General features: G+C 67.0%; 56 protein-coding genes (2 of these 56 running past the window's edge). 30 read left to right on the top strand and 26 right to left on the bottom strand.

What is annotated here, in order from left to right; translation table 11 throughout:
* The 3 genes in view from LT970_RS02790 to LT970_RS02780 are tightly spaced (at most 37 nt apart) and all read left to right on the top strand, a layout consistent with a single transcriptional unit that may run on beyond the window.
* Positions 1 to 364 carry the 3' portion of a DUF5788 family protein gene (locus tag LT970_RS02790; protein WP_232687449.1) on the top strand. The gene continues 71 nt to the left of window position 1, outside the view, so only the last 364 of its 435 coding nucleotides appear in the window; its start codon lies off the left edge, out of view; it ends in the stop codon at positions 362 to 364.
* 37 nt (positions 365 to 401) lie between these two features.
* Positions 402 to 2,198 carry a DNA polymerase/3'-5' exonuclease PolX gene (gene polX / locus LT970_RS02785; RefSeq protein ID WP_232687448.1) on the top strand — a complete coding sequence of 599 codons (1,797 nt, stop codon included), beginning with the start codon at positions 402 to 404 and terminating at the stop codon, positions 2,196 to 2,198.
* A 33-nt stretch (positions 2,199 to 2,231) separates the two neighbouring features.
* Positions 2,232 to 2,666: a Mut7-C RNAse domain-containing protein gene (locus LT970_RS02780; RefSeq protein ID WP_232687447.1), complete on the top strand. Its 435-nt coding sequence runs from the start codon at positions 2,232 to 2,234 to the stop codon at positions 2,664 to 2,666.
* 29 nt (positions 2,667 to 2,695) lie between these two features.
* Here the strand turns inward: LT970_RS02780 and LT970_RS02775 are convergent, their stop codons facing one another.
* The gene (locus tag LT970_RS02775; protein WP_232687446.1) at positions 2,696 to 3,580 is read right to left on the bottom strand and encodes a cell division protein CdpA domain-containing protein; all 885 of its coding nucleotides are present in this window, start codon (positions 3,578 to 3,580) and stop codon (positions 2,696 to 2,698) included.
* 526 nt (positions 3,581 to 4,106) lie between these two features.
* On the opposite strand from LT970_RS02775, the gene LT970_RS02770 reads away from it, so the two are divergent.
* Positions 4,107 to 4,400, top strand: a complete 294-nt coding sequence (locus LT970_RS02770; RefSeq protein ID WP_232687445.1) for a DUF5789 family protein — start codon at positions 4,107 to 4,109, stop codon at positions 4,398 to 4,400.
* A 102-nt stretch (positions 4,401 to 4,502) separates the two neighbouring features.
* A complete protein-coding gene (locus tag LT970_RS02765; protein WP_232687444.1) occupies positions 4,503 to 4,952 on the top strand; it encodes a DUF302 domain-containing protein in 450 nt (149 codons plus the stop codon).
* On the opposite strand, the gene LT970_RS02760 is transcribed toward LT970_RS02765, so the two are convergent.
* From LT970_RS02760 to nreA, 3 genes are read right to left on the bottom strand one after another with little or no spacing between them, the layout of a single operon-like run.
* Positions 4,935 to 5,705 (bottom strand): CPBP family intramembrane glutamic endopeptidase, encoded by a 771-nt coding sequence (locus LT970_RS02760; RefSeq protein WP_232687443.1) that lies wholly within the window; start codon positions 5,703 to 5,705, stop codon positions 4,935 to 4,937. The two genes, LT970_RS02765 and LT970_RS02760, sit on opposite strands and share 18 nt — an antisense overlap.
* 38 nt (positions 5,706 to 5,743) lie before the next feature.
* Positions 5,744 to 5,959: a hypothetical protein gene (locus LT970_RS02755; RefSeq protein WP_232687442.1), complete on the bottom strand. Its 216-nt coding sequence runs from the start codon at positions 5,957 to 5,959 to the stop codon at positions 5,744 to 5,746.
* Between the two features lie 31 nt (positions 5,960 to 5,990).
* Entirely contained in the window at positions 5,991 to 7,256 is a 1,266-nt protein-coding gene (gene nreA, locus LT970_RS02750; protein ID WP_232687441.1) for a DNA repair protein NreA, read from the bottom strand.
* Between the two features lie 239 nt (positions 7,257 to 7,495).
* Between nreA and LT970_RS02745 the strand changes: the two genes are divergently transcribed.
* Positions 7,496 to 7,636, top strand: coding sequence for a hypothetical protein (locus tag LT970_RS02745; protein ID WP_232687440.1), 141 nt, complete (start codon positions 7,496 to 7,498; stop codon positions 7,634 to 7,636).
* 27 nt (positions 7,637 to 7,663) lie between these two features.
* On the opposite strand, the gene LT970_RS02740 is transcribed toward LT970_RS02745, so the two are convergent.
* Complete coding sequence (locus LT970_RS02740) at positions 7,664 to 10,156, bottom strand: DNA topoisomerase I (protein WP_232687439.1); 2,493 nt, start codon at positions 10,154 to 10,156, stop codon at positions 7,664 to 7,666.
* Positions 10,157 to 10,413: 257 nt separating this feature from the next.
* Here LT970_RS02740 and LT970_RS02735 point away from each other — a divergent pair, with 257 nt between their 5' ends.
* Entirely contained in the window at positions 10,414 to 10,776 is a 363-nt protein-coding gene (locus tag LT970_RS02735) for a DUF7994 family protein (RefSeq protein WP_232687438.1), read from the top strand.
* Positions 10,777 to 10,830: 54 nt separating this feature from the next.
* Here the strand turns inward: LT970_RS02735 and LT970_RS02730 are convergent, their stop codons facing one another.
* The 3 genes from LT970_RS02730 to gatB all read right to left on the bottom strand — a co-directional run bounded on the left by LT970_RS02730 (position 10,831) and on the right by gatB (position 13,202).
* A complete protein-coding gene (locus LT970_RS02730; RefSeq protein ID WP_232687437.1) occupies positions 10,831 to 11,238 on the bottom strand; it encodes a GNAT family N-acetyltransferase in 408 nt (135 codons plus the stop codon).
* A gap of 69 nt (positions 11,239 to 11,307) precedes the next feature.
* Positions 11,308 to 11,517: a hypothetical protein gene (locus tag LT970_RS02725; RefSeq protein WP_232687436.1), complete on the bottom strand. Its 210-nt coding sequence runs from the start codon at positions 11,515 to 11,517 to the stop codon at positions 11,308 to 11,310.
* A 200-nt stretch (positions 11,518 to 11,717) separates the two neighbouring features.
* On the bottom strand, positions 11,718 to 13,202 hold the full coding sequence (gene gatB / locus LT970_RS02720) for an Asp-tRNA(Asn)/Glu-tRNA(Gln) amidotransferase subunit GatB (RefSeq protein ID WP_232687435.1): 1,485 nt from the start codon (positions 13,200 to 13,202) through the stop codon (positions 11,718 to 11,720).
* Between the two features lie 443 nt (positions 13,203 to 13,645).
* Between gatB and LT970_RS02715 the strand changes: the two genes are divergently transcribed.
* Genes LT970_RS02715 through LT970_RS02705 form a run of 3 tightly spaced genes read left to right on the top strand, consistent with a single transcriptional unit; the run spans position 13,646 to position 18,521 of the window.
* Positions 13,646 to 13,927 carry a DUF7518 family protein gene (locus LT970_RS02715; protein ID WP_232687434.1) on the top strand — a complete coding sequence of 94 codons (282 nt, stop codon included), beginning with the start codon at positions 13,646 to 13,648 and terminating at the stop codon, positions 13,925 to 13,927.
* 18 nt (positions 13,928 to 13,945) lie between these two features.
* Complete coding sequence (gene smc, locus LT970_RS02710) at positions 13,946 to 17,518, top strand: chromosome segregation protein SMC (RefSeq protein ID WP_232687433.1); 3,573 nt, start codon at positions 13,946 to 13,948, stop codon at positions 17,516 to 17,518.
* The gene (locus LT970_RS02705) at positions 17,511 to 18,521 is read left to right on the top strand and encodes a segregation and condensation protein A (protein ID WP_232687432.1); all 1,011 of its coding nucleotides are present in this window, start codon (positions 17,511 to 17,513) and stop codon (positions 18,519 to 18,521) included. The genes smc and LT970_RS02705 overlap by 8 nt, the downstream gene beginning before the upstream one ends.
* Before the next feature lie 50 nt (positions 18,522 to 18,571).
* Here the strand turns inward: LT970_RS02705 and LT970_RS02700 are convergent, their stop codons facing one another.
* From LT970_RS02700 to LT970_RS02690, 3 genes are all read right to left on the bottom strand, one after another.
* Positions 18,572 to 19,297, bottom strand: coding sequence for a DUF7504 family protein (locus LT970_RS02700; RefSeq protein WP_232687431.1), 726 nt, complete (start codon positions 19,295 to 19,297; stop codon positions 18,572 to 18,574).
* Between the two features lie 83 nt (positions 19,298 to 19,380).
* Positions 19,381 to 20,235 carry an S-methyl-5'-thioadenosine phosphorylase gene (mtnP, locus tag LT970_RS02695; RefSeq protein WP_232687430.1) on the bottom strand — a complete coding sequence of 285 codons (855 nt, stop codon included), beginning with the start codon at positions 20,233 to 20,235 and terminating at the stop codon, positions 19,381 to 19,383.
* Positions 20,236 to 20,312: 77 nt separating this feature from the next.
* Positions 20,313 to 21,014 (bottom strand): phosphoribosyltransferase, encoded by a 702-nt coding sequence (locus LT970_RS02690; RefSeq protein WP_232687429.1) that lies wholly within the window; start codon positions 21,012 to 21,014, stop codon positions 20,313 to 20,315.
* Between the two features lie 427 nt (positions 21,015 to 21,441).
* On the opposite strand from LT970_RS02690, the gene LT970_RS02685 reads away from it, so the two are divergent.
* The gene (locus tag LT970_RS02685) at positions 21,442 to 22,368 is read left to right on the top strand and encodes a PhzF family phenazine biosynthesis protein (RefSeq protein WP_232687428.1); all 927 of its coding nucleotides are present in this window, start codon (positions 21,442 to 21,444) and stop codon (positions 22,366 to 22,368) included.
* A 121-nt stretch (positions 22,369 to 22,489) separates the two neighbouring features.
* Here the strand turns inward: LT970_RS02685 and LT970_RS02680 are convergent, their stop codons facing one another.
* Positions 22,490 to 22,915: a hypothetical protein gene (locus LT970_RS02680; RefSeq protein WP_232687427.1), complete on the bottom strand. Its 426-nt coding sequence runs from the start codon at positions 22,913 to 22,915 to the stop codon at positions 22,490 to 22,492.
* Positions 22,916 to 23,113: 198 nt separating this feature from the next.
* Between LT970_RS02680 and ppsA the strand changes: the two genes are divergently transcribed.
* A complete protein-coding gene (ppsA, locus tag LT970_RS02675) occupies positions 23,114 to 25,393 on the top strand; it encodes a pyruvate, water dikinase (protein WP_232687426.1) in 2,280 nt (759 codons plus the stop codon).
* 223 nt (positions 25,394 to 25,616) lie between these two features.
* On the opposite strand, the gene LT970_RS02670 is transcribed toward ppsA, so the two are convergent.
* On the bottom strand, positions 25,617 to 26,579 hold the full coding sequence (locus LT970_RS02670; RefSeq protein WP_232687425.1) for a transcription initiation factor IIB: 963 nt from the start codon (positions 26,577 to 26,579) through the stop codon (positions 25,617 to 25,619).
* Between the two features lie 176 nt (positions 26,580 to 26,755).
* On the opposite strand from LT970_RS02670, the gene rnhA reads away from it, so the two are divergent.
* Together rnhA and LT970_RS02660 are read left to right on the top strand one after the other, a co-directional pair.
* Entirely contained in the window at positions 26,756 to 27,352 is a 597-nt protein-coding gene (gene rnhA, locus LT970_RS02665) for a ribonuclease HI (RefSeq protein ID WP_232687424.1), read from the top strand.
* 9 nt (positions 27,353 to 27,361) lie between these two features.
* A complete protein-coding gene (locus tag LT970_RS02660) occupies positions 27,362 to 27,913 on the top strand; it encodes a DUF7108 family protein (protein WP_232687423.1) in 552 nt (183 codons plus the stop codon).
* 89 nt (positions 27,914 to 28,002) lie between these two features.
* Here LT970_RS02660 and LT970_RS02655 read toward each other — a convergent pair whose 3' ends face one another.
* Positions 28,003 to 28,353 carry a PadR family transcriptional regulator gene (locus LT970_RS02655; protein ID WP_232687422.1) on the bottom strand — a complete coding sequence of 117 codons (351 nt, stop codon included), beginning with the start codon at positions 28,351 to 28,353 and terminating at the stop codon, positions 28,003 to 28,005.
* A gap of 114 nt (positions 28,354 to 28,467) precedes the next feature.
* On the opposite strand from LT970_RS02655, the gene LT970_RS02650 reads away from it, so the two are divergent.
* The 3 genes from LT970_RS02650 (at position 28,468) to LT970_RS02640 (ending at position 30,555) form a co-directional block, all read left to right on the top strand.
* On the top strand, positions 28,468 to 29,001 hold the full coding sequence (locus LT970_RS02650) for an inorganic diphosphatase (RefSeq protein WP_232687421.1): 534 nt from the start codon (positions 28,468 to 28,470) through the stop codon (positions 28,999 to 29,001).
* A gap of 124 nt (positions 29,002 to 29,125) precedes the next feature.
* Positions 29,126 to 29,278 (top strand): hypothetical protein, encoded by a 153-nt coding sequence (locus LT970_RS02645; protein ID WP_232687420.1) that lies wholly within the window; start codon positions 29,126 to 29,128, stop codon positions 29,276 to 29,278.
* Positions 29,279 to 29,442: 164 nt separating this feature from the next.
* Positions 29,443 to 30,555, top strand: coding sequence for a DHH family phosphoesterase (locus LT970_RS02640; protein WP_232687419.1), 1,113 nt, complete (start codon positions 29,443 to 29,445; stop codon positions 30,553 to 30,555).
* A 3-nt stretch (positions 30,556 to 30,558) separates the two neighbouring features.
* On the opposite strand, the gene LT970_RS02635 is transcribed toward LT970_RS02640, so the two are convergent.
* From LT970_RS02635 to pth2, 3 genes are all read right to left on the bottom strand, one after another.
* Positions 30,559 to 31,281: a DUF2103 domain-containing protein gene (locus LT970_RS02635; protein ID WP_232688669.1), complete on the bottom strand. Its 723-nt coding sequence runs from the start codon at positions 31,279 to 31,281 to the stop codon at positions 30,559 to 30,561.
* Between the two features lie 118 nt (positions 31,282 to 31,399).
* Positions 31,400 to 32,827, bottom strand: a complete 1,428-nt coding sequence (truD, locus tag LT970_RS02630; protein WP_232687418.1) for a tRNA pseudouridine(13) synthase TruD — start codon at positions 32,825 to 32,827, stop codon at positions 31,400 to 31,402.
* Position 32,828: 1 nt separating this feature from the next.
* The gene (gene pth2, locus LT970_RS02625; RefSeq protein WP_232687417.1) at positions 32,829 to 33,167 is read right to left on the bottom strand and encodes a peptidyl-tRNA hydrolase Pth2; all 339 of its coding nucleotides are present in this window, start codon (positions 33,165 to 33,167) and stop codon (positions 32,829 to 32,831) included.
* 80 nt (positions 33,168 to 33,247) lie between these two features.
* Here pth2 and LT970_RS02620 point away from each other — a divergent pair, with 80 nt between their 5' ends.
* The 4 genes from LT970_RS02620 to LT970_RS02605 all read left to right on the top strand — a co-directional run bounded on the left by LT970_RS02620 (position 33,248) and on the right by LT970_RS02605 (position 36,209).
* On the top strand, positions 33,248 to 33,868 hold the full coding sequence (locus tag LT970_RS02620) for a YIP1 family protein (RefSeq protein ID WP_232687416.1): 621 nt from the start codon (positions 33,248 to 33,250) through the stop codon (positions 33,866 to 33,868).
* A gap of 134 nt (positions 33,869 to 34,002) precedes the next feature.
* Positions 34,003 to 34,617 carry a YIP1 family protein gene (locus tag LT970_RS02615; protein WP_232687415.1) on the top strand — a complete coding sequence of 205 codons (615 nt, stop codon included), beginning with the start codon at positions 34,003 to 34,005 and terminating at the stop codon, positions 34,615 to 34,617.
* 76 nt (positions 34,618 to 34,693) lie between these two features.
* Positions 34,694 to 35,281 carry a dCTP deaminase gene (gene dcd / locus LT970_RS02610; protein WP_232687414.1) on the top strand — a complete coding sequence of 196 codons (588 nt, stop codon included), beginning with the start codon at positions 34,694 to 34,696 and terminating at the stop codon, positions 35,279 to 35,281.
* A gap of 25 nt (positions 35,282 to 35,306) precedes the next feature.
* A complete protein-coding gene (locus LT970_RS02605) occupies positions 35,307 to 36,209 on the top strand; it encodes a thiamine-phosphate synthase family protein (RefSeq protein ID WP_232687413.1) in 903 nt (300 codons plus the stop codon).
* A 10-nt stretch (positions 36,210 to 36,219) separates the two neighbouring features.
* Here LT970_RS02605 and LT970_RS02600 read toward each other — a convergent pair whose 3' ends face one another.
* From LT970_RS02600 to LT970_RS02590, 3 genes are all read right to left on the bottom strand, one after another.
* Positions 36,220 to 36,969, bottom strand: coding sequence for a 4-phosphopantoate--beta-alanine ligase (locus LT970_RS02600; protein ID WP_232687412.1), 750 nt, complete (start codon positions 36,967 to 36,969; stop codon positions 36,220 to 36,222).
* A 62-nt stretch (positions 36,970 to 37,031) separates the two neighbouring features.
* Positions 37,032 to 37,874, bottom strand: coding sequence for a pantoate kinase (locus LT970_RS02595; RefSeq protein ID WP_232687411.1), 843 nt, complete (start codon positions 37,872 to 37,874; stop codon positions 37,032 to 37,034).
* 37 nt (positions 37,875 to 37,911) lie between these two features.
* Entirely contained in the window at positions 37,912 to 38,511 is a 600-nt protein-coding gene (locus LT970_RS02590; RefSeq protein WP_232687410.1) for a hypothetical protein, read from the bottom strand.
* Between the two features lie 145 nt (positions 38,512 to 38,656).
* Between LT970_RS02590 and LT970_RS02585 the strand changes: the two genes are divergently transcribed.
* Entirely contained in the window at positions 38,657 to 38,959 is a 303-nt protein-coding gene (locus LT970_RS02585; protein WP_232687409.1) for a UPF0175 family protein, read from the top strand.
* Positions 38,956 to 39,480, top strand: a complete 525-nt coding sequence (locus tag LT970_RS02580) for a PIN domain-containing protein (RefSeq protein ID WP_232687408.1) — start codon at positions 38,956 to 38,958, stop codon at positions 39,478 to 39,480. Before LT970_RS02585 ends, LT970_RS02580 begins: the two co-directional genes overlap by 4 nt.
* Here the strand turns inward: LT970_RS02580 and aspS are convergent, their stop codons facing one another.
* The 5 genes from aspS to LT970_RS02555 all read right to left on the bottom strand — a co-directional run bounded on the left by aspS (position 39,481) and on the right by LT970_RS02555 (position 45,957).
* Complete coding sequence (gene aspS / locus LT970_RS02575) at positions 39,481 to 40,782, bottom strand: aspartate--tRNA(Asn) ligase (protein WP_232687407.1); 1,302 nt, start codon at positions 40,780 to 40,782, stop codon at positions 39,481 to 39,483.
* Between the two features lie 111 nt (positions 40,783 to 40,893).
* Positions 40,894 to 42,216 (bottom strand): ABC transporter ATP-binding protein, encoded by a 1,323-nt coding sequence (locus tag LT970_RS02570; protein ID WP_232687406.1) that lies wholly within the window; start codon positions 42,214 to 42,216, stop codon positions 40,894 to 40,896.
* Positions 42,209 to 43,213, bottom strand: coding sequence for an ABC transporter ATP-binding protein (locus tag LT970_RS02565; protein ID WP_232687405.1), 1,005 nt, complete (start codon positions 43,211 to 43,213; stop codon positions 42,209 to 42,211). Before LT970_RS02565 ends, LT970_RS02570 begins: the two co-directional genes overlap by 8 nt.
* A complete protein-coding gene (locus tag LT970_RS02560; protein ID WP_232687404.1) occupies positions 43,214 to 44,407 on the bottom strand; it encodes an ABC transporter permease in 1,194 nt (397 codons plus the stop codon).
* 377 nt (positions 44,408 to 44,784) lie between these two features.
* Positions 44,785 to 45,957, bottom strand: a complete 1,173-nt coding sequence (locus LT970_RS02555) for an ABC transporter permease (protein ID WP_232687403.1) — start codon at positions 45,955 to 45,957, stop codon at positions 44,785 to 44,787.
* Positions 45,958 to 46,060: 103 nt separating this feature from the next.
* Between LT970_RS02555 and LT970_RS02550 the strand changes: the two genes are divergently transcribed.
* Positions 46,061 to 47,062: an ABC transporter permease gene (locus LT970_RS02550; protein WP_232687402.1), complete on the top strand. Its 1,002-nt coding sequence runs from the start codon at positions 46,061 to 46,063 to the stop codon at positions 47,060 to 47,062.
* Positions 47,059 to 48,075 (top strand): ABC transporter permease, encoded by a 1,017-nt coding sequence (locus LT970_RS02545; RefSeq protein ID WP_232687401.1) that lies wholly within the window; start codon positions 47,059 to 47,061, stop codon positions 48,073 to 48,075. Before LT970_RS02550 ends, LT970_RS02545 begins: the two co-directional genes overlap by 4 nt.
* 33 nt (positions 48,076 to 48,108) lie before the next feature.
* Here the strand turns inward: LT970_RS02545 and LT970_RS02540 are convergent, their stop codons facing one another.
* Positions 48,109 to 48,813, bottom strand: a complete 705-nt coding sequence (locus LT970_RS02540) for a phosphoglycerol geranylgeranyltransferase (RefSeq protein ID WP_232687400.1) — start codon at positions 48,811 to 48,813, stop codon at positions 48,109 to 48,111.
* A gap of 141 nt (positions 48,814 to 48,954) precedes the next feature.
* On the opposite strand from LT970_RS02540, the gene LT970_RS02535 reads away from it, so the two are divergent.
* From LT970_RS02535 to metG, 5 genes are all read left to right on the top strand, one after another.
* Complete coding sequence (locus tag LT970_RS02535) at positions 48,955 to 50,238, top strand: M48 family metallopeptidase (protein WP_232687399.1); 1,284 nt, start codon at positions 48,955 to 48,957, stop codon at positions 50,236 to 50,238.
* 53 nt (positions 50,239 to 50,291) lie between these two features.
* A complete protein-coding gene (locus tag LT970_RS02530) occupies positions 50,292 to 51,371 on the top strand; it encodes a hypothetical protein (protein ID WP_232687398.1) in 1,080 nt (359 codons plus the stop codon).
* A gap of 98 nt (positions 51,372 to 51,469) precedes the next feature.
* Entirely contained in the window at positions 51,470 to 52,537 is a 1,068-nt protein-coding gene (gene mfnA / locus LT970_RS02525; RefSeq protein ID WP_232687397.1) for a tyrosine decarboxylase MfnA, read from the top strand.
* Between the two features lie 32 nt (positions 52,538 to 52,569).
* The gene (locus LT970_RS02520) at positions 52,570 to 53,142 is read left to right on the top strand and encodes a YqaA family protein (protein WP_232687396.1); all 573 of its coding nucleotides are present in this window, start codon (positions 52,570 to 52,572) and stop codon (positions 53,140 to 53,142) included.
* 274 nt (positions 53,143 to 53,416) lie between these two features.
* Positions 53,417 to 55,089: the 5' portion of a methionine--tRNA ligase gene (gene metG, locus LT970_RS02515; protein ID WP_232687395.1), read on the top strand. 415 nt of this gene lie beyond the right edge of the window; 1,673 of the gene's 2,088 nt are visible here — the first part of the coding sequence; the start codon lies at positions 53,417 to 53,419; its stop codon lies off the right edge, out of view.

Here is a 55,089-nt window from a genome sequence, read left to right as displayed (position 1 = left end):
TCCCGACGAGATCGACCTGCAGGGCGAGCGCTTCGAACTCGGGGCGTTCGTCTTCGAGGTGAAAAAGCGCGACACCATCCCGGCGGACACGCGCGAGGAGGTCGACGAAGTGAAGACGCTGCTGCGCCGCGAGCGCATCGAGCGCCGGGAGACCCTGGAAGAGGGGGATATCTCCCGGGAGGAGGGAGAGCGCGTCGTGGAGGTGCTGGTGGGCATCGACCGCGCGCTGAACGCGCTCGAATCCATGGGCGCGACCGACCTCGAGGCCGAAGCGGAGGCCAACGAGCGCGCCGACAAGAAGCGCTGGTACTCGTTCCTCAAGCAGGCACTCGGCAACGACGACAACGAGGGGATTCGGCGATGACTCGGCGCGCCGCACCCGCACAGCGAGGTGACCGGCGGTGAGCCAGAACGCCGAAATCGCGGCGGTGCTCGAGGAGTACGCCGACCTGCTGGAGGCCCAGGACGTCGAGTACAAGCCGAACGCGTACCGCCGCGCGGCGGACAGCATCAGGGACCACCCGACCGCCATCGAGGACCTCGCGGCGGAGGGCGAGGACGCGGTCCGGGACGTCAGCGGCGTCGGCGAGGCGATCGCGTCGAAGGTCGTGGAGTACGTCGAGACCGGCGAAATCGAGGAACTGGAAGACGAACGCGATAAACTCCCCGTGGAGATGGCACAACTCACGGCGGTGGAGGGTGTCGGGCCGAAGACCGTCGGGAAACTGTACGACGCACTCGGCATCCAGACGCTCGACGACCTGGAGGCGGCCGCCGAAGCAGGGGAGATTCAGGAAGTCTCGGGGTTCGGCGAGAAAACCGAGCAGAACATCCTCGACCACATCGAGTTCGCGCGGGAGGCCCAGGAGCGCGAACTGCTCGGGGACGCGGTGCCGGTCGCTGCGGGGATTCTCGAGTTCGTCCGGTCGCACGACGCAGTCGAACAGGCGAAGACAGCGGGGTCGCTGCGGCGGTGGCGGGACACCATCGGCGACGTGGACGTGCTCGTGGCGACCGAATCCGGGGAGGCGGTCGGCGAGGCGCTCACGGAGTGGGAGCGCGTCGAGGAGACCCTCGACCTCGGGCCGACGAAGACGAGCGTGCGCGCCGGCGGTCTGCGGATCGACCTGCGGGCGGTGGTGCCCGAGGAGTTCGGGGCGGCGCTCCAGTACTTCACGGGGGGCAAGGCGCACAACATCACGCTCCGGAACCACGCCATCGCGCAGGGGAAGAAGGTCAACGAATACGGCGTGTTCGACGTCAGCAGCGAGGCGCTACGCGCCTCGGGCAGTCGGACGGAGTCCGACGACGACGTCGAGGACCCGGAGTCGGGTCAGCGCGTCGGCGACTTGCTCGCCCGCGAGACGGAGGAAGCGATGTACGAGGCCCTCGGCCTCCCGTGGATGGCTCCGGAGTTGCGCGAGGACCGGGGTGAAATCGAGGCCGCGAAGAACGGGACGCTCCCCGACCTGCTCGAGATTGGGGACGTGCGCGGGGACCTCCACACGCACACTGAGTGGTCGGACGGCGCGAACACGATAGCGGAACTCGTCGCGGGCGCCGCCGAGTTCGGCCACGACTACGTCAGTATCTCCGACCACGCGGAGGGACCGGGCGTGTTCGGCGACTCCGGGCTCTCGGAGGCGGAGCTCCGGGAGCAGGCCGAGGAGGTCGAGCAAGTGCGCGAGGACGCCGACATCACTGTCTTCCACGGCACGGAAGCGAACATCGACGCCGAGGGGAACGTCGGCGACGTGAGCGACGACGTGCTCGCGGACCTCGACGTCGTCGTGGCGAGTCCGCACAGCGGCCTCGGCGACGACGGCGGCGACCAGACCGAGCGCCTGATTCGTGCCGTCGAACACCCGCACGTGGACGTCCTCGGTCACCCGTCGGGGCGCCTCATCAACAACCGGCCCGCGATGGAGTTCGACGCCGCCGAACTCGGCGCGGCGGCCGCCGAGGCCGGCACCGCACTGGAGGTGAACGCGAACCCCCACCGTCTCGACCTCTGGGGGAGCATGGTGAAAGCCGCAATCGAGGCGGGCGCGACCATCTGCATCGACACCGACGCCCACTCCCCGGACGAATTCTCGAACGTCGAGTACGGGGTGCACACCGCCCGTCGCGGGTGGGCCGAGGCCGCAGACGTGCTGAACACCCGGGACGCTGAGGGCGTCCGCGCGTTCCTGCACTGATGCCATGGGCCGGCACCAGGGCGTGACTCCACGATGAGGTTTCTCCTCGACGCGATGCTCGGCGATCTCGCGAGAATCCTGCGGATGTGCGGCCACGACGCCGCGTACTGCCTCGACCGGGACGTCGAAGCGGACGACGACGTCCGGGCGCTCGCGCTCGACGAGGGCCGCGTGCTACTGACGCGCGACGAACAGTTAGCGGCACGCACGCCGGACAGCATTCTCGTGCGCTCGAAGGACACCGACGAACAGTTGCGCGAACTCCGGGACGCTGGGGTGTCCCTCGAACTGGCTGCCGGCGAGCGGTGTGGCGCGTGCAACGGGCGTCTCGAACGGGTGGCGAGCGACGCCCCGCGACCGGAGTACGTCCCCGACGACGTCAGTCCCGTGTGGCGGTGTCGCGACTGCGGACAGTGGTTCTGGCAGGGGTCACACTGGGACGACGTGAGAACGAGACTCCGGTTCTGAAACGCTGCAGCGGGGAGGGAGTGCCAGATTCAGTTGTTCGGCTCCCACCACTCGCAGGCCTCCATATCGTCCATGTCCTCGTCGTAGAGGCCACAATAGGGCTGCATGCCGTCGCCGGTCTCGGCGTAGTCGAAGTGCGTGCAGTTCCCGCAGTACTCGTCCGGGCCGACAGCGGCGTCGTCGTCGACCATCTCCTCGTCGAGTGGGGACGTGATGTCCTGGCTGGTCGCGCCGCCGTCGGAGACGGACGCGGACGCCGGGCCGGGCGACGGGTCGGGCTGTGCAGTGTTCGCGCGCGTCTGTTGCTCGGGGTCCTCGACGCCGCCGAACACGCCGACGCCACCGAAGCTACCGGAGGTGAGCGCTTCGCGCGCGCTCTCGACGTTGCCCGCGGGTACCTCGACGGTGTGTGTCTCGCCGTCCTTCGTCACGGTGAGCGTCACCGTTCCGCCGGGGTCGTTGCGCGTCTTGAACGTCGCCACGGCGGTGAACAGACACCAGAACGTCGTGATGATGCCCGCGAAGTAGACGACGACGAACGCCAGCGTTTCCGTCGACGGGACGCTCGTCGCGCCCGCGTACCAGTTCTCGGGGTACGCGGCGCGGAACAACATCACGCCGAGCACCGCCAGTCCGGAGCCGACGGCCGCGGCGGCGCGCTGCAGTTGGTTCGCCGGGAGCACCGAGAAGATGCCGACGAACACCGCTGGGATGCCCAGGCCCGCGAGGATGCCCGCGATCTCCCGGCTCTCGTAGGGCCCGAAGCCGTTCGTGATGAGCAGTCCAGTCGCGCCCGCGAGAATACCCCCCACCACGAGGAGCGCGCCAGCAGCGAACAGGCCGGTGCCGAGGTAGACGCGGCGCTGGCTCGCCTCCCCCGCGCGGCGGTCGTAGGTTTCCCCGAGGCTCGTCATGCGGGCTGATTGTCACCCCGGGGTAAAAACACTGCGTCAGACACTGCAGAATTTGGTTCAGGAGTAATCGGTTTGTTTGCTAGCGGAAACAGTCAGAAAGTCCTGGCAGCTACGAACAACACTCACTCCGTGACCACCCAGAAAGCCCCGGCGCGCTCGCGTCCGCTCGCTTGTTGCGCTCCTCACCTCCGGCTGCGGTGCTTACAGCGCGAGCGAACACGTAAACGCGAGCCCGCCGCCCCTTTCAGTCCCTCAGCAGACCGGCTGATCAACCGGCCATTGGGAGGACTGTAAGGGGCGGTCGTCTCGACGAAGGCAGGCGACGTAAGCACCGCAGCGACCACCGGAGCGAGGAGCACAGCGAGCATCCTGAGTCGAGGCGACCGGGGCTTTCTGGGTGTCCACGGAACCAGTACGAGCGGTTGCAGAAAGGACGTTCGGGGGGTCAGCGAACCCGAGTAACTCGTCTACGCACAGTCCAGTACGCTTCGAAAGGTTGAATCGGTGGCCCCGCAAACCACCGCGTATGGCTGACGAGAACGGCGAGGAGGAAGACGATGCGCCCGCCGTCGAGCTCGGTGAGGGGTCGTCCGTCGAGGGCGCGCCGCTCGCTCGCGTGGCGTCCCGGCTGACGTGGGGGCTCCAGAAGAGCGAGATAGCGCGCAAGGAAGGCGAGACGGAGATTCGAACGCCCGACGGCCCGCAAACCCTCGTGACGCTCCTCGAGGACGTCGACGTGCCGTACTTCGAGTCCCGCCAGGAGTTCGAGTCCGAGGTCCGGGAGGCGATTGGCTCCGGGCCGGTGCCGACGAACGAGTAGTTCCGTTCAGCGGCCCGGAACGGGGATAGTCCGAGGCGAGACGGGGATAGTCTCGCGACGTGACCAACATTTTTGCGCGAGAACGACGCACGTTCAGTCGAGATGCTACCGTTCGACCCCGCCGAGATCGACCCCGAGGAGTACGGCGAGGAACAGGCCACACTGCGGATGGACCACGAGGAGGCCGTCGAGCACGTCCGGGAGGCGTTCACGGACGCGGGCTTCGGCGTTCCCGTGGAGTTCTCCCCGTCGGAGTTGCTGAACGAGAAGGTCGACGCGGACCGCGACCCGTACTACGTGCTCGGTGCGTGCAACCCGGGGATGGCGGACCGCGCGCTCGACGCGAGCGACGGGCGCATCGGCGCGCTGTTCCCGTGTAACGTCGTCGTCTGGGAGGAGGAACCGGGAACGCAGGTGGTGTACCACGTCTCCATCATGCGCATCGCGCGACTGGTGGGGATGGCGCCCGACGACGAGGAGTGGGACGACATCGTCACGGAGACCGGTGAGTTCGTCGAGGAGGCGTTCGAGAACTTAGAATCCGAGGAGTGACTGGGGCGCCTGCCCGACGCTGACCGCGATGTAGAGGATGGTGAACAGCGTGGCGTTGTAGAGGCCGTGCGTGAGCGCGGGTGCGACGATGTTTTCGGTCTTCTCGTAGACGTACCCGAAGATGAGACTCGGCACGAACAGCACGCCGATGGTCGCGGCGACTGCGGCGAGGCCGCCCGAGAGCGCGAGGATGTGCGCCGGCGCGAACGTCAGACTGGCGAGCACGATGGCGGCGGGCGCGCTGAAGCGCTCGCGGAGCGACCCCTGGATGATGCCGCGGAACAGGAGTTCCTCGCCGGGGCCGACGAGCACCAACTGGAGCACGATGAGCACCGGGATGATGCCCGGGTTCTGGAGCGCGGTGGTGGCCGCGGAGTTCGACGCCGTCTCCGTGGACGTGAGCGTGAGCAGGATGCTGATGAGGTAGACCGCGGCGAACGCGCCGACGTAGCCCGCTCCGACCCACTTCAGGTCGCCGAGACCGGGGACCGAGGCGGGGACGAACGACCACGTGCGGTCGCTCCACCCGACGTACGCCCACGCCGTCAACGGGAAGCCGATGCCCTGGAGCGAGACGAGCGAGATGCCGAGGAGCGCGACACCACCGATATCCCCGATAGCGGTTCCGGTCGCGTACGCGTAGGCGAAGGTGAGCAGCACGGAGACGAGGATGCCGACGACGAAGCCGAGAATCGCGATGGCGAAGGCAACGCCGACGGTTTTCGCCTTCGACCCGCCAGTTTCCGAATCCATACCACACTGTTCGACGCCGCCGGCGAAAAAGACAGGGGCTACGAGTCGTCGTCTTCGACGCGCTGTCTGAGGTCCTCGACCTCGTCTTCGAGTTCCTCGACCCGGTCGTTTCGGGACTCCGAGGACGTAGACGTGGCCCATCGAACGCCGAGGACGACGAGAACGAGCGGGACGAACAGGAACAACCCGAGGAGGAAGATGACTGCCAGTTCCATGCCGCCGGGGAGGGCGCCGAATGCTGGGGGAACGGTCACACGCCGAGGATGGAAGGGGGTGGTTGTAAACCTAGGTGAACGACGAGAGGTCGGACTGCACTCCGGCGACCATCGTGGATTTCCGGCGGAGCGCCCCCGTCGAGACGGGGAGGTGGTCGGCCACCTCGCTCACCGCGCCGTGGAAGGTCTCAGCCTCGCCGGGTTCGCTGTCGAAGGCGTTGCGCACGCTCTCACGGACCTGCCAGACGCCGACGGGCGCCCAGTAGTCGTCCGACACTTCGCGTAGCACCAGACACTTCGCCTGGCGTCCGATGTCCTCCAGGTGTTCGAGCGCGCCGAGACGGGAGGCGTAGTACGCGCCCGCAGTCTCGTCGACGTATCCCGACCTTCCCTCGAAGCCCTCGTAGGCCGACCCCATCCAGATGTCGCCGTGGGGGTCGGGGTTCCAGATGCTGCCCGGGGCCTTCATCTCCACGAGTTCGAACTCCCAGTTGCCGGGCGCGAGCACGACCCAGTAGCGGTTCCCCATGTACTCGTTGACGTGGACGGTGACGCGGTTCACGCTCGGGTTGTCCCGGATGCTTCCGCGGAGGTACTGGCCGACGGTGTCGTCGACGGCGGTGATAGACCACCGCGTGGGCACGAGTCGGCGGCCCTCGGATTGGCCGAGTGCGCCGACCGAAAGGACGCGGTTGATGTCGTAGACGTCGAGGCCGCGCCGGTAGAGATACGTCATCGCGCCCTGGGCGGCCCAGTCGTCGTCCTCCAGGGTCTTCTCGACGTAACGCGGGACGTGTGGGTTCTCCGCGAGGTCCGCGGATTCGGCGCTCGCGTTCGGCCCGGAGGGCGCGTTCGCCGCCGGGTTGGTGTACTGCTCCCGGTCGAACTCCGGGGTATCGGAAAGCCCGATCTCCACGTCCACTGGGCGGTCAGCGATGGCGACCTCCCGCTGGACGCCGACGAAGCCGTCCCAGACGTCCTCGACGTTCACGCTCGCGGCGCGCCGGGAGTTCAGCAGGCCGGTCCGGTACTGGAGGACGTTGTCGATGCCGAGACCCTGCTGGTACCACTCGCCGGACGTCGCGAACTCCTCGGGGTCGGCGTCGCCAGCGACCGGCGAGAGGATGCCCGCGGAGACGTTCGGGTACGACGACCGCCCGACGAATACGGAGGGGGCGGTCGTACCGTACAGCGTGTCACCCTGGACGGCGGACTCGACGCCTGCCTCGACGTCGTCGATGTAGTCCAGAATCTCGTAGGACTTCTCGTCGGCGAGGCGCCGCCGCTCGGCGTCCTCGTCCGGTCGCAGTCCCTCGATGTAATCGTCGAGGCGCACGCACTCTCGTAGGGGTGGCGGCCACTTACTCGCTTCGACGCGATGGAACGCCAGTCCTCCACGGCCAGGTCGCTACCCATCCGATGGGAGTGATTTCCGGTTCAGGCACCCGGATCCGAATACACCCTCCATTCGCCTGTGTTTCTCCCGATTCTATGCCAGTTTTGCATCCACAACGGAGTGAGTAACGTGTATCGTGGAAAATCTATTTACGCGGCGGTGGTGTGTCACTAGATACCATGGAGTTCGTCAGTGCCCTCAAGCGACGGGTCGGGACCGACCCGCCCTCGAAGTACGAGTGCAGCCTCTGTGCGATGCAGTTCGAGCAGCGGCCAGGCAACTGCCCGGCCTGCGGGAGCATCCACATCAGGGAACGCTGAGAGCACTACTCCGGTCCGGGGTCGTGTTCAGTCCGCCTTGGCCTGCCACTCGCGGACGCTGTCCGCGCTCACGCCCGACACGGACTCCGCGACCTGGTCGGCGTCCGCCGACGCCAGAGCGCCGACGTCGTCGATGCCCGCTTCCTCGAGTTTCTCGGCGGTCTTCGGGCCGATGCCGTCCAGGACCTCCAGGCCCTTCTGGCGCTGTCGCTCCTGGTACTCCTGATAGTTGCAGATGGGGCAGCCGAGTTCCCAGGGGTCGTCGTCGTCCTCGCCGTCCCGCACGACCAGTTCGGGCAGGTCGTGCTCGTTGCAGTACACGTCCGTCACCTCGATGTCGCCGCGGCGCGGCAGCGGGAGCGAGTACTCGCAGTCCGGATAGCGCGTACAGCCGACCAGCCGGGAGCCGGTCTGGAGCTGTTTGATTGCGAGGTCGCCACCGTGTTCTTCGCCACACTCCGGACAGTCGCCGATGACGCGGTCTTCGGATTCCTCGGCCTCCTCTGCGGCGCACAGCGGACAGCCGTGAACGAACGTGTTGCGGCCCGCGAGCATCTTCACTTCATGGAGGTCGTGTTCCTCGCATTCCTCGTCGTCGAGCACGAGCGGTTCGCCCGTGGACGGGAGCGGAAGCGTGAACCGGCACTCGGGGTAGCCGTCACACCCCACGAAGTACGACCCGGTGCGGGACCGTCGGACGAGCAGCGTGTCGCCACACTCTGGACACGGCCCGAGGGTCTTGTCCGCCTTCAGCGACGTGCGGAGGTGCTCGCCGAGTTCCTCGCGGGACTCGGTCAGCTCGTCGAACACGCGGTCGAGGATCTCGCGGGACTCCCCGGTCACCTCCTCCAGTGACGTCTCGCCCTCCGCGATGGCGGTCATGTCGGCCTCCAGTTCACCCGTCATCTCCTCGCTCACGACGAGGTCGGCGTACTCCTCGGCGGCCTCCACGACCGCCTTCGCGAGCGTCGTCGGGCGCGGCGGATCGTTCTCGATGTAGCCGCGGTCGTAGAGCTTCTCGATGGTGTTGTGCCGCGTGGACTTCGTGCCGATGCCCATGTCCTCCATCGTCTCGATGAGCCGGCTCTGCCCGTACCGGCGGGGTGGCTGGGTCTGCTTGGCCTCGAAGCGGGTGTCCGCAATGGCGAGCGCCTCGCCCTCCTCGACGTCCGGGACGTGGTTCTCGCTCGAGTTGAAGTACGGGTAGACGGCGTGATACCCCTCCTCGAGGAGGCGCTTCCCGTTGGATTTCAGGGACTCGCCGTCGGCGTCCGCGACGACGCGAAGGTGCTCCCACACCGCCTCGTCTGCGAGCGTGGCGAAAAAGCGCCGGACGACGAGTTCGTACACCTCCCACTCGTCCTCGGAGAGGTTGTTCCGGTTCGGGAAGTCCGCCGTCGGGTGAATCGGCGGGTGGTCGGTCGTCTCCTCGTCACCGCGAGTCGGCGTCAAATCGTCGGTCTCGAGCAGCGACTCGGCGTCGTCGCCGAACACCGTGCCGACGAACTCGTCGAGCAGTTCGCGCTCGTCGAGGTCGTCCGGGTAGACGGTGTTGTCGGTGCGCGGGTACGTGATGTAGCCCGCGGTGTAGAGGTCCTCCGCGATGCTCATCGCGCGGCCCGCGGAGTAGCCCAGGGAGCCGGCGGCGCGGATGAACTGCGTGGTGTTGAACGGCGCCGGCGGGTCGTCCGAGCGGGTGCGACGCGAGACGGACTGCACGACCGCTTCGCCGGCCTCGCGGAGCGTCTCGAAGGCGGCCTCGGCGTCGGCCTCGTTCCAGACGCGCTCGGCCTCGTTCCCGTCCTCGTCCTCGTAGAAGTACTGGGCCTCGAACTCCGTACTATCCTTCTCGAGGTCCGCGAACAGCTCCCAGTAGTCGTCCGGATCGAACGCCTCGATTTCGCGTTCCTTGTCCACGATGAGTTTGAGCGTCGGGGACTGCACCCGGCCCACCGAGATGAAGTCGTTGCCCATCTGCTTGGCGGACAGCGAGAGGAATCGCGTGAGCGCCGCGCCCCACATCAGGTCGATGATCTGTCGGGCTTCGCCGGCGGCGGCGAGGTCGAAGTCGATGTCGTCCGGGTCCGCGAACGCCGACCGCACCTCGTTCTCCGTGATGGAGGAAAAGCGCACGCGCTGGACGGGCACGTCCTCGTTGACGTCCCGGACGAGTTCGTACGCCTCCTTCCCGATGAGTTCGCCCTCGCGGTCGTAGTCAGTCGCGATGACGACGCTGTCGGCCTCCCGCGCGAGGCGCTGGAGCGCGTTCACGATGTCCTCCTGGGTCGGTTCCTTGACGACGTCCGCGTGGACGAGTTCCGCCGGTTCGACGTCGCGCCAGTCGGAGTACTCCGGCGGGAAGTCGACGCCGACGACGTGACCGGAGAGGCCGATGCAGCGCCGGCCACCCCACTCGTAGACGTTTACGCCCGCCGTCGTGTCTGTCGACGCCCCTCCCTCGGAGAGGATGTCGGCGATCCGTCGCGCCGCGTTGTTCTTCTCTGTGACGATGAGTTCCACGGTGTACCTCCACCCGCTGGGGTGGTCGTTGGTGGCGATAGGCCACAGCCGCGTGTAAAGATTTCGCTGCCGAAAACCGCCAGCAGGCGCGGCCTCAAGGCGCGTGCGTGGGCGAGCGCATCGAGGCCACGGCATAGTGAGCGGGGAGAGACGACCCGCGAACCGTGTGGGCGACCGCAGGGAGCGAGCGGGTAGGCGCATTCGCGCACACTGCGAGCGCGCGCAAGGACTAACCACCCCCGTCCGAATCCAGAACTGTGAACCGACGCACGCTGACCCAGTGGCTCGGCGCGGCGCTGTTCGTCTTCGCCGCTGCCGGCCTCGCGGTCACGTTCCCCCCGCACCTCTTCATCGGCTTCCAGATGGTGCTCATGGCCGTCGCCGGCGCGTTGCTGTTCGCCGGCGGCGTCACCAACCGCGTTCGCTGGTCGCTGCTCTCCGGCCTTGGGAACGTCGCGCTCGGCCTCTCGCTGGCCGTCTCCGGAGGCCGCGCGTTCCGCACGGAGGGCGGAACTTCGTCCGCGGCCTACGGCGTCGCAGTCGTCATCGGCGGCCTCTCGCTCACCGCCATCGGCGTCCTCTACGTCATCGAACACGACGCATTCGATACCGACCCCTGACCCGCGGGCGCCGACAGGTGGTCGCCTACGCGACGCGGAGGAACGCCGAGCGCGTCATTCCACGCGGTAGAACATTCCCTTCGAGGCGGGGCGCGTCTCCTCGAAGCCCCACTGTTCGTAGAAGCCGTCGACGTCCGCCATCAGGTTCACGTACGCGCCAGGCGGTGCGTGCTCGTCGAGATACGCCACGATGGCGTCCATCATCCTGGAGCCGAGGCCCTGCCGCTGGTGGTCGGGGTGGACGGCCATGTCACAGACGTGGAAGACGGTCGCGCCATCCCCGACGATGCGCGCCATCCCGACCGTCTCGTCGGTCTCGGTTTCGACAACTGTGACGCCGTAGACGGAGTTCGGCAGGCCGCGTGCGACGCCGTCCTCGGACCGCGACGCCATGCCGGCGGCGTCGCGGAGTGCGACGAACCGCTCGGGCGTCGGGAGTTCCTCGCGAACCTCGTAGCTCATGCCAGAGCGTGGTTCGACACCTCAGTTAGCGGTGTCGGTCCCGGCCACAACGGTTCGAGAACGCGACCGTCAGACTCCGTCCGGGTCGCGGCCCGCCGACTCGTCTGGCTGGACGAAGACGGCGAGTCCGTAGAGCGCGGGCAGGGTCGCAAAGAACAGCGCCACGAAAACGAGCACGCCCGTGTAGGAGCGAAGCCCCAGGCCGGCGACGATCGCGGCGTCAAGGATCGCCGCCACGACGACGAGATGCGGAAGCAGGTTGCGAGCGAACACGGGCATCGTGCCAACAAGTACCACGCAGTGGTGGAAATGTCTTCTGGTGGTAGGGACATCCTACTCCCGTATTTCCGCGTTCGTGCGGGTGGCAGATCCGGAGATTGCGCCGCCAACTGCCACCCGAATGCTATGACTCCAACTGGCGTCCGAACGCCACGCCTCCGCTGCCGCCCGAACGCTACACCCCCGCTACCGACGGAAAGCTACGACTCGAGTCGCTCCTGGAGCAGTTCGTTCACCTGGCCGGGGTCTGCGCTGCCGCCCGTCTTCTGCATCACCTGGCCGACCAGGAAGTTCAGCGCGCCTCCCTCGCCAGTGTGGTAGTCCTCCACCGCGTCCGGGTTCTCCTCGATGGCGTCCGCGACCGCCTCGGCCACCTCGTCGCCGCTGGTCTTCCCCAGACCCTCCGCCTCGACGACGTCGTCCGGCGACTCGGTGTCGTCGAGCATCCGGCGGAGCACGACCTCCTCGGCGTTCTTCGACGTGATCTCGTCGGTCGCGACGAGTTCCACGAGGCGCGCGAACTCGTCGATGCGTTCCTCCACGACCGCGACCTCCATGCCGCGGTAGTTGAGTTCGCCGAGCAGGTTGTCCGCCACCCACGTCGCCGCGAGGTCGGGGTCGTACTCCTCTGCGAGTTCCTCGAAGAGGTCCGCGACCGCCTTCCGGGACGTGAGTTTCGACGCGGCCTCCTCGCCGAGTCCGTACGACTCGCGGAAGCGCTCGCGGCGCGCGTCCGGGAGCTCCGGAATCGGAATCTCTTCTTTCCAGTCGGAGACCTCGAGGGGCGGGATGTCGGCCTCCCGGAAGTAGCGGTAGTCCTTCTCCTCGGCCTTCGAACGCATCGAGACGGTGACGCCCCGTGCCTCGTCCCAGTGGCGGGTCTCCTGTTCGACCTCGCGGCCGCGCTTGAGCTGGTTGCGCTGGCGCGTGACCTCGTAGGACAGCGCCTTCTGTGCGCCCTTGTGGCTCGAGATGTTCTTCACCTCGGTGCGGTTCGCGGCCGCGAGTTGCTCCTCGGTGAGGTCACCGTCGTCGTCCATCTCGCTGGCGTCGACCATCGAGATGTTCGCGTCGACGCGCAGGCTGCCGTCGCGTTCCGCGTCGAAGACGCCGAGGTACTCCAGGACCTCTGTGAGCTTCGCGAGGAACGACCGCACCTCGTCGGCGCTCCGGAAGTCCGGACGCGTCACAATCTCCATCAGCGGCGTGCCCGCGCGGTTGTAGTCCACGAGCGTGTAGTCCGCGGTGTCGATGCTCCCGCCGGCGTGTTGCATGCTCCCCGGATCCTCCTCTAAGTGCGCGCGCTCGATGTCGATGGTGCGGCGCTCGTCCGCGACCTCGACGTCCAGACTACCATCCTGGCAGATCGGCGCGTCGTACTGCGTGATCTGGAAGCCCTTCGGCAGGTCGGGGTAGAAGTAGTTCTTCCGGTGGAAGCGCGTGCGCTCCGGGATGTCGGCGTCGATGGCCTTCCCCAGTTTCACGGCGGCCTCCACGGCGCCCTCGTTGAGCACCGGCAGCGCGCCCGGAAGCCCGAGACAGACGGGACACGTGTGCGTGTTCGGCTCCGCGTCCGCGGTGTCCGTCGAACACCCGCAGAAGATCTTGGTGTCCGTTTCGAGTTGCACGTGGACCTCCAGCCCGATGACGGCGGCGAGGTCCTGCGTGGCGGCCTGCGCGGTCATTGAGCGTCGGTTCGCGGCGCGGGCGCTTATGGCTAACGAAGCGGTGGTTAGTGGCGGTTGGATTCGTGGCGGCTGTGAAGAACGACCTGAAAGTCCTGTCTGCGGACTGCCTTGCTACTTCGAACACCTAGAAAGCCCCGGCGCGCTCGCGCCCGCTCAGTCCCACCCTGGCAGTTGGTCAACCGGTCACCGGGAGGACTGAAAGGGGCGGCTGGCTCGACTCGGGGGCCTTGCTGCGGTCCCACTCACTGCGTTCGTTGCGGTCCTTGCGGCGTCCGCCTTCGCCGAGCCAGCCGGGGCTTTCGAGGCGTTCCGAGTGGAGACGTAGTTCGCCGGGGCTTTCGAGGACTGCTCTATTACGACCGCCATCTCGTCACATCGCTTTCAGTTGTCTGACGCCCGGATGACGCAGTGTTTTACGTCTGGAGTGAGGTTCAACGTGCATGACTGAGGATTCATCGCGCGCGGACGACCTGGAGGAGCGCGTCTCGGAACTCGAAGCGACGGTTCGGGGGCTGACCGAGGAACTCGTCGACGCTGGCGAGCGCATCCGAACACTCGAGGAGGAACTCGACCGTTCGCCGAGCACGGAGGAACTCCGAGAAGCCCGCGAAACGGCGTCCATAGACCCGGACGAGACCGAAGACGAAGCGCCTAAATCCGCGGAGGGCGAGGATTCGAGCGACACCGAGGAGTCGGACCTCGACGACATCATCGTCGCCTGAGGGCCGCCCTGGACCCCAATGTACATCGACGAAATAGTTCTCGAGAACTTCAAGAGCTTCGGTCGGACCACTCGGATTCCGTTCTACGAGGATTTCACCACGATCAGCGGGCCGAACGGCTCCGGGAAGTCGAACATCATCGACGCCGTGCTGTTCGCGCTCGGCCTCGCGCGGACCAGTGGCATCCGTGCGGAGAAGCTCACCGACCTCATCTACAACCCCTCCCACGAGGACGGCGAGGAGAACGCCGGCCCGAACGAGGCCAGCGTCGAGGTCGTGTTGAACAACGAGGAGCGCACGCTGACCCGCCAGCAGGTGGTGTCGGCGGCGGACTCCGAGAAGATCGGCGAGGTCGACACCATCACCGTGAAGCGCCGCGTGAAACGCACCGAGGACAACTACTACTCCTACTACTACCTGAACGGCCGCTCGGTGAACCTCTCGGACATCCAGGACCTGCTCGCGCAGGCTGGCGTCGCGCCCGAGGGGTACAACGTCGTGATGCAGGGCGACGTCACCGGCATCACCAGCATGACGGCGGGCGAGCGCCGCGAGATCATCGACGAGATCGCGGGCGTCGCGGAGTTCGACGCGAAGAAGGCCGACGCCTACGAGGAACTCGAGGTCGTCCAGGACCGCATCGGGGAGGCCGACCTCCACATCGAGGAGAAACGCGAACGCCTCGACCAGCTCGAGGACGAACGCCAGACGGCGCTCGAGTACAAGGAACTCCGCGACGAGAAACAGGAGTACGAGGGGTACGCGAAAGCCGCGGAACTCGAGGAGAAGCGCGAGGACCTCGAGTCCACGCGCGAGGACGCCGAGCGCCGCGAGGACGAACTCGCGGAACTGCAGGACGAACTCGACGACCGGCGTGGCGTGGTGCTCCGTCTCGAGGAGGACCTGGAGGACCTGAACGCGGAGATCGAGCGCAAGGGCGAGGACGAACAACTCGCCATCAAGCGCGAGATGGAGGAGATCAAGGGCGACATCTCGCGGCTCGAGGACAAGGTCTCGGACGCCGAGGAGAAGATCGAGGACGCCGAGAGCGAGCGCCGGCAGGCGTTCGTGGAGATCGACCGGAAACAAGAGCAGATCGAGGACTTCGAGGACGACATCCGCGATCTGAAAGTCGAGAAGTCGAGTGTCACCGCGGAGATACAGTCCAAGGATGCGGAGGTCGCTGAGATCGAGGAGGAGATCGAGTCCGTGGACACGGAGTTCGACGAACTCAAGGCCGACCTCCAGGAGCGAAAGGAGGAACTTGAGGCGGCCAAGAGCGAGCGCAACGAGCTCCAGCGCGAGAAAGACCGGTTGCTCGACGAGGCGAATCGCCGCTCGAATGCGGTGAGCGAGGCCAAGGAGGACCTCGAGGCGGCCAAAGAGCGACTCCCCGAGATCGACGCGACGCTCGACGACCTCGAGGACGAACTGGAGAAGGCCCGGAAGAACCGCGAGCAGATCGCGGACGTCGTCGAGGACCTGAAAGCGGAGAAGCGCGAGCGAAACGAGGACCTGGACGACGTGGAGGACGACCTCTCGGCGGCCCAGGAGGAGTACGCGCGCCTGGAGGCCCAGGCCGACCAGTCCGGGGACAGTTCCTACGGGAAGGCGGTGACGACGATACTGAACAGCGATCAGGACGGCGTCCACGGCACCGTCGGCCAACTGGGCGGCGTCTCCGAGCAGTACGCGACGGCGTGTGAGACGGCGGCGGGCGGCCGGATGGCCCACGTCGTGGTGGACGACGACGGGGTCGGCCAGACCTGCATCGAGTACTTGAAGCAGCGGAACGCGGGCCGTGCGACGTTCCTGCCGCTCACGGAGATGCAGAATCGCTCCGTCGGGAGCACGCCGAGTATGCCGGGCGTAGTGGACTTCGCGGTCAATCTAGTGGACTTCGACCAGCAGTACGCTGGCGTGTTCTCGTACGTGCTCGGGGACACGCTCGTCGTGGAGGACATGGAGACGGCCCGCGACCTGATGGGCGACTACCGTCTCGTGACCCTGGAGGGCGAACTCGTCGAGAAGTCCGGCGCGATGACTGGCGGCAGTCGCTCCGGGTCGCGGTACTCCTTCTCGAAGTCCGGGAAGGGCCAGTTGGAGCGCGTCGCCGAGCGCATCCAGCGCCTCGAGGACGAGCGCGCGGACATTCGCAGTGACGTGCGGGACATCGAGAGCCGACTCGACGACGCCCGCGACCGGATGCAGGACGCCACCGACCAGGTGCGTTCCATCCAGAACGACGTCGAGCAGGCCGAGGGCGAACGCGAGGAGGTCGAGGACGAGATCGACGACCTGGAGGCCCGCATCGAGGAACTCGAGACGGAGCGCGAGGAGGTCGACGAGCGGATGCAGTCCCTCGACGCCGACATCGCCGAGCAGAAGGAGGTCGTCGCGGAGGTCGAGGACGAGATCGAGGAGTTAGAGGCGGAGCTCGCGGATTCGAAGATTCCCGACCTCACCGAGGAAAAGGAGGCCATCGAGGACGAGATCGACGACATGGAGGACCGCGTGGACGACCTCGACGGGAAGCTCAACAGTTTGAGCCTGGAGAAGGAGTACGCCGAGGACGCGGTCGAGGACCTCCACGACGACATCGAGGACGCACAGAACCAGAAGGCCGCCCAGGAGGAACGTATCGCCGAACTCGAGGAGCAGATCGAGGACAAGGAGGACTCCCTCGAGGAGAAGGAGGCGGCGGTCGCAGAACTCGAGGAGGAACTCGCGGACCTCAAAGCCGAACGCGAGGACCAACGCGAGGACTTGAAGGAGGCGAAGTCCGCCCGCGACGAGCAGGCTCAGCAAGTCGAGAAGGTACAGAGCCGACTGGACGGTCTGCGGAAGGCCGAGGAGCGACTCGCGAGCGAGATAGAGGACCTCGAGGAGGCGGTCGGGGAGTACGACGCCGAGGAGATTCCGGACCTCGAGGAGGTCGAGGAGAACGTCGAACGCCTCGAATCCCGGATGGAGGCCCTCGAACCCGTGAACATGCTCGCCATCGACGAGTACGACGAGGTCGAGGACGAACTCGAGGACCTGGAGGAAAAGCGGGCGACCTTAGAGGAGGAGGCCGACGGCATCCGGGAACGCATCGAGTCGTTCGACCAGCAGAAGAAGGAGACGTTCATGGAAGCCTTCGACGCCATCAACGAGCAGTTCCAGGACATCTTCTCGCGGCTCTCGGCGGGGACGGGGGAGCTCGAACTCGAGGACCCCGAGGACCCCTTCGAGGGCGGCCTGACGATGAAGGCCCAGCCGGCGGACAAGCCCGTCCAGCGCCTGGAGGCGATGAGCGGCGGGGAGAAGTCCCTCACCGCGCTCGCGTTCATCTTCGCCATCCAGCGGCACAACCCCGCGCCGTTCTACGCGCTCGACGAGGTGGACGCGTTCCTCGACGCCGTGAACGCCGACCGCGTCGGCGAGATGGTGGACGAGCTCGCTGGCGACGCGCAGTTCGTCGTAGTGAGCCACCGCTCCGCGATGCTCGACCGTTCGGAGCGCGCCATCGGCGTGACGATGCAGGACGACAACTACAGCGTCGTGACGGGCATCGACCTGTCGTCGCAGGGGGCAGTCGCAGATGATTGACCATTCGTCGGGTGACGAACTCCGGGCGGACGGCGGCGAGGAGATTCCACTCGACATCGCGGGCCACGAGGACCGCGAGAAGCCGTCCGAGAGCGACGTAACCGACGGCGGCGGCGAGAAATCTGAGGAGGCAGACCGCGATTCGCCGATTTCGGACGCGGAAGAACTGCTCGAGGAGTCGCCCGCAGACCCCGAACCGGACCCGGAGGACGACGAGGTCGAACCCGTGGAGTTGCTCGTGCAACTGGCGAAGGACGGCGAAATCGAGCCCTGGGACATCGACATCGTTGCGGTGACGGACACGTTCCTGGACGCGCTCGACGAGCGGGACCTACGGACGTCGGGGCGGGCGCTGTTCTACGCGAGCGTGCTGTTGCGCATGAAGAGTGACGCGCTCCTCGAGGACGACGACGAGGAGGAACCCGAGGCAGAGGAGGACCTGCCGCCGTGGGAGGCGCCGCCCGCCGAGGAGGGCGGCGCGCCCGCGTTCGACCCCGTGGACGCGCTGGAGGCCGAGATGGACCGGCGCCTCGAGCGCAAGCACGCCCGCGGGAGTCCGGAGACGCTGGACGAACTGGTGCGGGACCTGCGGGACGCCGAGCGCTCGTCGTGGTGGAAGGAGTCTCGGACGTACGACACCTCCGAGTCCCCGCAGGGGTTCCGGCGCGGCGTCCAGGAACTCGACTACCGCACGGGCGACGACTTCCGGATGGACGACGAACCGACCGAGGCCGAGGCGATCGGCACCGCCCACCAGGAGGACATCGAGGAGACCATCGCGGACGTCCAGGCGGCCCTCGACGAGCAGTACGACGGCGGGCGGACAGAGGTGCTGTACGACGAGATAGCACAGACGGGCGGCTCGCTGGTGGAGACGTTCCTCGCGTTACTGTTTCTCGCGCACCGCGGCGCGGTCAGACTCCAGCAGGACGACCTGTTCGGCGACCTGTGGGTTCGGGACGCGTCGCCCCAGGAGACCGAGGCGCCGGCGACCGCGGACTGAACAGACGCTGGCGCTGGGATTGCGCTCAGTCGGAAAACGAGCAGTAGGAGCTACAGTTCGAACCAGTCGCTGACGTACTCCGAGTCGTGGAGTCGCCAGCGCTGGCTGACGGTGCCGGTCTCGTCGGTTTCGACGCGGATGGTGGCGTCGAACAGCGGTTCGAACGTGGCGAGTCGGCGGTCGTCGATGTCCGCGGAGACGTGGACGTGGCCCATACCGTCGACCGAGCGGACGCGACTCGTGACCGCGTGCAGGAAGCGGAACAGCGCCTGCTCGTCGGCGTCGGCGCGCGCGGCGGCGTCGAACAGCGGGTCGAGTCCGTCGAGGCAGAACCGAACGTCGCCGGCAGTGTCGGCCGCCGTGGAGACGCGGTCGAGTGCGTCCCGGGACGCCGCGAGCAGCGCCTCGAAGTCGGTGACATCGTCGATGCGCTCGTACCACGCTTCGTCGACCAGTCCGCCGGTCGGTCCGGCGGTGTCCACGTCGGTACTCGCCGCTGAGGCGGCTGCAGAGCGCGTGTAACTGCCGGGAGTTGCGTCGATGACGCCGACGGAGTTGGCGTCGGTGCGGCGCGGCGCGTGCCGGTCGAGAATCGTGTTCACGTCGCTCGACGTGGAGAGGAAGACGTGCCGCCGGTCGAGTTCCGGGGCGCCGAGCAGGCGTTCACACGCCACGTCGCGGCCCGCCGCGTCACTGACGACGAGCACGTTACAGCCGTCTCGCTTCAGCGACGCGAGCTTTCGCGAGAACGCCTCGGCATCGGCGTGTTTCCCCATTGCTTGTACTCACACACGGACGAGTGGTATTTACATTTTGTGTCCGGGCGTTCGTATCTAACCGGCGTCCTGCCGAGGGACCGTCAGAGGTAGTCGCCGAGGAACACCTCGACGCGCTCGCGGGTCTCCTCGGGGATGGCTTCGGTCGGCGTGTTCACCGTGCCCTCGAGGCTGTGTCCGCAGTCACAGTCGCGTTCCTCGGGCATCGACTCGATGGCGCGCTCGACGGTGCGCTTGATGGCCGTCTCGTTGGCCGCGGCGTTCTCCAGAACCTCCTCCAGGGTGACCTCGCTGTCCTGCTTCCAGACGTCGTAGTCCGTGACGCCCGCGACGGTGGCATAACACATCTCGGCCTCGCGCGCGAGTTTCGCCTCGGGAATCGCGGTCATGCCGACGAGGTCCCAGCCCTGGTCCTTGTAGAACTCCGACTCCGCACGCGTCGAGTACTGCGGGCCCTCGATGCAGACGTACGTCCCGCCCTCCTGGGTCTGTGCGTCCGTCGCCTCGCTCGCGGCGTCGTGGAGGTGCTCGACCATGTGCGGGCAGTACGGGTCCGCGAACGGCTGGTGGACGACGACGCCGTCGCCGAAGAACGTGGAGTCGCGGTGTTTCGTCCGGTCGAATATCTGGTCGGGGACGACGAGCGTCTGGGGCGGCAGGTCCTCCCGGAGGCTGCCGACTGCGTTCGACGCGAGGATGCGCTCGACGCCCAGTTGCTTGAGCGCGTGGATGTTCGCCCTGTACGGGAGGTTCGTCGGACTGCGCTGGTGGTCGGGGCCGTGGCGCGGCAGGAACGCGACCTCCGTGCCAGTATCGCCGAACTCGCCGACGGTGACGGGCGCGCTCGGGTCGCCGTACGGCGTCGACACGTCCTCCTCTCGGACGTCGTTCAGTGGCAGCGCCTCGTAGATACCGGACCCGCCGATGAAGCCGATCATACCAACTGGTGCTCGCGGGAGCGACCTAAAGGACTCGGCTCGAGGATACAGTGGCGTGAACGCTACGGGAGAACTGCCTACGATTCGACGCGGAGTTTCCACTCGTCGTCGCCAGCCCGCACGAGCACGTCCCGGCGTACCATCTCCTCGAGCACCTCGTCGAAGCGGTCGGGCTGGGCGATCTCCATCTCGATGCGCTCTATCTCGTGGTACTCCGCGAGCAGGTGGCGGAGCTCGGCCTCCGTGTACGGGCCGTCGCCGTCCGTCTCCATCACGCCGGAGACGAGGTCCACCATGTCCTCGATGAAGTTCCACGGGTAGACCACCCACGCCCACTGCTCGAGTTGCTCGCCGACGTACTCCGGGTCGAACTCGCTCGTCTGGAGCAACTGGAGGGTCGCCGTGCGGACGTCGTTGGCGTCGCGGTCGGTCACGTACTCGTGAGCGCGCTCGATGGACCCGCCGGTGTCCGCGATGTCGTCGATGATGAGGACGTCCTTCCCCTCGACGGAGCCCTCCGGCATCGGATACCGGACCTCGGGATCGCCGGACTTCTGGGCGGTCCCGACGTAGTGTTCCATCTTCAGACTCGTGAGGTCGTCCAGACCGAGGAAGTCACAGAGACAGCGACCCGCGAACCAGCCGCCGCGCGCGAGCGCCACGACCACGTCCGGCTCGAACTCGGACGCCTTCACCTGGTCGCTGACGTCCCGGCAGAGGCCGTAGATGTACTCCCAGTTGGTGATAGTGCAGTTGAACTCGTCCGGGAGGTCACTCATTGCGTGTTGGGAGTGGTTCGCCGCCGCACTTAACGGTTTACAGGCAGTGGCGGTTGTGCGTCAGTCGTTCTGGCAGAGTTACCTTCGAGAACAGGCAGGAAACCTCGACTGAAGCTGGCGGCAACTGACGCTCCTTCGTTGTCACCTAGAAAGCCCCACCCGATGCCGGCTGGTCAACCGGTCACCGGGAGGACTGAAAGGGGTGGCACGCTCGCGTCTGCGTGGTCGTCTGGGTGGCCCTATCCGCGAGCACAGTGAGCGGATATGCCACCCAGCGACCGCGAGCGTGCCGGGGCTTTCCAGGTGTTCTCGAAACCAGTTCGCGTTGTGGCAGCTATGGCTTTCTGGATATTCTCATCGCCAGTCGCGTATCTGAAACGTCCTCCAGAGGAAAACAGGCAACACGGAGGAACGAGAACCCCGCTGCATGACCGAGACGCGAGCGCTCCTGGTGGACGCGTTCACCGAGGAGTCGTGTGCGGGGAATGCGGCGGGCGTGGTGCCGGACGCCGAGGACTTGACCGACGACCAGATGCAGGCCATCGCGGCCGAACTGGGCGCGAGCGAGACGGCGTTCCTCCGGGAGAGCGGGGACGCCGACCGCCGAGTTCGGTACTTCACGCCGACGACGGAGGTCGACCTCTGCGGGCACGCGACCATCGCGAGCCACGCGCACCTGTTCGCGGACGGCGCGCTCGACGCGGGCGAACACACCCTCGAAACGAACGTCGGCGTGCTCGATATCGAGGTGGAGTCCGATGGCACCGTCTGGATGACGCAGAACGAACCCGAGGTGCGGAAAGTCGACGCGAGGGAAGACGGCGTGGGCTACGAGGACGTCTCGGACGCCGTCGGCGTCGGCGTGCCGGCGCTCCGCGGAGCGAGCGACGACCTGCCCCTGGCCGTCGCAGACACGGGCCTACCGTTTCTCGTGGTGCCGTTGACGTACCTCTCGGACCTCGGGGACGCAAGTCCGGACTTCGACGCGGTCGAGGCGCTCGCCGACGAGGTGGGCGCGGCGGGCGTCTACGCGTTCTCCTTCGACGCGCTCGACCGGGAGTCGACGCTCCACGGGCGGGCGTGGGTGCCGGGCGCGGGCGTCGACGAGGACCCCGTGACCGGGACGGCGAGCGGCGCAGTGGGGGCGTATCTCGATCACTTCGACGCGTTCGGCGCGGGTGAGACACCGGCGGAGATGGTCTTCGAACAGGGACACTTCGTCGACCGGCCCGGCCGCGTCAGCGTGCAGGCCAGCGAGGGCGGTGCTCCGCGCGTGGGTGGCCGGGCCGTCGAGACGTTCGACGGGACGCTCACGGTGCCTGCGGCGGACGAGGAGGAGATTCTCGAGGGGTAGCGAGCGGCAATCGGAGTGGAGAACGGCGAGAACCAGCGGACGGTAGTCGATGCGGAGAACAGCGAGGCCCAGTGAGGGAGAAGTCGCGGGAAGAACAGCGTCGGCGAACCCCAGAGCCGTATCAGTCGTCTCCGTTACCGAATTCGAACTGCTCGTCGCCGCGGACCTTTCGGAGTTCGCGGTTCACAGACTGGAGGTCGGTCTGCATGTCCGAGAGACGGTCGTCGAGCACGCTCACGATGTCGCTTTTCACGCGCTGGGTGTCGTAGGTGTCCTCGAGGGCCTCCTCGGTGGCGTCGGTGAGCGTCTTGTACAAGGCCCACGCCTTCCCGAAGCGGTAGACGAGCACGCCGACAGTGGCGAGCAGTATGCCGAGCCAGGCCGCCGAGAGCGCCTGCGTCACCGACTCCGTAGCGTTGTACGTGTCGAGGGCCTCTGCACCGCCGAGAACCGCGCCACCGGCGACGAACGCGAGGGCGACGAGCGCGAACAGCGACGTGAGCAGGAAGTACTTGCCTGCGTGTACTGCAGAACGTTTCGAGTCCATGGGCGGCCCGACGAAGCGCGCCGGCTAAAAACCTCCGACAGTGAAGAAACTCGAACCGCCGACAGGAGGATCCGACTTCCAGACAGGAAGAAATTCGACTTCCAGACAGGAATGAACTCGAAGCCGAGTTGTGTTCCCGGAGCTCGTTGGACTGTTCGCAATCTACTTATGCTGCTTTCCGGTCTATTGAACTGCCACATGGCTGTACGCTGGCTGGAAGACGTAAGGGCCGACGACGTCGAATTCGTCGGCGGCAAGGGCGCGTCACTCGGCGAACTCACCGACGCCGGGTTGCCCGTCCCGCCGGGGTTCGTCGTGACCGCCGGCACGTACCGCTCGTTCATCGAGGCGGCTGGCATCGACGACGAACTGTTCGAGGCGGTCGATGTCGACCCCGAGGACTCCGAGGCGCTCGCGGACGCCGAGGCGCGAGCGAAGGACCTGATCTTGAACACCGAACTCCCGGACGAGATCCGCGATGAGATCGTTTCGGCCTACGGGAACCTCGACGACGCGTCCGGGTCGAGCGGCGGCGCGTTCGTCGCCGTTCGGTCCTCCGCGACCGCCGAGGACCTTCCGGACGCGAGCTTCGCGGGGCAACAGGAGACGTTCCTGAACGTCACCGGCGACGACCTCGTCGACCGCGTGAAGCGCTGCTGGGCGTCGCTTTTCACCCAGCGGGCGATCTACTACCGCGAACAGCAGGGCTTCGAGCACGACAAGGTCGACATCGCGGTCGTCGTCCAGCGCATGGTCGACGCCGAGAAATCCGGCGTGATGTTCACGAGTCACCCCTCCACGGGCGCCCACGAAGCCATCATCGAGGCGGCGTGGGGGCTCGGAGAAGCGGTCGTCTCCGGCGCAGTCTCCCCCGACAACTACGTCGTGAACCGCGACAACAGCACCGTCCAAGAGGTCACCGTCGCGGACAAAAAACTGATGCACGTCAAGGACCCCGACACCGGGGAGACCGTCGAACGTGAGGTGAGCGAGGAGAGGCGCGAGGAGCGCGTGCTCTCGGACGACGAGATTGCGGACCTCGTTGCCATCGGCGAGCGCGTCGAGGACCACTACGGCGAACCACAGGACGTCGAATGGGCCATGATGGGCGGCGACATCTACATGCTCCAGTCCCGCCCCATCACCACCATCGACGACGAACAGGAGGTCGCCGCGAACGGCAACGGTAGCGACGACGATGACAACGACACGCTCGTGTCGGGGCTGGGCGCGAGCCCCGGCATCGCCTCGGGCGCGGTCCGCATCGTGAAGAAACTCGACCAGCTCGACAAGGTCGGCGAGGGCGACATCATCGTCACCGAGATGACGACGCCGGACATGGTGCCCGCGATGAAGCGCGCGGCCGGCATCGTCACGGACGAGGGCGGGATGACGAGTCACGCCGCCATCGTCTCTCGCGAACTCGGCTGTCCGGCAGTCGTCGGCGCGGGGGACGCCTCCACGACGCTCCAGGACGACCAGGTCATCACGCTCGACGGCGACCGCGGCGTCGTCACGGAGGGGCCACCGGACGCGAGAGAGGAACGCGACCCCATCGAGGAAGCGCGTCCGAAGACGCCCGTGAAGCCGATGACCGCCACGGAGGTGAAGGTCAACGTCTCCATCCCGGAGGCCGCCGAGCGCGCCGCCGCGACGGGCGCCGACGGCGTCGGCCTGCTCCGAATGGAGCACATGATCCTCTCGACGAACAAGACCCCCCAGCGGTACATCGACGACCACGGCGAGGACGCCTACGTCGAGGAACTCGTCAAGGGCGTGCAGTCCGTCGCCGAGGAGTTCTACCCGCGGCCCGTCCGCGTTCGCACGCTCGACGCGCCGACCGACGAGTTCCGCCAACTCGAGGGCGGGAACGACGAGCCCCACGAGCACAATCCGATGCTCGGCTACCGGGGCATCCGGCGCAGTCTCGACACCCCGGACGTGTTCAAGCACGAGCTCGAGGCGTTCAAGCGCCTCTACGAGATGGGGTACGACAACGTCGAGGTGATGTTCCCGCTCGTGAACGACGAGGACGACGTCGCCGCGGCGCGCAACCTGATGGACGAGGTCGGCCTCGACACCGAGAAGCGTACGTGGGGCGTGATGATCGAGACGCCCGCGGCCGCGCTCTGCATCGAGGACCTCGCCGCCGAGGGAATCGACTTCGCCTCGTTCGGCACGAACGACCTCACGCAGTACACGCTCGCGGTCGACCGGAACAACGGGAACGTGTCCGACCGCTTCGACGAACTCCACCCGGCGGTGCTGAAACTCATCCGTGAGACGGTCGAGACGTGCCGGGAGCACGACGTCGAGACGAGCATCTGCGGGCAGGCCGGGTCCAAGCCCGAGATGGTCGACCACCTCGTGGAGACCGGCATCTCCTCGATCTCCGCGAACATCGACGCCGTCCGGGACGTCCAGCACGAGGCCAAGCGCGTCGAACAGCGCCTGCTTCTGGACTCCGTCCGGGAGTGACGATTCCCGGGGTCGCGACGTCGACCCCGCCACGGCCCGCGTCAGCCACGAACCACCGTTCGCCGTGGAATCAGTTGCTGATTCCACAGCGTTCCACCACAGTACCGCCTGATTCTCGCGTGAAACCTGGCTATCGCTGCGCGGCGTCTACCTATCGCTGTGCGCGTCTATCGGCCCTCGAGCTGTCGCTACGCGGTCTGTTCTAAGAGGAGAGAAAGAGAGACTACCCGTGGATGCCCATCGCTTCGATCTGTTCCTGATAGCGATTCCGGATCGTAACTTCCGTCACTTGCGCGACGTCCGCGACCTCGCGCTGGGTCTTCTTCTCGTTACAGAGCAGTGATGCCGCGTAGATCGCAGCGGCGGCGTATCCGGTCGGGGACTTGCCCGAAAGCAGTCCCTTCTCGGCGGTCGTCTCGATGATCTCGTTGGCTTTCGCCTGCACTTCCTCGGAGAGTTCGAGTTCCGAGCAGAACCGTGGGACGTACTTCTTGGGGTCGACCGGTTTCATCTCCAGACCGAGTTCCTGTGAGATGTAGCGGTAGGTTCGACCGATCTCCTTTCGCTCGACGCGCGAAACCTCGGAGATCTCTTCGAGGCTTCGCGGAATTCCTTCTTTACGGCAGGCCGCGTAGAGCGCGCTCGTTGCGACGCCCTCGATGGACCGGCCGCGGATGAGGTCTTCCTTGAGTGCGCGTCGGTAGATGACCGAGGCGACCTCGCGTACCGAACGCGGTACGCCGAGGGCGCTGGCCATCCGGTCGATTTCGGAGAGCGCGAACTGCAGGTTGCGCTCGCCGGCGTCCTTCGTGCGGATGCGTTCCTGCCACTTCCGCAGGCGGTGCATCTGAGACCGTTTCTTCGAGGAGATGGACCGTCCGTAGGCGTCCTTGTCCTTCCAGTCGATGGTCGTCGTGAGCCCCTTGTCGTGCATCGTCTGCGTGGTCGGGGCGCCGACCCGAGATTTCTGCTGTCGTTCCTGGTGGTTGAACGCGCGCCACTCCGGGCCGGGGTCGATCTGCTCCTCTTCGACCACCAGTCCGCAGTCGTTACAGACGAGTTCTGCGCGGTCCGAACTCTTCACAAGGTTGTCTGAGCCACACTCCGGGCACTCCCGTACCCCCTCCTCGGACTCCTCCTGCTCTGTCGCTGATTCTCGCTCCCGCTGGCGAGTGGACCGTGTCATCGCATTTTTATAGTAGTGTCTCCAGTACTTTTAAACCCTTCGCCGATTCCGACCTTCGGAATGCGACTGAATTATAGGTCAGTTGGCGGCAACCAGTCGGAACCCCCGTCCGGCCCATCGGCGGGCACTCACACGGATGGCAATCCATATACGCGGCGGCGGGTGAGTTCGAATCGATGCCCGTGGTTGAGTGTGACGTCGACGACGCGCGCGACCGACTCGAAGCCGCCGGAGCGGCATTCAGCGAAGGAAAAACCGACCACGAGCGCTGGCACGCGGACCTCGGGGACGCCCACGCTGTCGCGTACGACGACAAACTCGTCGTGCAGGGCGGTAGCCCGACGGACATCACGGCAGTCGTCGAACCCGACCGCGGCGGTCGCGTCCACGTCTACTTCGACGGCGCGAGTCGCGGCAACCCCGGCCCCTCGGCGGTCGGCTGGGTGCTCGTCTCCGAGGACGGCATCGTCGCCGAGGGCGGCGAGACCATCGGGCGCGCCACGAACAACCAGGCCGAGTACGAGGCGCTGCTCGCCGGCCTCGAGGCGGCCGACGGCTTCGGCTTCGACGAGGCCGAGGTGCGTGGTGACTCCCAACTCATCGTCAAACAGGTGAAAGGCGCGTGGGACACCAACGACCCCGAACTCCGCGAGAAGCGCGTTCGGGTTCGGGAACTGCTGGAGCGGTTCGAAGAGTGGTCGCTGACCCACGTCCCGCGAGAGGTAAACGACAGAGCCGATAAGCTGGCCAACGAAGCGCTCGACGAGGACTGAAATCCGACGATGACCGACCCAGTTGAAGATCTGCCCGGCGACGTCACGGAAGAGGCCGAACGACTGACGAGACTCGCACGCGACGCCGCGGACGACGACGAGGCCGCCGCGTACCGGAACCGGCGCGACGAACTGCTCGCCGAGTACGGCTTCGTCGCCCGCGTCCGCGAGGACGACACGCTCGTCTGCTACCCGGAGGACTGGCTCGACGAGGAGGAACTCGTGCGCGTGGACGACGTCGAGAACACGGACCGCGCCGCGGAGGTCTCACTCGCTGGACGCGGCGAGCAGGGCGACTACGAGTCCGCCGCCGAACACAACGCCGATCTCGCGGACCAGGTCCGCGAGCGACACGGCGGCGTGCACGGCGCCAACGCCGCCGCGTTCGCGGACTTCATGAGCAACCACTACGCCCGTCCGATGGAGTCCGCGACGGACACCGAGCGCGCGGAGTTCGTCTCGGAGTACTACCCGCGGAACGCGTGGCCCAGCGAGGAACAGCGCGAGGCTGTCGAGCGGTCACTCGAACTTATCGACGAGACCGCCGACAGGCAGGACTGACGGCTGGGAACGTTACATAGCGTGTTTTCTGGAAACGGCACGTAGAGCAGTCGCTGCACACCGTCGAAAAAACGGAAAACGGGGTTCGCTCAGTTCTCTTCGAGGATCTCGCGGACCGTCTCGGTACGGTCGTCGTCCACGAGGAACTTCGTGAGCGACCACTCGAGGTCGTCGACGACGGCGTCGAAGCCGGCGTCGGTGAGCGCGTACTGGTTCGTGCGCTTGTCGAGTTCGGACTTCTCGACGAGGTCCTTGTTCACGAGGTCGTCGAGGTTCGGGTAGAGTCGGCCGTGGTTGACCTCCTGCCCGTAGTAGTCCTCGAGTTCGCGCTTGATAGCGAGACCGTATCGGGGTTCTTCGGCGAGGACGGTCAGGATGTTCTTCTGGAACGCTGTCAGGTCGCGCACGTCCGTACGTGCAGCAGGTTGTGCCTCTGACATACCTGGCGAAAAGGCGCCCGGATATTTAAACACTTCTCAACCCGGTCACAGTTGCCAGTTCCTGTTCCGAGATACGAAAGTTCTTTTTCCACCCCCCGCGCACCTGATGACGTTATGGTCAATCTCTGGGAAGACCTCGAGACAGGTCCCGACGCGCCCGACGAGATCTACGCCGTCGTAGAATGTCTCAAGGGCGAGCGGAACAAGTACGAGTACGACAAGGACATTCCCGGCGTCGTCCTCGACCGCGTGCTCCACTCGAACGTCCACTACCCCGCGGACTACGGGTTCATCCCGCAGTCCTACTACGACGACGAGGACCCCTTCGACGTGCTCGTGCTCGTCGAAGACCAGACGTTCCCGGGCTGTGTCATCGAGGCGCGTCCGGTCGCCCTGATGAAGATGGACGACGACGGCGAGAAAGACGACAAGGTCATCGCGGTTCCCTCCGAGGACCCGCGGTACGACCACATCGAGGACCTCGAAGACATCCCCCAGCAGCAACTCGACGAGATCGAGGAGTTCTTCGAGACGTACAAGAATCTCGAGGCGGGCAAGGAGGTCGAGACGCAGGGCTTCGAGGACGCGCAGGCGGCCAAGGACGCAGTCGAACACGCACAGGACCTCTACGACGAACAGTTCGCGTAGCCGGTCCCCGACCGAGATTCACCGACGAACGCCGCCAGATAACTGCGGGGAATCGCCGCGGAACCGCCCATGTGTTATGCGCATGGGTAATTTCTTTACCGTGTAGCGACTACACTGGAGTGTAATGTCCGCCAAGCGCTCCTCGTTCGGCATGCGCCACGTCACGGTCGTCCCCACGAACTTCACCCCTCCCAGCGGGACGGACGACGCCGACGACGACTCGCAGCGCCCCCGGAGCGACGACGTCGACGCTCGCGACGAGCTCGACTCCGCATAACCGCCGACTACTGGGTGGCGCCACCACCGAACTGGAGACTACATCCAGAACCGGGAATACCACTGCGCGAAGCGTGGCCGGCGTCCCGGTCGTCGAACTATTGGGTAACCAATCGGCTCTGTTTGGGACAACATACTTAACGATAGCCGTGGATTCTCGGCCAAATGCTACCCGAGCTCGGCTCGGTCACCGCACCCACGCTCGCCCTCGTCGGCGGCACCATTCTCGCCGGCGGCGTCGGCGGGTACGCGGTCAACTCCGTCGTTCGCCGCCGACGCGCCGAAGCGAGCGACGAGGACTTCGACCAGCTACGTGACACTATCGCCGGCCTCGAGGCCGTCGCGCTCGTCGTCCCGGAGAACCCCAGCGTCGACGCGCTCGCCGCCTCCATCGGCCTCCGCGAACTCGCCAAAGAGTGGGGCGTCTCGGCCCGCGTGTTCGCCGAAGGCACGGTGACCAGCGACGACGCGAAGGCGTTCTGTAACCTGTTCAACCTCACGCTCGACGTCGTCGACGACAGCAACCTCACCGACTTCGACGGCGCGCTCGCCGTCGGCGGCGGCGGCACCGTCCCGTCGTTCGCGAAACAGCCGCCCGTGGTCGCGGTCATCCGCCACCGCCCCGCCGCCGTCGACCACTCGCTCGTGGTCGCGGGCAACGAAGCCGGTGCGACGTCCACCATCGTCGCGCGGTTCATCCAGCGCACCGACCGCAAACCCGAGCAGGACGACGCCACCGCGTTGCTCTACGGCATCCGCGCTGGCACCCGCGAGTTCCGGCGCGTGCGCTCCCGCGAGGACTTCCAGGCCGCGAGTTTCCTCCAGGAGTTCGCCGACCAGGGGACCATCGACGCGCTCCGCGCGCCCGGCATGAGCGGCGAGACGTTCGACGTCATCGGCGAAGCCATCGGGAATCGTGAACGGCGCGCGAGTTTCGCGGTCACGAACGTCGGCACCGTCCCCGCGGTGAGCGCCCTCGAGGAGGCAGCCGATACGCTCCTCCGTCTCGACGGCGTCTCCTCGGCCGCCGCGTTCGGCGTCCACGAGGACACCGTCGTCACCGCGTGCCGCGCGGACGACGTTCGAACCAGTGCAATGGACGTTCTCTCGACGGCCTTCGACACGACGGAGGGGCTCGGCGGCGACGCCGACGCCGCCACCGCGCGCGTGCCCCTAGGCCTGTTCAGTCGCGTGAGCGCGGACCACCAGCAGACACTCGACGAACTCATCGACGCGAGCACGCGGAAGGCGCTGTTCGCGTCGTTCGAACAGGCCTGATACTCACTCCTGCAGGTCGGCGTCGACGAGCGCGTCGTTCAGGTCCACGCGAACGCGCTCGCCCGTGTCCCGGTCTTTCGCCGTGGTGACGACGCGGTTCTCCTGAACGCTGGAGCCGTCGCGCACGAGCAACCGGAGGTTGCCGTTGTCGTCGGCGCGCGTGACCTTCGCGCGGACGCCCGTTCGGGACCCGGAGCCACCGGCGTCGATGGGGCCGGGGATCACCTTCTTCACGTTCGGGTGGTCGGCGGCGGTGCGCACGGCGCGCTGGCCGTCGCGGTCCCCGATGAGCGTGGAGTGCGTGCCGCCGATCTTCTCCAGGGCGGGTTTCTCGACGACGTCGAGTTCGCGCTCGCCGCGGCGCTCCAGGACGGCCTCGACGGGGTCCGCTGCGGGCACGCGAAACACCTCGTAGCGGAGGTCTGCACGCACCGCGTTGATGACGTCGTGGTCGCCCGCGACGAACACGGCCTCCGGGCGCTTGCGGCGGATTTCGTCCGCGACGCGGCCCGCGAAGTTCCGAAGTTCGACGACGCCCGACTCGCCGCCGTCCTCGGGGATGGTGGCGACGTCGGTGCGCCCGACCACGCGCTCATCGCGGAGGAACGTGAGCGTGGCGTGGTCGCGCTCGCAGGCCGCGACGACCGCCTCGCAGTTCGCGGTGTCGCAGGTGAGACAGTAGTCCCCGGGCTTCTCGAGGGGAGTCGCGCACTGCCGACACTTCATGCCCGGAGACGCCATGGTCGGCGGAAGGAGGTGCGCGCGCAAAAGCGACGTGATTGCGGGATTCTGTGACGCGTTCGGTGGCGCGTCCGAGCGTCGCACCGCGAGACGCGACGCGGCCTCAGAGGTCGAGCGGACTCGTCTTCAGGTACTCCCGCAACACGACCGTCGCGTAACTCCCCGAGGGGAGCGCGAACTCGAACGTGAGGGGGTCGTACTCGACGGTGAGGTCGGGGCGCAGGAGTATCGCGCGCCGCGTGCCCGAGGAGTCGAACTCCCCGGGCAGGTCGAAGTCCGCGGGGTCGAGACCGAGGTCGTCGAGCACCTCGCGCTCGATCTCGCCCGGTTCGCCGTCCGCGAGCTCGGTGTCGGTGCCGACGAGCGGCGCGGTGACGAACGCCCGGCCGCGCTCGCAGTGACGCGCCATCACGTCCACGCGGGACTCGGTGACGCGCTGCTCGCGGCCGGGGTCCGGGCGTGCGACGGTCACGCCGGAGTCGCTGGAGGCGTCACGGTCGCTCGCGCCACCAGCGCGAGCGGTGTCGGTCTCCTCCGCGAACCAGACGACGTCGCCCGCGACGGGCCTGTCGAAGGGAAGGCCCCGCTCCATCCGCGCTGCGAGCATCAGGTTGAACGCGTAGGACTGGGCGGCGTTCACGAACAGGCGCTGGAGGTTCGAGGGGAACGTCTCGACGGCGTCCCGGAAGCTCCCGCCGTCCGCGAGTTCGTGGAGCATCGTGCGTTCGTAGCGCAGGTGATTCGGGAAGCCCTCGAGTGCGTCCGCCCAGTTCCGGGTCTCTGCGACGAACTCGCGGGCCGCCTGGCTCTCCTCTGGTTCGTGCTCGCTCGGATTCCCGAGGTACGCCATCGCCGCCCCCTCCCAGTCGCCGCGGAGAATCGCGAGGCCGACCTCGTGGGTGACGGGTCGATAGCTCCCGAATCGCTGCTGCCCGAAATAGTTCGGAATCGCGGGACGCCACGCGTCCCGGTCTGCGCGAGCGGGCGTCGCCCGCGAGTCGCCGAGCGTTCCCCCGGCGAAGGCTTCGAGGTCCGCGCTCACGGCGTCGGCCTGCTCGGGACGCTCGGGGTCGCGAACGACAACGCGGAACTCGTTGCCCGCGAGGTCGCCGAACTGGAGGCCGCGCCCGGCGCGACCCACCACCTCGACGTCCGCATCCGATATCTCGGGGGCGTCGGAGGCCGCCGTTCCGGGGACGTCCTCGGGGTCGAGGTCGCGCACCGTGAACAACTGCGTGGTGACCGCGTGACGGTCCTTGGTCCCTGCCCACGCCACGCGCTCGCGGCTCATCCCCACGCGATTGGCGAGTTCGCGCGCGAAGTCGTTCGTGTCCCACCCGGTGAGCGTCGCACGCAGGACGAGCCACGGGAAGTCGCCGGTGTCGGTGTCCACTGGATGCGTGTCGAAGTCCTCGAGTTCCGTGACGCGGAAGTCTGCGGGTGACTCGCGCAGGCGTCCGCCGGTGCCGTCGCTGTCGCTGGCGTAGTACTGCATCCCGACCGCGCGCTCGAGTTCGTGTGCCTCGCGCATCTCAGAACAGCGAGAGGTCGCCGGTGATCTGGTCGACGTCCGCGTCCGCGGCGGGGCCGATGGCCACGGCGGTCGGCGTCCCCGGTTCCAGTTGCGTGCGCCCCGCGTCCGAGATGATCGCCGTCGGCAGCCCCTGGGCCTTCGCCTCCTCGGCGACCGCGTACAGTTCCTGCTCGCCCCCCACCTTCACGACCACCTTCGTCTGCCCCTGGTCTTTCCACTGGCGCTGGGCGCGGTCGTCGGTGAACTCGTAGGCCTTCAGCGAGGCGTGTGCGACCTGCGCCGCGAGTTTCCCCTGGCCCATCCCGAGGTCGGTTCGCGCGGCGATGACCTGTTTCATGGCTCGGTGGACGAGACGCCCCGACTAAGGCCTGCTCATCACACCGCCACAGTTTTGTCCAGCTGTCGACCTGTATGACCATGGAACTGAGACGAGCACTCCTTCGACCGGACGACTACTTCGCCACCCACACACCGTCGTGGACAGGCGCGGTCGGTGTCGTCGCCGCCTCCGCCGCCGGGATTGCGTTCGTCACCTTCGTCTCCGCTCTCCTGCTGGGATTCGTCTTCACCGACATCGGAGCCGCAGTGTCCGCAGGGCGGATGAACGGAATCGCACTCACCGCTTCGTTTGCGGCGTTCCTCGTGACGTTCATCCTCTGGGTACTCGTCGCGTCGGCGCTCCACCTCGTCGTCATGGTCACCAATCAGGGACGCGCCGACACACTCGAGGAGACGTTCGGTGTCGCTGCGTGGGGGTTCCCACCGACGGTGGTGACAACCACCATCGCGTTCGCAGTCGTGCTGGGGGCGCTACTCGTGGACTCGAACGCCACTACGGGACAGACCCTCGTAGCTCTCCAGAACCCGGTCCTCGGCAGTGGCGGAGTTATCGTCATCGGCCTTGACGTGGTCGCCGCGTGCTGGCAGACGTACGTCTGGGGGTACGGTCTCCACGGACGCCACAACTCGCCGTTCCGGGGTGCGCTGGTCGGGTCGTTCGTCGTCGCATTCACACTCGTGGCCCTCAGTATGGTGTAGGACTGTCGGATTTTCCCCCGACCCAGTCACTGTGTTCCAGTACAACAGCACCGCGTGACGGCAAGAGCGGCCGTCGCCGAACTGTAAAGCAGCCAACCCCTAGAATCATAGTTCGACGGCGTTCACCGGCGAACATGGCTCCCCGCACCCCCCTCCGTCACCCCCGAACGTACTTCGAGCAGCGCGGATTCCGACTCGCTCCCGCCGCGGCCGCCGTGGGCGTCACCGCGTTCGCGCTCGTCGCGGTGCTCCTCGGCTTCGGCGTCCTGCTCAGCAACCGCCTCGCCGCCGCCGGCCACTCGGAGGCCGCCGGCGCCGTCTGGGGCGTGCTCGCCGGCCAGCTCGTCGCCATGGTCGTCGCGATGCTCGTCGGCTGGGTGCTCGTCGCCGGCGTTCTCCACCTGCTCGCTCGCGCTCTCGTCAACCACAGCGGGTCGTTCGGCGAGACGATGGTCGTCACCGGCTGGGCGACCGCGCCGACGGCGCTTACCACGCTCGTCGCGTTCGTCTTCCTCGCGCTCGCGCTCGACGGCGCCTCGCTCTCCACCCCCGAGGCGTTCGTCGAGTCGTTCCAGGCGAACCTCGGCACCACCGGCGCCGTCAGCGCGCTCCTCGGGTTTGCCGTGGCCGTCTGGCAGACCTACTTCTACGGGAAGGCCCTCGAAGTGGAGTTCGAGGACGCCTCCGGTAGCGCGTGGTTCGTCGGCGGCGTCGTCGCCTTCGGCGGGTGGCTGCTGAGCATCGTGTAGCGCGGCGCCGGGGAGACCGCGGGCGGCGGGTCGTCGGGTTCTGAACGCTTTAGGTCCCCCGGCCCCACGCACCGGTATGATACTCTCCGACCGCGACATCCTCGACCGACTCGCCGACGGGGACCTCGTCGTCGAACCACTCGACGACGTCGACCTGCAGGTCCAGCCGGCGAGCGTGGACGTGCGACTCGGGCGGCGGTTCCTGGAGTTCGAGCGCGCGAACATCCCCTGCATCCACCCGAACCGCGAGGAGGAGGTCGAGGACTACGTGAACGAGACGGTCGTCGACGAAGGCGAGGAGTTCATCCTCCACCCGGGCGACTTCGTGCTCGGCACGACCAAGGAGCGCGTGGAGGTGCCGCCGGACCTCGTCGCGCAGGTGGAGGGTCGTTCGTCGCTCGGCCGCCTCGCCGTCGTTGTGCACGCCACAGCAGGCTTTATTGACCCCGGATTCAATGGGAAAATAACCCTGGAGCTGTCGAACCTGGGCACTGCACCGGTCGCGCTCACGCCGGACATGCGCATCAGCCAGCTCGTGTTTACGGAACTCCACACGCCCGCCGACCGCCCCTACGGGAGCGAGCGTGGCTCGAAGTACCAGGACCAGGACGGCCCGCAGGCCTCCCGCATCCGCGGTGACCGGGAGTTCGGGGGCGACCAATGAGTGGTTCCAGACGAGGGAGAGAGCGATGAAGTTCCTCGAGGAGGTCGTCGTCGAGGAGTTCCTCCCGACCTTTCGGTCGCTGCTCGCGGCGGACCTCCGGGAGCGCGGCCTCACCCAGCACGAGGTCGCGGACCTGCTCGGCGTCAGCCAGTCTGCGGTGTCGAAGTACGCCCACGGCGACGTTACGGTCCGGGACAGCGTCGCCGAGGACGAACGCGTCCAAGAAACCGTCGAGCGCATCGGCGAGGGCCTCGCCAGCGGCGACGTCTCCCAGGTGCAGGCGCTCGTCGAGGCCGAAGTGCTGGTCCGTCGGCTCTCTGCGCGCGGCGACGTGCTCGCGGACCTCCACGAGGACGCGATGCCGGCGCTCGCAGACTACGACGGCGACTTCCGCGTGCACGACCCGGAGAGCGAGGTCCGCGTGCGCGAGCGCGTGCTCTCGTCGGTGCGCCGCGGCCTCCGCCTGCTGGAGCACGCCAGCGGGTTCGCGACGCTGATTCCCGCGGTCGGCTCGAACCTCGTTGAGTGCACGCCCGACGCCGAGGGCGTCGAGGACGTCGCTGGCGTTCCCGGCCGGATTCTGGACGTGCTCGGCCAGACGGAGATTCCGGCCGACCCCGAGTTCGGTGTGAGCGAGCACGTCGCCACCGTCCTTCTCGCGGCGCGCGAGGGCGGCAGCGACGCGTGTGCGTGCCTGAACGTCCGCTACGACGAGGACGTCATCGCGGTTCTCGAGGCCGCGGGGCACGTCACCGCGGCGTTCGACCCCGAGGGCGAACCCTCCGGGGACGCCGTGCGCGACGCAATCGAGGCGAACCCCGACGCCACCGTGCTCTACCAGACCGGTGGCTTCGGCGTCGAACCAATCGTCTACGTGCTCGCGGACAGCGCGCCCGAGGCCGCCGAAGTGGCGCGCGACCTGGTGTAGGCGCTGGAATCTACGCCTCGCGGTCGACGCCATCGCGGATGCGTTGCTCCGCGTCCTCCAGGGCCGTCTCGCGGTCGAATGCGTCCACCACGGCGTCCAGTTCCTCCCGGGACGCGTCCGCGAGTTCGCGGGCGTGCCGGGTGACGTTCGGCACCGCACGAACGATGTTGTCGACAATCGGCACCGCGGCAGTCTGCGCGGACCGCGACAGCGGGTTCAGGTCGACGACCAGTTCCGTCTTCCCCATCTCCGCGAGCGCCTCCGCGCGGTCGCCGTCCTCCAGGGGGACGAGCACCACGTCCGCCTCGTAGATGCCGTCCGCGTCCACCTTCGCGCGTTCGTGTTCCAGGCCCGGAATCCGGGCGTCCGCGGCCTGGCCCTTCACGTCCGTCGCGCCGTGCTCGCGCAGGTGCTCGACGATGGCGTCCACGCGCTCCTCGGTACGGTTGAACAGGTTCACCTCCAGGTCCGCGCCGGTGGCGTCCGCGAGTTCGACGAGCTCCCCCGGGACGAGCGCCGCGACGTTCCCGTTCACGGAGAGCACGGGGTGGTCGGCGAGCAGCAGGTGGGCGGCCGCCGCGCGCGTCGCGTCGTCCGCCGACGGAATCGTCTCCTCGCCGAGCAGGTAGTCGTAGGCCTCCCCGCGGCCCTGCGCGATGAGCCCCTGCCTGCTCGTGATGCCCGCGTCCACGCCGTCCTCGATGCGGTGACGGGTCACCAGCGAGTCCCGACGCGGGTGGTCCTCGGGAATCTCGGTCATGCCAGTACGTGTTCACCCGCTGCGCAAAAATCGCCCGTTTTCGGCGGTGTCCTGCGCCTGCGCTACCGGAGCGTCGCGCCCGCCGGGTGTACCGAGGACACCTCCGGGTCGTAGCCGGCGTCCGAGAGTCCCGTTCCGAGCGCGAACACCGTCCGCCCGAGCATCGCCATCGCCGCCTCGCCGCCCGATTCGGTGACCGCCTCGACGGCCTCGGCGACCTCGCCGTCGAGCAGACCAGCCTCGCGCGAGAACTCGCGGGACAGTCGAAAGAACGCTGGGAGCGTCGGGCGGTCGCGGAGTTCGGCCAGCGCGCGTTCGCCCGCCGCCGACAGGGCGTCGGTGTCCCCGCCGATGACGTCGCTCGTCGACAGACCGCCGAACGAGAGGTACTCGATGCGACTCGTCGCTGGCACGCCGTCGAGTTCGCCGTGCGGCGGCGCGCCGGGTTCGACGCGAATGGGGATGCCGCCCCTGGCCTGCGCGACCACGTCCCCGAGGCCGGAACCGGCCTCGACCTCCGCGACGTGCGCAGCCCGAATCAGGTCGTTCTCCGAATGCCCGTGGCGCGCGTGCTCGAACGCGGCGTTCGCGGCGAGCGCGGTGCCGAGCGCCATGGCGCCGGAGACGCCGAACCCCGCGCCCAGCGGGAGGTCCGTCTCCGCGTCCACGGTCGCCGTCACGTCGAGTGCGTCCAGCACGCGGCGTGCACTCTCCACGTCGAGTTCCCGCCCGTTCAATCGGACCGTCGTCTCGTCGCTCGGCATCACCCGCGTCGTCACGCCGTCGGCGAGCGTCACACCCGCGCCACGCGACCCGGTTCGCGCCGGAGCATCGCCCCGAGAAACGCTGAAGAACCCCGTCACGTGCCCGGGTGCGAACGCCGTCGCCGCGTCGCCGTCGCTCATCACCCCCAGTTCGACGGCAGAGGCACGTAAGGCTGTGCTATTCGGACGACCGGTCGTCTGACTCCGGTCTGTCCAGGCCCTCCTCCTCGACGTCGGCGTCCTCCGCGAGCGACACGCCGCTGCGCGGGTGCTGGGAGGCCTCGATCTCGAGTTCCCCCTCCGAAGCGAGGTCCTCGAGTCGGGTGCGGATCTCCGTGCGGTCGGTTCCGAGGATGGCACTCCCCGCGTTGACAACGCCGTCCTCCGGTACGCCAGCCGCGGCCGCGCTCCCGGCCGTGTCGTCCATCGACGCCGTCATCGCGGCGACCAGATCCGCGAGCGACCCGCCCTCGTCGAGGGCCTCGTGGAACTCCAGGGGGTAGGCGCTCACGCGGTCCTCGCCTACCTCGTAGACCGCGTGCTCGTCGGCGAACGACTGGTCGTCGGTGAGGCGCTCCTCGAACTGCTCGCGCATCGGCCCGACGTCGAAATCCGCTCGCGCCGCCAGGTCGTCGAAGTACTCCTCGACGAGGTCGTACTCGACACCGTGCTCGTCGTCGGCGTGGTGTCGCTCGACGATCTCGACGAAGTCGTCGACGAGCAGTCGCTCCCAGTGGTTCTGCACCGTGTCGATCACGTCGTCGCGGATCTGGTCCATACCAAACTGGTGGACTGGAACGCGCAAAAGTCGGCTGACAGGGAGGTTACCAGGTCCGGACGCGACCGACCCGGTGAGAGTGGTCGCAGAGGGACAACTCCCACGCGAAACTTCAAGTGCGTTTACGGACTAATACACTGTATACATGGTGTCGATCAGCGCCCGCATCTCGGACGACGAGGAGGAAGCGCTCGCGGAGGTTGCAGCCCTCCTCGGCGAGGACAAGAGCGCGACCATCCGCAAAGCGCTCGCGGAGGGGCTCACGGACATCCGCATTCGGGTCGCCGTCGAGCGCTACCAGTCCGGCGACGTGTCGGTGAACGAGGCCGCCCGGATCGCGGACGTGAGCCTCGGCGAGTGGCTCGAAATCGCCCGTGAGCACAACCTCACCACGCAGCTCTCACCCGAGGATGTCGAGTCGGACGCCGACGCTGCACTCGACGTATGAGTGACGTGGTTCTGGTGGACGCAACCACGCTTATCGCACTCGGGACGGTCGGCGAAATACAACTGCTCGCCAATTTCGATGGTGACATCGTGGTTCCTGCCGCCGTTATCGACGAGGTGACGACCGAACCCGCAAACACGAACGCTTCGGCGTTCCTCGGGGACAGCAACTGCCTGGCCACTGACGATGTTCCCCGAACCAAGTTACTCCACGCCCAGGACGTGCTCGGTGACGACCGGGTCAACGGTGACGTACAGGTCATCGCTGGCGTACTCCACCGGCAAACCGCCGACCAATCTACTGCGGTCGTCTCCGACGACCGCCGCGTTCGGACGGTCGCTCGCGGTCTCGGTGCGACCGTAACTGGAACCGTGGGCGTCGTCGTGCGCGCCGTTCACGAGGGCATGGACGCCGACGACGCCAAAGACTTGATTCGAGAAATCGACAGCCACGGCCTCCACATGACCGGCGAACTGCGCGAGAAGGCGTACGAACTGATAGACGGGGCAGGCGGAAACTAACTAGGGGCTCAACCGCTGCCTGTCTCGCGGGAACAGCACTGCTTCCCGGATGTTGTCGAGGTCGAGCATCGTCATCACGAGGCGCTCGACGCCGTACGCCCACCCGGCGTGGGGCGGCATGCCGTACTTGAACATCTTCGTGTAGTACTCGAACTGGTCGGGGTCGAGACCCTGCTGTTCGAAGCCGGCGACGAGTTCGGGGTAGCGGTGTTCGCGCTGCCCGCCGGAGACGAGTTCCATGCGCGGGTGCATCAGGTCGAAGCCCTTCGAGAGCTCGCCGTCCTCGTGGTCCTGGATGTAGAACGGCTTGATCTCGCTCGGCCAATCCGTGACGAAGTAGTGGCCGCCGACGTCGTCGCCCAGCGCCTTCTCGCCTTCCGTCGGAAGGTCGTCGCCCCAGACGAGTTGCTCGTCGAGTTCGCCCGTCGCGTTGATGCGCTCGATGGCCTCCTCGTAGGTGAGCCGCGGGAACTCTCCCGTGGGCGCCTCGAACTCGTCGGCGAGGCCGAGCGTCTCGAGTTCGTCCTGACAGTGCTCCTCGACCGCCGCGTACGCGGCCTTCAGCGTGCCCTCGCAGACGTCCATCGCCTCCTCGTGGTCGATGAACGCGGACTCGAAGTCGATCATCGTCGCCTCGTTCAGGTGGCGGGGCGTGTTGTGCTCTTCCGCGCGGAAGATCGGGCCGATCTCGAAGACGCGCTCCAGGCCGGAGCCGACCATCAGCTGCTTGAACAGCTGCGGGCTCTGGTTCATGAACGCCTCCTCGCCGAAGTACGTGATTGGGAACAGCTCCGTGCCGCCCTCGGTGCCGGTGGCAACGATCTTCGGCGTGTTGATCTCCGTGGAGCCGACGCTCCGGAAGTACTCGCGTACCGCGCGCAGGACCTCGGCGCGGATCTCGAAAACGGCCTTCGTCTCCTCGCTCCGGACGTCCAGCGTGCGGTTGTCGAGTCGCGTCGAGAGGTCCGAGTCGACCTTCCCGGTGGGGTCCAGTGGCAGCTGGGGGTCGGCCTCCGCGAGCACCTCGATGGATTCCGGCGTGACCTCGACGCCGGTCGGCGCGCGCTCCTCTTCCTCGACGTCGCCGGTCACAGTGACGACGGACTCGCGGTGGACGTTCAGTCCCGTCTCCACGAGGTCGTCGTCCATCTCGTCCTTCTCGAATTTGACCTGAATCTTCCCGCTCTTGTCTCGGAGAATCAGGAACGCGATGCCGCCGAGGTCACGCACCTCGTGCACCCAGCCAGCGACCGTCGCGCGGTCACCGGGTTCGGCGTCCGCTGTGAGGGTTCGGTCGTCCATGCCTCGCAGTTGACGAGGACCGGCCTTAAACGGATTCATTTCGTGCCCGCGGGCAGTCGGCGAGCGCTGGTTGCCCGCGGCGTCGCTACTGCCACCGTGGCGTCGCTGTCGTCAGTCCTGGGCCCCGGTGAGTTCCGAAACGGACGTCTCCGCGTCGATGCCGCCGAGGTGGCAGGCCGCCGGGTGACCGGCGTCGGTGTCCTGTAGTGACGGCTTCTCGCGCTCGCAGACGGACGTGAATGCCTCTCGAAGGCGTTCGACCGCGTGTTCGTAGGCCTGTTCGTCGGCGGGGTCGTTCTCGGCTTGCTCGCCGGCTGCTACCACGTCCTCGATGGCGTCCGAGAGCACGGCCTCTGCGTCCGGGTCGCTCAGCGTCGCCGGGACGCCGAACGCCTCGCGCAGGTCGGCCTCGTCGTCGTGCAGTTCGAGGTCCACGTCGGCGCCCTCCACAGCGAGGCGGAGGTCGAGCACGGATCGGTACTCGCCGTCCTCGAAGTCGTAGGCCTCGGGCGGGATGACGCGCGGGCAGCGCGGGTGGAACGAACACCCCGTCGGCGGGTTCGACGGGTCGGGGACGTCGCCCGTGAGTTCGACCGCGTCGCCGCGCTGCCGGGGGTTGGGTTCGGGGATGGACGCGAGCAGCGCCTCCGTGTACGGGTGCTGGGGGTCCTCGAACAGTTCCTCGGTGGTTCCGACCTCCACGATTTCGCCGAGGTACATCACGCCGACGCGGTCACAGATCTGTCGCACGACGCCGAGGTCGTGGCTGATGAGGAGCATCGACAGGCCGAGTTCCGCCTGAAGTTCGTCCAGCAGGGAAAGGATCTCGGCCTGCACGCTCACGTCGAGCGCGCTCACGGGTTCGTCGGCGACGAGCAGGTCGGGGTTGAGGACGAGCGACCGAGCGAGCGCGATGCGCTGTTTCTGCCCGCCGGAGAACTCGTGGGGGTAGCGGTCGGCGTCCTCCGCGGAGAGGCCGACCCGCTCGAGGAGGTCCGAGACGATCTCCTCCTGGCGTTCGTCGTCCCGCAACCCGTGGATGGCGAGCGGTTCCGAGACGGACTCGCCGACGGTCATGCGCGGGTCGAACGCGGAGTTCGGGTCCTGGAACACCATCTGGGCGCGCCGCCGGAACTCCTTCTGTTCGGTCTTGTCGTACTCCGTGATGTCCTCACCCTCGAAGAACACCTCGCCGCCAGTCGGCTCCTCGAGGCGGAGCAGGCTGGTCGCCGTCGTCGACTTCCCACAGCCGGACTCGCCGACGAGGCCGACCGTCTCGCCCTCGCGGACGTCGAAGCTCACGCCGTCGACGGCCTTCACGTGGCCGGTCACGCGCCGCAGCAGGCCCGAACGGACGGGGTAATGCTTCTCCAGATCTCGAACGGAGAGTATCGCGTCCTCGTTTCGGTCGGCGGGAGTCGCGTCCTCAGTCATCGTCTGCCTCCATGGCGGAAGGAACGTCGTGGTCGGTTCCGTGCAGTACACAGGAGACGTCGTGTTCGCCACCGACGTCCTCGAATTCTGGCTGGTCTCCCGCCTCGCATTCGGGGACTGCGTGCGGGCATCGCGGGTGGAAGCGACACCCAGAGGGCGGGTCCGTCGGGTTCGGAAGTGACCCGCCGATGGTTTCGAGGGCGTCGCCCCGGCCGGGCAGGCACTTCAGGAGCGCCCGCGTGTACGGATGGGAGGGATTCTCGAACACCTGGTAGACGTCGCCGGTCTCCATCACCTTCCCCGCGTACATCACGACGACTCGGTCGGCGATTTCCGCGACCACGCCGAGGTCGTGGGTGACGAACAGCATCGCCATCCCGCGCTCGTCCTGGAGTTCGTCCAGCAGGCGGAGCACCTGGGCCTGGATGGTGACGTCGAGCGCGGTAGTGGGTTCGTCCGCGATGAGCAGGTCCGGGTCGCAGGCCAGCGCCATCGCGATGACGACGCGCTGTTTCATCCCGCCGGAGAACTGGTGGGGGTAGTCGTCGATGCGTTCTCGCACGTCGCCGATGCCGACGCGGTCGAGCAACCCGACCGCGCGTTCTCGGGCCGCCGACTTCGGGACGTCCCGATGGAGCCGAATGGCTTCCACGAGTTGCTCGCCCACTGTGTAGACCGGGTCGAGAGCGCCCTGCGGGTTCTGGAACACGTGCCCGATGCGGCCGCCGCGGTACTCTTCGAGTTCCTTCGAGGAGAGTTCCGCGAGGTTCTCGCCGTCGAAATGCACGTCGCCGCCCGCGATCTCGCCGGGCGGCGTCGGGATGAGTTTCGTGATAGACTCGCAGGCGACGGTCTTCCCGGAGCCGGATTCGCCGACGAGACAGACCGTCTCGCCGGGTTCGACGTCGAAGCTCACGCCGTCGACGGCGTGGACCGTCCCTTCGTCGGTGTGGAACTGGGTGTGGAGGTCGCGCACGGAGAGGATGGGGTCTGCCATCTACGCCACCTCCTCACTGGGGTCTAGTACGTCGCGGGCGACGTCCCCGAAGACGTTGAACGCCACGACCGTCACCGCCAGGAACACCGTGACCGAGACCACGACCCACCACTTCTGGGTCCAGGTCATGAACCGGCCCGTGAGGCCGCGCCGGAGCACGCCACCGAGGGACCGCAGCGCGACGGTGTTGAGTTTGAGGTACGCGAGCGCTATCTGCGCCAGGATGAGCAGCGGAATCTGGCGCGTGAGCGCGGTGACGACGGTCGCCGTGGAGTTCGGAATGACGTGCCGGCGGATGACGTGGAGGTCACTCGCCCCCGCGGCCTGTGCCGCCCGCACGTACCCCGACGACCGGCGTTTCAGCGTCTCGCTGCGCACCAGACGCGCGATGCCTCCCCAGTCCAGCAGGCCGAAGACGAGCGCGAGCGTGAACAGTCCTTTCCCGAGGAACATCGTGCCCAGAATGATGTACACGACGATGGCGGGGATGGTCTGCTGGACGTCGACGTACCGCATCAACACGTCGTCGATCCACCCGCCGAAGTAGCCAGCGGTGGTGCCCACGGCGGTGGCCGCGACGACCATGATCATCGCCGCGGCGAGTGAGAGTTTGAGGGCGATGCGTGCGCCGTACATCAGCATCTTCGCCATTCCCTCGCCGGACTGCGTGGTCCCGAGGGGGTACTGCCAGGAACCGTAACAGAGGTCTCCGCTGGTCGCCCCGAGGCACTCGTAGCCGTAGACGCCCCAGGTGTTGACGCTCGTGAACACGGGTGGCTGGAGATCGTGGTAGAGGTTCGTGGTGGCCATCCCGAACACCTCCGGGCCGAGCAGGCCGAGCAGGCAGAACGTGAGCACGTAACCGAGGCTCAGCACGCCGGCGGGCCGCGAGAGGAACGCCCGGAGGTTGCTCGACGAGCGCTCGCGGTCGGCGGCGAGCGGGACGACCCCGTACCGTGCGAAGAGGACGCAGGCCAGGAAGAACAGCCAGTCCATCCGGCTGACGTCCCAGTGGTGAATGAGCGATGCTGGTTCGACGACGTAGTCGTATGCGAAGGCGGCAGCGAGCGCAGTCAGCGCAACGACGAACCCGACCGTCCGTAGCCGGGCGTCGAGTCCACTGCCGGTCTGTTCACTCCAACGTACGCGAGTGAACAGCGCGTCGGTCCGTTCCGTGGAGGGCATGTAACTCATCCGCTGGATTATGACCAATCTTTATAAAACTTTGTGAGTGGTTATCTTGGTGACAGATGCCGCTAGCCACGCCCTCCACGAACGCCCCGGGCTGTTCCCAGTGAAATTCGTCGGTGACGGCGCTCGCAGGACGTTGTTCGCGCTCCCGACGGCGTACCTCGTCGTGTCGTTGACGTCCGGCGCCGTCGCGCTCACCCAAACACGCACCTCGGCGGCCAGCTCTCGGCCGCGTCGTAGTACGAACGAGCGTCCGAGGAGGAACTCCGGGACATGCCGCTCATCATCGGGTCGTCGCTGGTCTGGCGTTCGGTGGCATTCTCGCGAGTTACGTCCAGGGCCTGCTGTACGGCTACCTCGACCCGCAGATTGGCTCGTGACTACGAGCCCTTCGGGTCGAGGGCGTCCCGGAGCGCGTCCCCGACGACGTTACAGGCGAGTACGACCAGCACGATGAACACGACTGCGGTGGCCGAGGTCCACCAGTGGTGGAGCCAGTTGGTGGTGTGGATACCGCGCCGGATCATCTCCCCGAGCGAGCGCATCGTGGTCCCGGTCAACATCAGGAAGGCGAGGCCGACCTGCGTGAGGATGAGGACCGGAATGCGACGGGAGAGGCTGGTCGAGAGCGTCGCCGTCGCGTTCGGCACGAGGTGCCGGCGGATGACGTGGTAGTCGCTGGCGCCGGAAGCCCGTGCTGCACGGACGTACCCCGACGACCGACGTTTCAGCGTCTCGCTGCGCACCAGGCGCGCGATGCCACCCCAGTCCAGCAGGCCGAAGAAGATGGCGAGCACGAAGACGCTCTTGTCCCGCAGCACCATCGTGGCGACGACGAGGTAGACGACGACGGCGGGGATGGTCTGCTGGACGTCGACGTACCCCATCAACACGTCGTCGACCCACCCGCCGAGGTAGCCCGCGGTGGTGCCCACCGCGGTGGCCACGACGCCCATGATGACCGTGACGGAGAGCGCGACCTCGAGGATGGTCCGCATCCCGTAGACGAGCATCTCGAGGACGGGTTCGCCCATCGAAGTGGTCCCGAGCGGGTACTCCCAGGAGCCGTGGCAGTAGCCGTTCGCCAGCCGACCGATGCAGTCGTAGTGGGAGTACGCGCTCGCGTCGACGGCGGCGAACACCGGCGGCTGGTACTCCCGGGAGAGGTCCGAGAGCGCCATACCGTACACCTCGGGGCCGACCAGCGCGACTACGAAGAACACCCCGAAGAACACGAACGCGCTGGCGGCGAACGGGTCGTCAGCGATCCGCGCGGCGTACCGCTTCGTCCGGTCCCAGTTGGTGGCCAGCGGAACCCCGACGTATCGGGCGCAGACGACGAGCGAGACGCCGAACAGCCAGTCGACGCGGGTGACGTCCCAGGTGCCGACGATGGCGCCGGTCACGAACACGTGGTCGTACACGAACAGCGCGGCGACCGCGAGCAACGCCAGCGCGAACCCGACAGTTCGCCTGCTGATGCGGTGTCCGTCCTCGATTTCGGTCCAGTCCACCTCGAGGAAGGTGGCGTCGTTCAGCCGAGTGGAGGGCACAGGAAGGTACGATGCAACGAAAACCTTATAATTGTTGATTGTCAGCTATCCACCTGGTAATGCCCTGCACGCGTCCCTCCTCCCCGCAGAGCGGTGGTGTACCGTGAGTTTCGCAGCGTTCGTCACTCGGCGGTTCGCCTTCGCGGTGTTCGCCGCGTTGCTCGTCGTGACGCTCACGTTCGGCGTCGTCGCGCTCACCCCGAACCCGCAACTCCAGGGAGAGCTCGCGATGATGGAGCGGTCGGGAGCGTCCGACGCGGAGATCGAGCAGTTCAAATCCGAATTCCGGAAGGAGCACGGCATGACGGGTTCGCTCGTCGAGCGGTACGGCAAGTGGGTCGTCGGAATCGCCACCCTCGACTGGGGTGAAACAGCCTCGCTCGGCAACAGACCCGTGACTGACGTGGTGGCGAATCGCCTGCCGTACACGCTCGCGTACGTCGTCCCCTCGTTCCTCCTCACGCTCTCGCTGGGCGTGCTCGGCGGTCTGTTCGACGCCCTCAACCGTAACTCCGCCACCGACCGGGGGTCGCGCCTCGTCGCGTACGCCGCGATGGGAATCCCGTCGTTCTGGCTCGTGAACTTCCTCGACCAGTGGTACAACTACCCCTGGCTGGTCCCGAGAGCGGTCGTCCCGCAAGCGAGCGCGACCATCGGGAGCACCTGGCAGTTCAGTCACCCGCTCCGGTACGCGCTCCCGACGTTCGTCCTCTCGCTCGGCCTGCTCGCTGGACTACTCCAGCACGCACGCGCGGAATCACTCGAGCACGTCAACGCTGACTTCGTGAAACTCCTGTACGCGAAGGGGTCAGGGCGCCTTCAGACCGCCCGCCACGTCCTGCGGAACGCCGCGATTCCCATCCTCTCGATGTCCCTCTCCGAGGTCATCGCGGTGCTGATGTTGAACGTCTACGTCATCGAGACCGTGTTCGGGATTCCGGGAGTCGGAGCACTCAGCCTCTACGCCGTCGAGAACCGCGACATGGCGCTCATCCTCGGCACCACGATGGTGCTGGTGTTCGTCGGCATCGTCGGGAACTTCTTCCAGGACGTGTTACACGGCTACCTCGACCCCAGAATCGAGCAGGGGGGTGAGTCGGCGTGAACTTCGCTGCGTACGTCACCCGGCGAACCCTGTTCGCGTTGCTGACCGTCTACCTCGTCCTGACCGCGACGTTCGCCATCGTCGCGTTCACGCCGGACACCAACAAACAGGCGACCATCGCACAGATGGAACGCCACGGCGCGAGCCAGGAGGAGATAAACGACTTCATCGAGCACTACGAGGCAGAGCGGGGGCTCGACGACTCGATGGCCGTCCGGTACGCCGACTGGCTCGCTGACGTCACCACGCTCGACTTCGGGCAGTCGACGTCTATGCGCGCGCCCGTCTCGGAGGTGCTGTGGCCGGCCATCCAGCGGACCGCCTTCTACACGATACCAGCGGTGCTGCTGGCCGTGTTGCTCGGCACCCTCTTCGGCACTATCTCCGGCGCGTTCCCCAACAGCACCCCCGACTGGGTGGTCCGCGTGGGTTCGTACGCCGCGGTCGGCGTGCCGGTGTTCATCGCCGCCTTCCTCGTGTTCTGGAAACTGCCACTCGATTTCGACTGGGTAAATCTCCTGCAGTGGCGGGGGCCGCCGTTCTACATCATGGGTCGCGTCACCTCCCCGAACAGCGGCCTCTGGCCGACGTGGAAGCCGTGGCGGTTCCTCGTGCCCGCGGCCGTGTTCGCGCTGTCACTGATCGGGTGGCAACTCCGGTACGTGCGCACCGCGTACCTCGACCGCGACGGCGGTGAACTCGCGAAACTCCACCGCGCGAAGGGCGCCGGAAACCTCCGCGTCGCCAGGCACGTCCTGCGGAACGCGGCGGTGCCCATCGTCTCGGCGTCGCTGTCCGAACTGCTCGTGGTCGTGCTGTTGAACATCTACGTCATCGAGTCGGTGTTCGGCATCGAGGGGCTCGCCGCCATCAACATGATTGCCGTGCGCACGCGGGACATGTCTCTCATCATCGCGAGTTCGCTCGCGCTCGCGCTCGGCGGCGTGCTGGCGAGTTACGTCCAGGACCTGCTGTACGGCTACCTCGACCCGCGAATCGGTGCCGGAACGTAGCCGCGCGTCGAAAACTGGCCGCCGTGCCGACGCTCAGTCGTGGGCGTCTCGGACGCCCTCGACGGTTTCGCGCACCGCGTCCACGCCCTCGTCGTGGAGCAAATCCCCGACGACGATGGTGTCCGCTCGTTCACCCATCTCGTAGGCGTCGTCGTAGTCGTGGATGCCGCCGCCGTAGAACAGCGTCGCATCCTCGAGGGCGTCGTGGGCCGCGCCGACCACGTCCGGGTCGCCGAGCATTCCCGAATACTCGACGTAGACGACGTCTTGACCGAACATCCGCTCTGCCACCGTCGCGTACGCAGCGACGTCATCGGCGTCCAGGTCGCAGTCCGCGTCGGTGTACTCCGCGACGCTCGCCTCCGGATTCAACACGATGTACGCCTCCGTCGCGGTGCGCTCCCAGTCCAGTTCGGCGATGCGCGCCCACTCCTTGTGCGCGCCCGTGATCCAGAACGGGTCACCGGCGTTCATCACTACCGGCACGAGGTAGCCGTCGAGCGCATCGTTCTCGACGACGACGGCGGGGTTCGACGGTTCCTGGTACAGCGGCACGTCGTGTTCGCGGCACGCGTCGATGACGCGCTCCATCTTCTCCGCCGTCACGTCAAGTGTGCCACCGACCTCGATGGCGTCCGTCCCGGTCTCCATCACGTCGTCGAACGTCTCGCCGTCGACGAGTGACTTGTCCGGGTCCACCTTCAGTACGTGGTCCCAGTCGTCCCACGGAGCAATCATACCTCTCCGGTTCCGAGTGGGCGGTCAAAACCTCTTCGATGCGGCGAGTTCTCCCCGTTCGGTGGACGACCGGCGACGACGCGCGCCGCGCGGTTCACACCTCCGACACGCCTTTCCCGTGGGTGTCCGTACCGCCACCGTATGTTACTCCAGCACGCGCTGTTCCTCGTCCTGGTCGTCGGGACCACCGCCTTCTTCGCCGTGCTCGCGGCGCTGAACGTGCGGTACGCCGAATCCGAAGTGAGAGAGCGCGCGGACTGGCTCGCGGACACTGTCGGGGTCGAGGACCCCGACCGACTGCTCGACTATCACCGACTCGGCACCGCGGCGTCGCAACTCGAGAGCGTCGTCACAGTGGGCGTCGTCCTCCTCGTCCTCTACTCGGGGCTGTTTGGCGCTGCCGTCGAGTGGACGTTCGCCACGCTCGCGAACGACCTGCTCGCGGGCGTCGCGCTGTTCGTCGGCGCCGTCCTCGGCCTCCAGATCCTTTCGCTGCCGTTCGACGCGTTCGACACGTTCGGAATCGAGGACGCGTTCGGGTTCAACGAACAGTCCCCCCGGCTCTTCGTGCGAGACACGCTCGTCGGCACCGCGGTCGCCGCCGTCTTCACCGCGATTCTCGGTGGTGCCGTCCTGCTCGTCGTCGACCAGTTCCCCGGGTGGTGGTGGCTCGCCGCCACCGGCGTCGTCGTCGCGTTCCTGCTCGCCACGCAGGTGCTCGTCCCCCGGGTCGTGATGCCGCTGTTCTACGACTTCGACCCGGTCGAGGACGGCGAGTTGCGGGACGCCGTAGAGGACGTCTTCGAGCGCGCGGGCTTCACCTGCGACCAGGTGTACGTGATGGACGCGAGTTCCCGCTCGGGCCACTCGAACGCGTTCTTCACGGGGTTCGGGCGTACGAAGCGCGTCGTGCTGTTCGACACGCTCGTCGAACAGATGGACGACGAGGAGGTCCAGAGCGTGCTCGCCCACGAACTCGCGCACTGGAAGAAAGGGCACATCTGGCAGAACCTCGCCGCGAGCGCGGTGCAGGTCGCCGTGCTGCTGTTCGTCGCGCAGTTCCTCGTGGAGTCGGCGTGGCTGTACGAGATGTTCGGCGTGCCCCAGCAGGCCGCCGCAGGGCTGTTGCTCGCTGGCCTCTGGCTCCAGCCGCTGAGCCGACTCACCTCCCCCATCGAGAACAAACTCTGGCTCGCGAACGAACGCGAGGCCGACGCGTTCGCCGTCGACGTGATGGGCAGCGGTGGCGCGCTCGCCGACGCGCTCGCGGACCTCACCAGCGAGAACCTCGGCAACCCGTTCCCGCACCCGCTGTACGAGACGTTCCACTACCAGCACCCACCCGTCCCTGAACGCATCCGGTACCTCACCGAAAAAGAGCCGATGGACGGCGATTCGCCCGCGGACGAAGGGGCTCCTGCCTGACCGCGTGCCACCCCTCCACAAAGAACTTGCACGTCGAATCCGACACGTCGACTATGCGAACGGTCCTCGCAGTCTGCGCCCTCCTCCTGGCAGCTGGCTGCATGGGCGTCCCTCCACTGGACGGCGGTGACGGACCCGAAGCCGCCGAGGGGTTCCCGCCCGGCGTCAGCGCGCAGGGCGTCGAAAACGCGACGAAGCTCGCGAACGCACACGAGGCCGCTCTCGCCGAAACGGGATACGCCTACGAGTACGAACTGACCGAGTTCCAGACCCCGAAGGCGCCGAACGTCGTCGACGCTACGAACGAGACGATTCGGCGACGCGCGCGGCTGACGGCCACTGCAGTCAACGAGACCACGTTCTGGGCGAACGAGTACAACACCACGACCCTCAAGTGGCACAATCAGAGCCGTGGCGCGCGCCGCATCACTGGCCCGTACGGGCACGCCTACTACACAGACTGGCAGGTCGAACCCGACAACGGCAACCCCCGAATCGAGAGCAACTGGCCCCTCGACTACGCCCACGCGTACAACTTCACGGTGTCCGAGCGCGTCGTTCGGGACAGCCGAATGCTGCTCGTGCTGACGGCCGACCGCAATCGCGTTGAGCAGGACAGAACGACGACGTTCGACGCACGCCTCGTCGTGGACCTCAGCGGACGTGTCCACCACTACGAGTATCGTCGTCACGTGGCCTCCGAGGTGGAGAACACCACCGAGACGCTCACCTACGAACTCACCGAGATCGGCGTCGAATCGGTTCAACGCCCGGAATGGGCGTCGAAAGCGCGGAACGCCGTGGACGCGTTCGTCGGGGTCGACGAGAGCCAGGATGGCGAGCACGTCGTCGTCAAGAACGAGGAAGGCGAGTCGCTGCCGGTTGGCTCCACCGTCGAACTCACGTATGCCGGGAAGACCCACGCGTTCACGCTGAACCAGACGCTCGCCGCGGACGAACAGGTGTTTTTCTCGTTCCCCGAGAACGGCAGCGACCCCCTGCTCGCGTACGAAGACGGCTGGCGAGACTACCCGAAACTGGACGCCACGTACCGGGTGCAGGTCTGGGGGCCGGACGGCATTCCAGTGCTCCGCGCGCCCGTCGTCGTGAACGCCTCCAATCCCCACTACTGAGCGACGCCGCCACCCGACGACAGTCTCGGCCGCAACGAAACAACGGCGTCGTGGCCCGAGAGCGGAACCGCTAAACGCCCACCAACTAGTCTCGGGATATGGACAGCGCCGCGCTCGGGGAGCACACTCCACAGGACTTCGACCGCGTGCTCTCCTCGATGTGCACCGAGCCACATCCCTCCGCCCGCGACGCCGCGACGACCTTTCTCGCGGACAACCCCGGCGACCCCGCGACCTACCCGACCGTCGCCGAACTCGAGGAGGGAGCGGTCGCAGCACTCGGGGACGTCGTCGGTCTGGACGACCCACACGGCTACGTCGGGTCGGGCGGCACGGAGGCGAACCTCCAGGCAGTGCGCGCAGCCAGGAACGTCGCAGATGGCGACGTGAACGTCGTCGCACCCGAGAGCGCGCACTTCAGTTTCCAGAAGGCCGCCGACGTGCTCGGCGTGGAGTTGCGCCTTGCGGCCACCGACGACGACCACCGCGCGGACGTCGACGACGTCGCGGCGCTCGCGGACGACGACACCGCGCTCGTCGTCGGCATCGCGGGCACCACGGAGTTCGGGCGCGTCGACCCGATTTCCGCGCTCGCGGACGTGGCCGCGAACGTCGACGCCCGCCTCCACGTCGACGCCGCGTGGGGCGGGTTCGTGCTCCCGTTCACGGACCACGACTGGGACTTCTCGGACGTCGACGTGGACACGATGACCATCGACCCGCACAAGATGGGGCAGGCGCCGATTCCCGCCGGCGGCTTCCTCGCGCGCGACGCCGAAACCCTGGACGCGCTCGCCATCGACACACCGTACCTCGAATCCGACACCCAGCCGACGCTCGGCGGCACGCGCTCGGGGGCGGGCGTCGCTGGCGCGCACGCCGCCCTCGACGCGCTCTGGCCGGACGGCTATCGCGAGCAGTACGAGGTCTCGCAAGCCAACGCCGACTTCCTCGCCGCGGAACTCGTCGACCGCGGCTACGACGTCGCCGACCCCGTCCTGCCGCTCGTCGCCGTCGACCTCCCGGACGCCGAGTTCGACGCGCTCCGCGAGCGTGACTGGCGGATCTCGCGCACCGCGAGCGGAGAGCTCCGCGTCGTCTGCATGCCCCACGTCACTCGGGCGATGCTCACCAAGTTCCTCGCTGACCTCGACGAACTCCAGTAGGGTTTAGCCGCGCGAGTGAGACAAATCCGACAGTGACCCCCGCAGCGGCGCTCCCGCTCGCTATTGACTTCCACGCAATCGAGGGCGCAGTCAGAGCCGCAACCGGCTGGAGCGGCCTGCTCATTATCTTCATCTACTCCTTCCTCATCGCGTTCGTGCTCCCGCTCCCCAGCGAGGTCGTGCTCTGTCCCGCGGGCTACGTCTGTGGCAGCGTCGCCACGCTCGGCCTCGGCATCCCCGCCCCACTGACCGTCGTACTCATCATCCTCGTCAGCGGCGTCGGCAAAGCCGCGGGGAGCCTCATCGCGCTCTACGTCGGCCACGGCGCGAGCCACTCCGGGCCGGTCGTGCGCGCGTTCGAGCGCCTCGGCTTCGACCCGATGGAGTGGTCGAAGCAGCGCATGGTGGAACTCGTCAAGGAGTACGGCTACGCCGGCATGGCACTCGGACTCACGGTCCCCGGGTTCCCGGACACCCTCTCCATCTACGCGTTCTCCGTCATCGAGGAGAACTACGCGAAGTTCGCCGCCGCCACGTTCACGGGCAGCGTCGGCCGACTGGTCGTCACCATCGTCGTCCTCGAAGGCCTCCTGCTCGCGTTCTGAGGCGGCGTGGCCGTCAGTGCTGAACAACCTTTTTACTCGCGGACTGCCACCCTCGGAACGTGACCCGGACGGTCCACCTCACGATGCGGCCGATGCCGATGCGCGCGTAGCGTCGCTACCGGGTGGACCGCCACGCCCGCGGACCCTCATACGGTCACCGCGTGGGCGCGAACCCCGATTTCTCTGCTCGTACCGCTCTAGAGCCACAACGGACCACCAGCATGACGAGACACAATCCGCGGGCTTTAGGCCCGCGCCGGCAGACGAACTGAGTATGAGCCACGACGATTTCCCCACCGACGACCCGGCGGTGATCACGGCGGGGTTGCCGTACGCCAACGGCGACCTCCACATCGGCCACCTGCGTAGCTACGTGAACGCGGACGCGTTCACCCGCGGCCTTCGCAAACTCGGCCAGCAGGCCGTCTACGTCTGCGGAAGCGACATGCACGGGACGCCTATCGCGGTGAACGCCGCAGAGGAGGGCGTGAGCCCCGAGGAATTAGCGCTCCGCCACCACGAGCAGTACGAGGAGACGTTCCCGAAGTTCAACGTCGACTTCGACAACTACGGCCACACGCACGACGAGACGAACGTCGCGCTCACGAAGGAGTTCGTTCGCACCTGGGAGGAAAACGACCACGTCTACGAGAAGGAGATCGACGTGGGGTACGACCCCGAAGCCGACCAGTGGCTCCCCGACCGCTACGTCGAGGGGACGTGTCCGTACTGCGGCGAGCACGCGCGCGGCGACGAATGCGACGAGGGCTGCCAGCGGCACCTCGAACCCGGCGAGATCGAGGACCCCGTGTCGGCGCTCACCGGGAACCCCGCGGAGTACCGCAAGCGCGAGCACAAGTTCCTCCGCCTCTCGGAGTTCCAGGAGTACCTCCAGGGGTTCATCAACCGCCTCGAGGGCACGAACAACGCGAAGAACCAGCCCCGTGAGTGGATCGAGGGCGAGTTACAGGACCTCTGTATCACGCGGGACATGGACTGGGGCATCGACTACCCGGACGACGAAAGCGGTGGAGACGGTGACGACGCGGGCGAGCGCGAGGACCTCGTGCTCTACGTCTGGGTGGACGCCCCAGTCGAGTACGTCTCGTCGACGAAGCAGTACAGCGAACGCGAGGGCGACCTCGACTGGGAGTCCGTCTGGAAGGACGGCGACGGCGAGATCGTCCACGTCATCGGCCGCGACATCATCCAGCACCACACCGTCTACTGGCCCGCGATGTTGCGCGCCGCGGAGTACACGGAACCGCGAGCGGTCTGCGCGACCGGATTCGTGAACCTCAACGGGAAAGGGTTGAGCACGTCGCGGAACCGCGCCATCTGGGCCGAGGAGTATCTCGACGAGGGGTTCCATCCCGACCTGCTGCGGTACTACCTCGCGACCGCCAGCGGCTTCGAGCGTGACGTGAACTTCTCGTGGGACCGGTTCGCGGAGCGCGTGAACAGCGAACTCGCGGACGTCGTCGGGAACTTCGTCTACCGCGCGCTGCTGTTCGCGGCGCGGAACTTCGACGGCACGCCGGACGTCGGCCTCACGGACGACGTCGAGACGGAAATCGCCCAGGCGATGGACGACTACGAGGACGCACTGAACGACTACGACCTCCGCACCGCCGGTGAGCGAACCGTCGCGCTCGCTCGCTTCGGCAACGAGTACATCCAGCGCAACGAACCGTGGAAGCTCGACGACGACGAGGCGGCGCCGGTCATCCGCGACTGCGTGCAACTGGTGAAGGCGGTCGCGGTGCTGCTCCAGCCGTTCACGCCGGAGAAGGCCGACGAGGTGTGGGCGCAACTCGGGGAGAGCGGGAGCGCCGCGGACGCCACGGTCGGCGACTGCCTGCAGGAGCCGCCTGCCGAGTTCGGGGAGCCCGAAGAGCTGTTCACGAAGGTCGAGGAGGAACGCGTCGAGGAGTTGAACGAGGCGCT

The sequence above is a fragment of the Halobacterium zhouii genome, from assembly GCF_021249405.1.
Classification (GTDB): Archaea; Halobacteriota; Halobacteria; order Halobacteriales; family Halobacteriaceae; genus Halobacterium; species Halobacterium zhouii.
The sequence above is the reverse complement of the archived record's forward strand: the minus strand, read 5'-3'. Positions and strand labels throughout refer to the sequence as shown.

Bases quoted from the DNA above. Each gene is read 5' to 3' on its own strand.
- LT970_RS02715 (WP_232687434.1), top strand. From the start codon at position 13,646: ATGACTGAGGATTCATCGCGCGCGGACGACCTGGAGGAGCGCGTCTCG.
- LT970_RS02745 (WP_232687440.1), top strand. From the start codon at position 7,496: ATGGAGTTCGTCAGTGCCCTCAAGCGACGGGTCGGGACCGACCCGCCC.
- LT970_RS02770 (WP_232687445.1), top strand. From the start codon at position 4,107: ATGGCTGACGAGAACGGCGAGGAGGAAGACGATGCGCCCGCCGTCGAG.
- LT970_RS02600 (WP_232687412.1), bottom strand. From the start codon at position 36,969: ATGACCGAGATTCCCGAGGACCACCCGCGTCGGGACTCGCTGGTGACC.
- LT970_RS02660 (WP_232687423.1), top strand. From the start codon at position 27,362: ATGACCGACCCAGTTGAAGATCTGCCCGGCGACGTCACGGAAGAGGCC.
- LT970_RS02760 (WP_232687443.1), bottom strand. From the start codon at position 5,705: ATGGATTCGGAAACTGGCGGGTCGAAGGCGAAAACCGTCGGCGTTGCC.
- LT970_RS02535 (WP_232687399.1), top strand. From the start codon at position 48,955: ATGTTACTCCAGCACGCGCTGTTCCTCGTCCTGGTCGTCGGGACCACC.
- LT970_RS02645 (WP_232687420.1), top strand. From the start codon at position 29,126: ATGTCCGCCAAGCGCTCCTCGTTCGGCATGCGCCACGTCACGGTCGTC.
- LT970_RS02655 (WP_232687422.1), bottom strand. From the start codon at position 28,353: ATGTCAGAGGCACAACCTGCTGCACGTACGGACGTGCGCGACCTGACA.
- LT970_RS02620 (WP_232687416.1), top strand. From the start codon at position 33,248: ATGGAACTGAGACGAGCACTCCTTCGACCGGACGACTACTTCGCCACC.
- LT970_RS02685 (WP_232687428.1), top strand. From the start codon at position 21,442: ATGACCGAGACGCGAGCGCTCCTGGTGGACGCGTTCACCGAGGAGTCG.
- LT970_RS02700 (WP_232687431.1), bottom strand. From the start codon at position 19,297: ATGGGGAAACACGCCGATGCCGAGGCGTTCTCGCGAAAGCTCGCGTCG.
- LT970_RS02725 (WP_232687436.1), bottom strand. From the start codon at position 11,517: ATGCCCGTGTTCGCTCGCAACCTGCTTCCGCATCTCGTCGTCGTGGCG.
- LT970_RS02580 (WP_232687408.1), top strand. From the start codon at position 38,956: ATGAGTGACGTGGTTCTGGTGGACGCAACCACGCTTATCGCACTCGGG.
- LT970_RS02780 (WP_232687447.1), top strand. From the start codon at position 2,232: ATGAGGTTTCTCCTCGACGCGATGCTCGGCGATCTCGCGAGAATCCTG.
- LT970_RS02670 (WP_232687425.1), bottom strand. From the start codon at position 26,579: ATGACACGGTCCACTCGCCAGCGGGAGCGAGAATCAGCGACAGAGCAG.
- LT970_RS02615 (WP_232687415.1), top strand. From the start codon at position 34,003: ATGGCTCCCCGCACCCCCCTCCGTCACCCCCGAACGTACTTCGAGCAG.
- LT970_RS02595 (WP_232687411.1), bottom strand. From the start codon at position 37,874: ATGAGCGACGGCGACGCGGCGACGGCGTTCGCACCCGGGCACGTGACG.
- aspS (WP_232687407.1), bottom strand. From the start codon at position 40,782: ATGGACGACCGAACCCTCACAGCGGACGCCGAACCCGGTGACCGCGCG.
- pth2 (WP_232687417.1), bottom strand. From the start codon at position 33,167: ATGAAACAGGTCATCGCCGCGCGAACCGACCTCGGGATGGGCCAGGGG.
- dcd (WP_232687414.1), top strand. From the start codon at position 34,694: ATGATACTCTCCGACCGCGACATCCTCGACCGACTCGCCGACGGGGAC.
- mtnP (WP_232687430.1), bottom strand. From the start codon at position 20,235: ATGATCGGCTTCATCGGCGGGTCCGGTATCTACGAGGCGCTGCCACTG.
- LT970_RS02680 (WP_232687427.1), bottom strand. From the start codon at position 22,915: ATGGACTCGAAACGTTCTGCAGTACACGCAGGCAAGTACTTCCTGCTC.
- LT970_RS02690 (WP_232687429.1), bottom strand. From the start codon at position 21,014: ATGAGTGACCTCCCGGACGAGTTCAACTGCACTATCACCAACTGGGAG.
- mfnA (WP_232687397.1), top strand. From the start codon at position 51,470: ATGGACAGCGCCGCGCTCGGGGAGCACACTCCACAGGACTTCGACCGC.
- LT970_RS02640 (WP_232687419.1), top strand. From the start codon at position 29,443: ATGCTACCCGAGCTCGGCTCGGTCACCGCACCCACGCTCGCCCTCGTC.
- LT970_RS02775 (WP_232687446.1), bottom strand. From the start codon at position 3,580: ATGACGAGCCTCGGGGAAACCTACGACCGCCGCGCGGGGGAGGCGAGC.
- ppsA (WP_232687426.1), top strand. From the start codon at position 23,114: ATGGCTGTACGCTGGCTGGAAGACGTAAGGGCCGACGACGTCGAATTC.
- smc (WP_232687433.1), top strand. From the start codon at position 13,946: ATGTACATCGACGAAATAGTTCTCGAGAACTTCAAGAGCTTCGGTCGG.
- LT970_RS02730 (WP_232687437.1), bottom strand. From the start codon at position 11,238: ATGAGCTACGAGGTTCGCGAGGAACTCCCGACGCCCGAGCGGTTCGTC.
- LT970_RS02570 (WP_232687406.1), bottom strand. From the start codon at position 42,216: ATGACTGAGGACGCGACTCCCGCCGACCGAAACGAGGACGCGATACTC.
- gatB (WP_232687435.1), bottom strand. From the start codon at position 13,202: ATGACCGCGCAGGCCGCCACGCAGGACCTCGCCGCCGTCATCGGGCTG.
- LT970_RS02530 (WP_232687398.1), top strand. From the start codon at position 50,292: ATGCGAACGGTCCTCGCAGTCTGCGCCCTCCTCCTGGCAGCTGGCTGC.
- LT970_RS02585 (WP_232687409.1), top strand. From the start codon at position 38,657: ATGGTGTCGATCAGCGCCCGCATCTCGGACGACGAGGAGGAAGCGCTC.
- LT970_RS02565 (WP_232687405.1), bottom strand. From the start codon at position 43,213: ATGGCAGACCCCATCCTCTCCGTGCGCGACCTCCACACCCAGTTCCAC.
- LT970_RS02605 (WP_232687413.1), top strand. From the start codon at position 35,307: ATGAAGTTCCTCGAGGAGGTCGTCGTCGAGGAGTTCCTCCCGACCTTT.
- LT970_RS02540 (WP_232687400.1), bottom strand. From the start codon at position 48,813: ATGATTGCTCCGTGGGACGACTGGGACCACGTACTGAAGGTGGACCCG.
- rnhA (WP_232687424.1), top strand. From the start codon at position 26,756: ATGCCCGTGGTTGAGTGTGACGTCGACGACGCGCGCGACCGACTCGAA.
- truD (WP_232687418.1), bottom strand. From the start codon at position 32,827: ATGCGCGAGGCACACGAACTCGAGCGCGCGGTCGGGATGCAGTACTAC.
- LT970_RS02560 (WP_232687404.1), bottom strand. From the start codon at position 44,407: ATGAGTTACATGCCCTCCACGGAACGGACCGACGCGCTGTTCACTCGC.
- LT970_RS02635 (WP_232688669.1), bottom strand. From the start codon at position 31,281: ATGAAGTGTCGGCAGTGCGCGACTCCCCTCGAGAAGCCCGGGGACTAC.
- LT970_RS02705 (WP_232687432.1), top strand. From the start codon at position 17,511: ATGATTGACCATTCGTCGGGTGACGAACTCCGGGCGGACGGCGGCGAG.
- LT970_RS02650 (WP_232687421.1), top strand. From the start codon at position 28,468: ATGGTCAATCTCTGGGAAGACCTCGAGACAGGTCCCGACGCGCCCGAC.
- LT970_RS02765 (WP_232687444.1), top strand. From the start codon at position 4,503: ATGCTACCGTTCGACCCCGCCGAGATCGACCCCGAGGAGTACGGCGAG.
- LT970_RS02590 (WP_232687410.1), bottom strand. From the start codon at position 38,511: ATGGACCAGATCCGCGACGACGTGATCGACACGGTGCAGAACCACTGG.